This window comes from Klebsiella sp. V115_8 (assembly GCF_029967715.1).
Lineage (GTDB): Bacteria > Pseudomonadota > Gammaproteobacteria > Enterobacterales > Enterobacteriaceae > Klebsiella > Klebsiella quasipneumoniae.
Map to the genome: position 1 here is coordinate 1 of NZ_JASCAR010000052.1, position 42,352 is coordinate 42,352.

The following is a 42,352-nucleotide window of genomic DNA, read 5'->3' on the forward strand; positions in this document are numbered from 1 at the left end:
CCGAAGGGCGAGGCGAAGCCGAGTCATCCTGCACGACCCACCAATGTAAAAAGGCGCCCTAAAGGCGCCTTTTTGCTTTCTGCCCGCCCATCAATTTCCACAATATTGTATTCAGCGCTTTCCCACGCTCGCGCTGCGCTTACCACGCCTGCACAGGGCGCGAACCGGTAGCCCGGACAGCGACGCAGCATCGTCCCCTGGAACAGGCGCTGATGTACAAAATTCATCACGACTTTTGGCGCGTAATCGGCTATCTTGTTTAGCATATAAAACACCATGGCCGTATCATGGCGCGGGCAGGCCATACTGACGGTCTTAGAGTTAAGCCAGTAAAACGAGATTGCATGATGAGCGTAATGTTTGATCCTGAAACGGCGATTTATCCCTTCCCACCGAAACCGCAGCCGCTGACCGTCGATGAAAAGCAGTTTTACCGCGAAAAAATCAAGCGTCTGCTGCGCGAGCGCGATGCCGTGATGGTGGCGCATTACTATACCGATCCTGAAATTCAGCAGCTGGCGGAAGAGACCGGCGGCTGTATTGCCGACTCGCTGGAGATGGCGCGCTTTGGCGCCCGCCATTCGGCCTCCACGCTGCTGGTCGCCGGGGTGCGTTTTATGGGGGAAACCGCCAAAATCCTCAGCCCGGAAAAGACCATTCTGATGCCGACCCTGAACGCCGAGTGTTCCCTGGATCTGGGCTGTCCGATTGAGGAGTTCAACGCCTTTTGCGACGCTCATCCTGACCGCACCGTGGTGGTCTATGCCAATACGTCTGCCGCGGTGAAGGCTCGCGCCGACTGGGTGGTGACCTCCAGCATCGCCGTGGAACTCATTGACCATCTGGATAGCCTTGGTCAAAAAATCCTCTGGGCGCCGGACCGCCATCTTGGCCGTTACGTTCAGCGTCAGACCGGCGCAGATGTGCTCTGCTGGCAGGGGGCGTGCATCGTGCACGACGAGTTTAAAACCCAGGCGTTGATGCGGATGAAGGCTCTGCATCCCGAAGCCGCTGTGCTGGTCCATCCCGAGTCGCCGCAGGCGATCGTCGAGATGGCCGATGCCGTAGGCTCCACCAGCCAGCTGATCGCGGCGGCGAAAAGCCTGCCCCAGCGCCAGCTGATCGTGGCGACCGATCGCGGTATCTTTTATAAAATGCAGCAGGCGGTGCCGGAGAAAACGCTGCTGGAAGCGCCCACCGCCGGTGAAGGGGCGACCTGCCGCAGCTGCGCGCATTGTCCGTGGATGGCGATGAACGGCCTGAAAGCCATTGCTGAGGGGCTCGAGCAGGGCGGTGCTGAACATGAAATCCACGTCGACGAAGCGCTGCGGACCGGCGCATTAATTCCCCTTAACCGGATGCTGGATTTTGCGGCTACACTACGGGGATAACCTATTGCCGCGTCATCTGGCGCTGAGAGGATAAAATGGATTTTTTTAGCACGCAGAATATTTTAGTACATATACCCATCGGCGCCGGGGGGTACGATCTCTCCTGGATAGAGGCCGTGGGGACCATCGCCGGGCTGTTGTGCATCTGGCTGGCGAGCCTGGAGAAGATCAGTAACTATGCCTTCGGTCTGGTCAACGTCACGCTGTTCGCCATCATCTTCTTTCAGATCCAGCTGTACGCCAGCCTGTTGCTGCAGCTGTTCTTCTTTGCCGCTAACGTTTACGGCTGGTATGCCTGGTCGCGGCAAAGCAGCAACCATGAGGCTGAGCTGCAGATCCGCTGGCTACCGCGCAGTAAAGCCCTGGGCTGGCTGGCGGCCTGCGTGGTGGCGATCGGCTTGCTGACCCTGTTTATCAATCCGTTTTTTGCTTTCCTGACGCGGATCGCGGTCAGCCTGATGCAAGCGCTCGGTTTGCAGGTCACTATGCCGGAACTGCAGCCGGACGCCTTCCCGTTCTGGGACTCCTGTATGACGGTGCTGTCGGTAGTGGCGATGATCTTAATGACCCGCAAATACGTTGAGAACTGGCTGCTGTGGGTCATCGTCAACGTCATCAGCGTGGTGATTTTTGCCCGTCAGGGCGTCTATGCGATGTCGCTGGAATATCTCTTGCTGACGTTCATTGCGCTGAACGGCAGCCGGATGTGGATAAACAGCGCGCGTGAGCGAGGTTCTCACGCGTTTTCTGGCTAATGGTGGTGGTGATGATCGTGCCCGGCGTGCATCGTGTTGAGATGGCACTCCGGGCCGCTGCAGGGCTGGTACTCCATCTGTACCGTGGCATGCTCAATTTCATATTTATGTTCCAGGAAATGCAGGATACGGTTGAGTAACGCATCATGATCGTGCGGCGGCACCACCTGCACATGCAGCGTCATCACCGGTTTTTCCCCCACCAGCCAGACGTGGACGTGGTGAACATCGCGCACCTCCGGGATAGAGCGGCGGATATCCCGCTGCAGGGCCGTCACATCCAGCGAACGCGGCGCGCCTTCCAGCAGCTCATTCAGACTCTCCTTTAGCAGACGCCAGGCGCTACGTAACACCAGGCAGGAAACCACCACGGAAAGGATCGGGTCGACAGGCGTCCAGCCGGTGGTGAGGATCACCACGGCGGCCACAATCGCGCCAACCGAGCCCAGCAGATCGCCGAGCACGTGTAGCGCCGCGGCGCGCACGTTGAGGTTCCGCTCTTCGCTGCCACGATGCAGGATCCAGAAAGCCAGCACGTTGGCCAGCAGGCCAGCGACCGCAATCACCATCATCGTCACGCCGGCAACCGGCTGCGGGTGCTGGAAGCGCTGAATGGCCTCCCAGACAATCAGCATGGTGATCACCACCAGAGCAATGGCATTGAGAAACGCAGCCAGGGTGGTCAAACGCAGCCAGCCAAAGGTATGGCGGGCATTCGGGGGACGGCTGGCGAAGCGAACCGCCAGCAGCGCAAACAGCAGGGCGGCGGAGTCGGTGAGCATATGGCCGGCATCCGCCAGCAGGGCCAACGAGCCGGAGATCGCGCCGCCGATGGCTTCTACCAGCATAAAACCGGCGGTGACGATGAACGCCCAGAGCAGCCGGCGGGCGTTGCCGTTATCCGTAGCCTGGGCAGGGGAGTGCGAATGCGAGTGCGCCATAGTGTCGTCCCTTGATAGTTATCATTATCACGCTATGACATCATAAACAGAGAACGATAACAAACAGAGAAAAGGCGAGCCCGGCTCGCCTTTTCTCTGTTTGCACTCACCGCATCAATTATTGGGTGGTGCCGTCGGTTTTGCTGTTGTCATGGTTCATGCTGTCGCCGTTGTCCAGCTTCTTACCGGTGTCCGGACAGCGGCCGTCTTTACACATCGAGTTTTTATGGACCTCATCGCTCGACATATTGTCCTGGCTCATCGTCGAGCCGTCAGGATGAAGCATGGTGCCGCCAGTGCCAGAGCCAGAATTGATTTGGCTATTATCGACGTTATTCGGCGCCACGTTTTCACGGGCGTCCGGCGCCACCTGACCGGCATCAGCGGAAGAGTTGGCCTGGCCATTGTTGGACTGGGCGCCGGTGTCTGCCGCCAGGGCCGCGCCGCTGGCAAGACCTAAGGTGGCGGTGAGCAAAAGGGTCGTCAGTTTTTTCATGTTCATCGGATACTCCTGTTGGGTCGGGAAGCGGTAACTACGCCTCCAGCGGTAAGTGTGCCAGGGATCTGACTCGCTATGGTTAAAGACTCCGCAGACGATCGCAGTGTCACTATATAATCCTGAAACGTAAGACTTAATTAGCTTTAACAGTTAAATATTGTAGTTCATGAGTCTGGTTTCGCTACTTTATGGCGTATTTTTGCCTATTTCCAGGATTATTCCATCACTACTGTAAAATCACGTTTACACTATTTCAGCGAAGAGATAGATTGGAGGGATTGCATTTCATTGAATAAGTATGGCAACGCTGGAAAGAAGATGAATTATCAGAACGACGATTTACGCATTAAAGAGATCAACGAATTATTACCTCCCGTTGCGCTCCTGGAAAAATTCCCTGCTACCGAAAATGCTGCAAACACCGTTGCACATGCTCGCAAAGCGATCCACCAGATCCTCAAAGGTGATGATGACCGCCTGCTGGTGGTGATTGGGCCCTGTTCTATTCACGACCCGGCGGCGGCGAAAGAGTACGCTTCCCGTCTGCTGACCCTGCGCGAGGCGCTGAAGGGCGAGCTCGAGATCGTCATGCGCGTCTATTTTGAGAAACCGCGCACCACCGTCGGCTGGAAAGGGCTTATCAACGATCCCCATATGGATAACAGCTTCCGCATCAACGACGGGTTGCGCATTGCGCGCAAACTGCTGCTGGACATTAACGACAGCGGCCTGCCGGCGGCAGGGGAATTCCTCGATATGATCACCCCGCAGTATGTCGCCGATCTGATGAGCTGGGGCGCCATCGGGGCGCGCACCACCGAATCCCAGGTGCACCGCGAGCTCGCCTCGGGGCTCTCCTGCCCGGTGGGCTTTAAAAACGGTACCGATGGCACCATCAAGGTGGCTATCGACGCGATTAACGCCGCCGGCGCGCCGCACTGTTTCCTGTCGGTCACCAAGTGGGGCCACTCCGCTATCGTCAATACCAGCGGCAACGGCGACTGCCATATTATTCTGCGCGGCGGCAAAGAGCCGAACTACAGCGCGAAGCACGTGGCGGAGGTGAAAATCGGTCTGGCGAAAGCGGGCCTGCCGGCCCAGGTGATGATCGACTTCAGCCACGCCAACTCCAGCAAGCAGTTCAAGAAGCAGATGGAAGTAGGCGCCGACGTATGCCAGCAGATTGCCGGCGGCGAGCGCGCCATTATGGGCGTGATGATTGAAAGCCATCTGGTGGAAGGCAACCAGAGCCTCGAGAGCGGTGAACCGCTGACCTACGGCAAGAGCGTTACCGACGCCTGCATCGGCTGGGAGGATACCGAAGCGATCCTGCGTCAGCTGGCGGAAGCGGTGAAAACCCGCCGCGGCTAAGCTACGTTGCGCTCGCGCAGGTCATAAAAAAAGCGTGGAGATTTCCACGCTTTTTTATTTTCACCGGGGGAAATTACTTCGCTTTACCCTGGTTGGCGACGGCAGCCGCTTTCGCCGCGATCTCTTCCGCATTGCCCAGATAGTAATGTTTGATCGGCTTGAAGTTTTCATCGAACTCATACACCAGCGGTACGCCGGTTGGGATGTTCAGTTCGAGGATCTCGTCTTCGCCCATGTTGTCGAGGTATTTAACCAGCGCGCGCAGGGAGTTACCGTGAGCGGCGATGATCACGCGCTCACCGCTTTTCAGGCGCGGCAGAATGGTTTCGTTCCAGTAAGGCACGACGCGGTCGATGGTCAGCGCCAGGCTTTCAGTGGTCGGCAGTTCCGCGTCGGTCAGTTTTGCATAGCGCGGATCGTGGCCCGGGTAGCGCTCGTCGTCTTTGGTCAGTTCCGGCGGAGTAACGGCGAAGCCGCGACGCCACTGTTTAACCTGCTCGTCACCGTATTTCTCAGCAGTTTCCGCTTTGTTCAGGCCCTGCAGCGCGCCGTAATGACGCTCGTTCAGCTTCCAGGATTTCTCAACCGGCAGCCAGGCCTGATCCAGTTCGTCCAGCACGTTCCACAGGGTGTGGATGGCACGTTTCAGCACGGAGGTATAAGCAAAATCAAAGCTGAAGCCTTCAGCCTTCAGCAGTTTACCTGCTGCTTTCGCTTCGCTAACGCCTTTCTCGGACAGATCAACGTCGTACCAACCGGTGAAGCGGTTTTCGTTGTTCCACTGGCTTTCGCCATGACGAACCAGTACCAGCTTAGTTACAGCCATTCTCTTACTCCTCTCTACACGCCATCCCTCGCGCCGCGAACGGTGCGCTGAATATGTTGGTGTATGTGTTATTGATTGATAACTATTCTCATTATATTGCCGTGATTTGGCTCACGGCAATGCTTATCCCTAACCATAGCGAAAATAGTGGCTCAGTGTAAGGTGCTTGTAAAACACAGGTTATTTTTTTGTCCTTTGATGATGGAAAATAGAGCAGGATGCTGAAAAAAGAGGCAGGAGAGAAGAGGGCGGGGACGAAACTCAGCGCCCCCCGGCGGAGGGCGCTGGCGATTAGCGGGCGATAAACTGATATTCCGTCAGGCTGACGTACTCCTGGCCAGGACGTAACACACAGTCCGGCTGCGGCCATTCCGGATGATTCGGCGAATCCGGCAGGAATTCGCTCTCCAGCGCCAGCCCCTGCCAGTCGGCGTAGGGTTCCGTCGTCTGCGACGGGGTGCCGCCGAGATAGTTGCCGGAATAAAACTGTAGCGCCGGAGCGGAGGTATAGACCGTCATCTGCAGCTTACCGTCCTGCGACCAGACCTGCGCCGCAGGTTGACTGGCGTCGCCTCTGGCGTCCAGCAGGAAGGCATGGTCATAACCCTTCACCTTTTGCTGATCGGCATCCGCGAGGAAGTCGGCGGCGATGGTTTTCGGCTGGCGGAAATCAAAGCTGGTGCCGGCGACGTCTTTGAGTCCGCCGCCCGGGATACCATCGCTTTCCACCGGCAAATAGCGATGGGCGAGGATCTGCAGCTGGTGCTGGCGCACGTCGCCCTGGTCACCGTCGAGGTTGAAATAGACGTGATTGGTCATGTTCACCGGGCAGGGTTGGTCCACGGTGGCGCGATAGGTAATCGCGATGCGGTTATCGTCGGTCAGACGATAGTGCGCGGTGGCCTGCAGAGTGCCCGGAAAGCCTTGATCGCCATCGGGCGAGGTCAGGGCGAACAGCGCTTCCTGCTCGTCAGCGCGGACGATGCGCCAGCGGCGCTTATCAAACCCTTCCGGGCCGCCGTGAAGCTGGTGGCCCGCGTCGTTTGACGGCGTGACGGTGACGAGCTGGCCGTCAAGCGGGAAGCGGCTTTGGCCGATACGGTTGGCGTAGCGGCCTACCGAGGCGCCAAGAAACGCGGCCTGGCGGGCATAGTCTTCCAGCTTTGCGCAGCCCAGCAGCGGATGGCGCACGCTGCCATCGGCCAGCGGCACCTCGGCGCTGAGCAGCGTCGCGCCCCAGTCCGCCACGGTGACGGTCATCCCCGCCTTATTGCGCAGGGTTACCTGCTGCCATGGCTGGCCGTCCGGCGCCAGCGCGGTGGTTTGCGTTACCATTGGCCAGCCCCCTGTGACGGTTTGCAGACATAAAACGTCTCTTTAATTCCGGTTTTCGCTTCATACTCGTTGGCAACGGCCTGCTGAACGGTATCGACCAGATCTTCCGGGACCAGCGCTACCACACAGCCGCCAAAACCGCCGCCGGTCATGCGCACGCCGCCCTTATCGCCGATTGTCGCCTTAACGATCTCCACCAGGGTGTCGATCTGCGGGACGGTGATCTCGAAATCATCGCGCATCGAGGCGTGGGATTCGGCCATCAGCTCGCCCATCCGCTTCAGGTCGCCTTTTTCAAGGGCGCTGGCGGCTTCCACGGTGCGGGCATTCTCCGTCAGCACATGACGTACCCGCTTCGCCACCACCGGATCCAGCTCATGGGCGACAGCGTTGAATTGCTCAAGGGTGACATCGCGCAGAGCGGGCTGCTGGAAGAAGCGCGCGCCGGTCTCGCACTGTTCACGACGGGTGTTGTACTCGCTGCCGACGAGGGTGCGCTTAAAGTTACTGTTGATAATCACCACCGCCACGCCTTTCGGCATCGAGACGGCTTTGGTGCCCAGCGAGCGGCAGTCGATCAGCAGCGCATGGTCTTTTTTGCCCAGCGCCGAAATCAGCTGATCCATGATCCCGCAGTTGCAGCCGACGAACTGATTTTCCGCCTCCTGGCCGTTGAGGGCGATTTGCGCGCCGTCGAGCGGCAGATGGTAGAGCTGCTGGAACACGGTGCCGACGGCGACCTCCAGCGAGGCTGAGGAGCTTAAGCCTGCGCCCTGCGGCACATTGCCGCTGATCACCAGATCTGCGCCGCCGAAGTGGCTGTTCCGCTGTTGCAGATGCTTCACCACGCCGCGGACATAGTTCGACCACTGCTGGGTGTCGTGGCTGAGAATCGGCGCGTCGAGAGAGAATTCGTCGGTCTGATTGTCGTAATCGGCGGCAATCACCCGCACGGTACGATCGTCGCGCGGCGCACAGCTGATCACCGTCTGGTAGTCGATGGCGCAGGGCAGCACAAAGCCGTCGTTGTAATCGGTATGCTCGCCGATCAGGTTGACGCGGCCTGGCGCCTGAATGACATGGCTGGCCGGGTAGCCGAAGGCCTCAGCAAACAGGGTTTGGGTTTTCTCTTTCAGACTCATCATTACACTCCGGATTCACGAAAATGGACGTCGCTGACGGCGCGCAGTCGTTCGGCAGCTTGCTCGGCGGTGAGATCGCGCTGCGTTTCGGCCAGCATTTCGTAGCCAACCATAAACTTGCGGACCGTCGCGGAGCGCAGCAGCGGCGGATAAAAGTGGGCGTGAAGCTGCCAGTGGTTATGGTCTTCATCGTTAAACGGCGCGCCGTGCCAGCCCATGGAGTAGGGGAATGAGCACTGGAACAGGTTGTCGTAACGGCTGGTCAGCTTTTTCAACGCCAGCGCCAGATCGCTGCGCTGGGCGTCGGTTAAATCGGTAATACGCTGCACGGGCGCTTTCGGCAGCAGCAGCGTTTCGAACGGCCACGCGGCCCAGTAGGGCACGACCGCCAGCCAGTGATCGGTGTCGACCACCGTGCGGCTGCCGTCGGCCAGTTCGCGCCGGGCATAGTCCAGCAGCATCGGCTGGCCCTGGCTGGCATAATACGCTTTCTGCAGACGGTCTTCCCGTTCCGCTTCATTAGGCAGGAAGCTGTTGGCCCATACCTGACCGTGCGGGTGTGGGTTGGAGCAGCCCATCGCTGCTCCTTTGTTTTCAAAGACCTGCACCCACGGGTAGCTTTTCCCGAGGTCCGCGGTCTGTTCCTGCCACGCTTTAACCACGCCTTCCAGCGCTTCAAGGCTCAGTTCCGGCAGCGTTTTGCTGTGGTCTGGCGAGAAGCAGATCACCCGACTGGTGCCGCGCGCGCTTTGGCAGCGCATCAGCGGATCGTCACTCTCCGGGGCATCCGGGGTGTCGGTCATCAGGGCCGCAAAGTCGTTGGTAAACACGTAGGTGCCGGTGTAATTCGGATTCGTGTCGCCGGTGACCCGGGTGTTGCCCGGGCACAGGAAACAGTCCGGATCGTGGGCCGGCAAGGTCTGTTTCGCCGGCGTCTCCTGCGCTCCCTGCCAGGGGCGCTTGGCGCGATGCGGAGAAACCAGAATCCACTGCCCGGTTAACGGGTTATAACGACGATGCGGATGGTCAACGGGGTTAAATACGCTCATGAAGGTTCCTTAGTCTGGATAACCCTGCGGATGGCGGGACTGCCAGTTCCAGGTGTCCTGTGCCATTTCGTCCAGGTTGCGCGTCACGCGCCAGTTCAGCTCGCGGTCGGCCTTGGCGGCATCCGCCCAGTAGGCCGGGAGGTCGCCATCGCGGCGCGGCGCGAAATGGTAGTTAATCGGTTTGCCGCAGGCCTTGCTGAAAGCATTGACCACGTCGAGCACGCTGCTGCCGACGCCGGCGCCAAGGTTGTAGATATGGACCCCGGCTTTGTCAGCCAGTTTTTCCATGGCCGCGACGTGGCCGTCGGCAAGGTCCATCACGTGGATATAATCGCGCACGCCGGTGCCATCTTCGGTCGGGTAGTCGTTACCAAACACGGCCAGCGATTCGCGACGGCCAACGGCGACCTGGGCGATGTAGGGCATCAGGTTATTCGGGATCCCCTGCGGGTCTTCGCCCATGTCGCCCGACGGGTGGGCGCCGACCGGGTTGAAGTAGCGCAGCAGCGCAATGCTCCACTCCGGCTGCGCTTTTTGCAGGTCGGTCAGGATCTGCTCCACCATCAGTTTGCTTTTACCGTAGGGGCTTTGCGGGGTGCCGGTCGGGAAGCTTTCGACATACGGGATTTTCGGCTGGTCGCCGTAGACGGTGGCGGAGGAGCTAAAGATGAAGTTCTTCACGCCCGCGGCGCGCATGGCGGAGACTAATTTCAGTGTGCCGGTGACGTTATTGTCGTAATATTCCAGCGGCTTGGCGACGGACTCCCCGACGGCTTTCAGCCCGGCGAAGTGGATCACCGCTTCAATGGCGTGATCGTGGAGGATCTCGGTCATCAGCGCTTCGTTACGAATATCGCCTTCAATAAAGGTGGCTTCTTTGCCGCCGAGACGCTCAATCACCGGCAGTACGCTGCGCTTGCTGTTGCAGAGATTGTCGAGGATCACCACCTCATGCCCCTGCAGCAGCAGTTGAACGCAGGTATGACTTCCAATGTAACCGCTACCACCTGTAACCAGAACTTTCATGATTCGCTCCATTCGGCTTATCGTGTATGAGGAAGATAGCATATCAAAGAAGTGAAAAGTGTGACACAGAACAAGTTAGTGGAATCGTTTACACTCAAGAGTGAAACGGCATCGTTTAATATATTTTCTTTAAAATACATACGGTTAGGTGAGTAAGGCGCTATTTTTCTGAAAAATACCAGGGATCTTGCGATCCCCGGCAGGGGGCGTCAGGCCACGGGGCCGAGCTGATAAGTGTAACCGTCTCCACTGGGAACGAACGCCAGGCGATGGGTAATACAGTCCGGGGCATCTTCCGCATGGTGCGAGACAAACAGCAGCTGCGTGGCGCCTTCGCCTATCAGGACGTCGACGAAGCGGCGCACCAGCTGGCGATTGAGGGGATCCAGCCCCTGCAGCGGTTCATCAAGGATCAGCAGGGTTGGATGCTTCACCAGCGCGCGGACGATAAGCGCCAGCCGCTGCTGGCCCCACGACAGGCTGTGAAACGGCGCGTCGGCGGTGCGCTTATCGATGCCGAGAATATCCAGCCATTGCTGCACCAGCTTATGCTGTTTATCGGACACCGCCTGATAAATGCCGATCGAGTCAAAATAGCCCGACAGAATCACGTTGCGGACGTTGGTGCTGACCCGGTAGTCCAGATGCAGGCTGCTGCTGACGTAGCCGATATGCTTTTTAATATCCCAGATGGTCTCGCCGCTGCCGCGCCGACGGCCAAAGAGGGTGAGATCGTTGCTGTAGCCCTGGGGGTGATCGCCGGTGATAAGGCTTAAGAGGGTGGATTTACCCGCGCCGTTGGGGCCGACGATCTGCCAGTGTTCGCCGGGGTTCACGGTCCAGGAGAGGTGGTTGATGACCGGGCGATCGTTGTAGGAGACCACCCCGTCATTGAGGACGATACGCGGCGCCGTCTCCGTCAGCGTATGGCGGGCCGGTGGGGCATCCGGCTCCGGCAGGGTGATACCGTCCAGTTTTTCACTGTGCGCCAGCTGGGCGACCAGCGCCTGCTGCAGCAGAGCGTGCTTCTCGCCGGTCTCGCTGAGGAGGCAGTCAGCCAGCACGCCGGCGTATTGCACAAAGTCCGGGATCTCATCGAAACGGTTGAGCACCAGCACCAGGGTGATGCCGGCGCGATGCAGGTCGGCCAGCAGGGCGGCCAGCTGCTGGCGGGAGTTGACGTCGAGGCCGTCGAACGGCTCGTCGAGGATCAGCAGTTGCGGATCGCTCATCAGGGCCTGGCACAGCAGGGTCTTACGCGTTTCGCCAGTGGACAGATACTTAAAGCGGCGGTCCAACAGGGCGCTGATGGCAAACTGTTCGGCAAGCTGCGCGCAGCGGGCCGGATCTTTCACCTCATCCTGAATAATCTCCGCGGTAGTGCGTCCGGTATCTTCTTCTCCGGGGCTGAGCAGGTCGGTGTTATTGCGCTGCCACTCGTCGCTGACCAGCTTCTGCAGCTGTTCGAAGGAGAGGCGGGTTACGCGGGAGAAAAGGCTTTCGCGCTGGCCGCTGAGCAGGGTCAGGTCGCCGGCCAGGGCCCGTGCGAGGGCGGATTTGCCGCTGCCGTTGCTGCCGACGAACGCCCAGCTTTCACCCGCCGCCACGCTCAGGTGGTCTATTTTTAAGGTTTTTGTATCGCTCAGGCGAAACGTGCCTTGCGAAATTTGCAATGATGACATGATGTATCCCATTTTTTGCAGCGATGTGCATCAGGGATACGACTTCAGGCGCGCAATGTCAATGGGGTCAGCATAACGTAGCGAGAATGATGCGATCGGCGTTGAAGTAAGCGATCGCCTCCGTCCCTTCCGTCAGGCCAGAGGTCTGGGCCTGCGGCAGGGTGGCGCACAGGGTCTGGCCGTCCGCAAGGGTCATCAGCACTTCGCACTGCCCGGAGCCGCATTCGATATGGCTGATGCGACCCGACAGCTGGTTCTCGGCCTGGCGGGCCACCGCCGGGTCGAGGGTGATGCCAACCCAGGGCGCTTTCAACAGGACCAGCACCTCCTGGCCCTCATCGAGCCCCAGCTTTTCAGCGCTTTGGGCGGTAATGGCGACGTTCAGGCGGGTCTGCCCGTCGGCCAGCAGCACCTCGACGTGCTGCTGCACCTGCTGGCGATCGCGGCCGGTGATAGTGCCGAACCACTGGTTGCGGGCGCTGGTCTGCAGGGAAAAGCGCGAGATGGCCGCTAGCAGGCTGTCCATCGGCAGGGCGTCGTCATCGCTGAGCACATCAAACGCTTTCTGCTGGATCTGCGCCAGCAGATCGTACAGTTGGATCAGACGCTGCCCGTAGCGGGTCAGCACCGCGCCGCCGCCGCCTTTGCCGCCGGTGGCGCGATCCACCAGCGGCTGTTCGCTGAGCTGGTTCATCTCGTTGATGGCATCCCACGCGCTTTTATAGCTGATACCCGCGTGCTTCGCCCCCTGGCTTATCGAACCGGTCTGGTCAATCTGTTTGAGCAGGGCGATCCGCCGGGGGTCGGCAAACAGGCGCTGCTGAAGCTTAAGGGTGAGAAGAATTTCGGCCTGCATAATCGTTTCCTGACAAAAAAGCGTATTGTGACCGATAGTCACCCCGTTGCAAAACCTCTCTGCGCGGTTTGTCATTAACCACCGCACAAATGGGGCGTGTTTTTTCGGCTGAAACCGTTACAATCAGGGAATCATACTATCTGGAGTGAACCATGTTAGAGCTTTTGAAAAGTCTGGTTTTTGCGGTCATCATGGTACCGGTGGTGATGGCGGTCATCCTGGGATTGATTTACGGTCTTGGTGAAGTGTTCAACCTCTTCTCCGGCGTCGGCCACAAAGATCGCAGCCAGCAAAATCATTGATTTCCCGGCGCCCGGTTTAACCGGGCGCTGTGCTATTTCCCTCCTGTATCATTTCCCTTCATTTTATTGTCCTGCGTCACTATAAAAACGCTTCGCATATCGTTATATTGTCGAGTACATAACGCATTGACAGGAGATTCAGATGACAGGTTCTTGGTTACGCGGGGTGGTCGGGGTATCGCTCACGCTGTGCGTCGCGGGTCAGGTGCTGGCGGCAGAAGGGAAAGTGACCGTTTTCGCGGCCGCGTCGTTAACCAACGCGATGCAGGATATCGCCCAGGCGTATAAGAAAGCGAAAAACGTCGAGGTCGTCTCGTCGTTTGCCTCGTCGTCGACGCTGGCGCGGCAGATTGAAGCAGGCGCCCCGGCGGACCTGTTTATCTCCGCCGATCAAAAGTGGATGGATTACGCGGCAGACAAAAAGGCCATCGATCCGGCGACCCGCGCCACCCTGCTTGGCAACAGCCTGGTGGTGGTGGCGCCGAAAGCCAGCGCGCAGGGGGCGATAACCATTGATGAGAAAACCGACTGGACCAGCCTGCTGAAAGGGGGCCGTCTGGCGGTGGGCGATCCGCAGCACGTTCCGGCAGGTATCTACGCCAAAGAAGCGCTGCAGAAACTGGGCGCCTGGGAGACCCTGTCGCCGAAGCTCGCCCCGGCGGAAGATGTGCGCGGCGCGCTGGCGCTGGTGGAGCGTAGCGAAGCGCCGCTGGGCATCGTCTACGGATCGGATGCCGTGGCCAGCAAAGGGGTGAAAGTGGTTGGCACTTTCCCGGAGGCGTCGCATCAGAAAGTCGAGTACCCGCTGGCGATTGTCGATGGCCACCGCAACGCGGCCGTGAGCGCTTTCTATGACTACCTGAAAGGGCCGGAAGCGTCGGCGATTTTTCAACGTTACGGATTTACCACCCGCTGATGTTTCTGAGCGAACCCGAATGGCAGGCGGTGCTGCTGAGCCTGAAAGTCTCCTCCCTGGCGGTGGCCCTGAGCCTGCCCTTTGGCATCTTTTTTTCCTGGCTGCTGGTCCGGCGCACCTTCCCCGGCAAGGCGCTGCTCGACAGCCTTCTCCATCTGCCGCTGGTGCTGCCGCCGGTGGTGGTGGGGTATCTGCTGCTGGTGGCCATGGGGCGGCGCGGGTTTATTGGCAGCTGGCTGTATGACTGGTTCGGCATCAGCTTTGCCTTCAGCTGGCGCGGGGCGGTGCTGGCGGCGGCGGTGATGTCTTTCCCGCTGATGGTGCGCGCCATCCGCCTGGCGCTGGAGGGGGTGGACATCAAACTGGAGCAGGCGGCGAGAACCCTCGGGGCCAGCCGCTGGCGGGTATTTTTCACCATTACGCTGCCGCTGACTCTGCCGGGAATTATTGTCGGCACGGTGCTGGCCTTCGCCCGCTCGTTAGGGGAGTTTGGCGCGACCATCACGTTCGTCTCCAATATTCCCGGTGAAACGCGCACCCTGCCTTCGGCGATGTACACCTTGATCCAGACCCCGGGCGGGGAGGGGGCGGCGGCCCGCCTCTGCCTCATTGCTATCGGCCTGGCGCTGGTCTCGCTCTTGATTTCAGAATGGCTGGCCCGCGTGAGCCGCCAGCGAATGGGAGGATCATGATGCTCGAGCTGGACTTTACCCAGACCCTCGGCAGCCACTGTCTGCAGATCCGTGAAACGCTGCCCAGCAGCGGGATCACCGCCATCTTTGGCGTCTCAGGCGCCGGGAAAACGTCGTTGATCAACGCTATCAGCGGCCTGACCCGGCCGCAGGCGGGGCGGATTGTCCTCAACGGAAGGGTGCTGAACGACACCGCGCAGCGTATCTGCCTGGCGCCGGAGCAGCGGCGGATCGGCTATGTATTTCAGGATGCGCGCCTGTTTCCCCACTATAAAGTGCGCGGCAATCTGCAGTACGGAATGGCGAAATCCATGGTCAGCCAGTTCGATAAGCTGGTGGAACTGCTGGGAATTGCGCCCTTGCTGGATCGGCTGCCGGGCCGGTTATCCGGCGGCGAAAAGCAGCGCGTGGCCATCGGCCGCGCCCTGCTGACCGCGCCGGAGCTGCTGCTGCTGGACGAGCCGCTGGCCTCGCTGGATATTCCGCGCAAACGCGAACTGTTGCCCTATCTGCAGCGGCTGGCGCAGGAGATCCATATTCCGATGCTCTACGTCAGCCACTCGCTGGACGAGATCCAGCATCTGGCCGATCGCGTGCTGGTGCTGGAGGCCGGTAAGGTGAAGGCTTTCGGTCCGCTGGAGGAGGTCTGGAGCAGCAGCGTGATGCACCCGTGGCTGCCGGCGGAACAGCAGAGTACGATCCTCAGCGCCACCGTCGCCGCGCAGCATCCGCAGTACGCGATGACCGCGCTGACGCTGGGGGATCAAATGCTGTGGGTTAACCGGCTCGATCGTCCCGCCGGGGAGAGCGCGCGGATCCGCATCCAGGCGTCGGACGTCTCGCTGGTGCTGGCCCAGCCGTCCGCAACCAGCATCCGCAATATCTTACGCGCCGAGGTGGTTCAGTGTCTGGAGGTCAACGGGCAGATTGAGGTTCAGCTCAGGGTGAGCGGCCATCCGCTGTGGGCTCGAATCAGCCCGTGGGCGCGGGATGACCTGGCGATAGCGCCAGGCCAGCAGGTATTTGCCCAGATCAAAAGCGTGTCGATTGCCGCCTGATCACAGCAGCTGACGGTAGATAAACTCGGCGATGCTGGCGGACTCATTGTCGCCGATGACCACGTTGGCGCGGGCTTTGACGTCGTCCACCGCATTACCCATCGCCACCCCGGTGCCTGCCGCTTCCAGCATACTCAGATCGTTGTAGTTATCGCCGAAGGCCACCACATTCTGCATCGACAGCCCCTGGTCAGCGACCCACTGCGCCAGGCGTTTGCCTTTGCTGTTGCCGGCGCGAGCGATATCCACCTGGTCGTGCCACGACCATTCGCACTCGAGGCCCAGCGTCTCGCCGACCTCCTGCGCAAAGCGCTGGAGACGGGGAATGTCGTCGTCGGTGAGGGCGAATTTCCATACCGCCTTGACCTCGCGGACCGCCTGCGCCAGCGAGTCGACCTGGCTGAAGACCGGGCGCTGATCCTCCGGTAACGCCTGCGCCCAGTTGCGGGTGCGGATCACATGCCCGGTGGGCTGTTCGTAAAGCATCGCGTCATCCACATAGGCCAGGCCGTGGATCTGCTGTTCGGCGAGCATGGCGGTGAGGCTTACCGCGTGTTCCACCGACATAGGATCGGCCGCCAAAACCTTTTTTGCGTGATAATCATACAAATAAGTGCCATTACAACAAATTGCAGGTGTATCGAGAGCCAGTGCCTGATAAAAAGGATGAATAGCGACGTGATGACGTCCGGTAACGACGATCACCTGGTAGCCCGCCTCTCTGGCGCGGGCCAGCGCTTCCAGCGAAGCGGGCAGGATGGTTTTTTTGCTGGTGAGCAGGGTGCCGTCTAAATCCAGGGCAATCACGCGTGTTGTCATGTGTTATTTCCGGTAGATGTTGAAAAGTGACCAGGCCATGATGGTACACCGCCGTGGCGTCAGGACCAATTTTTCCACATCTGCCGTGAATGTCTGTATGCCCTTTGTGCCGCCGTCCGTCGGTAATTCGGCGCGCGATGCGAGTATCATGGGCGGATGTCTTATAATTTTCGGGGTGCAGTTATCCTGAAAATGAAAAATCCACGTGCAGTGAGGGAAGGAGTAGTCATGAAACAAACCGTTTATACCGCCAGCCCGGAAAGCCAACAAATCCACGTCTGGAGTCTTGAAGCGGACGGCAAACTGACGCTGGTGCAGGTGGTTGATGCCCCGGGGCAGGTCCAGCCGATGGTGGTCAGCCCCAATAAGGAGTATCTGTACGTTGGCGTTCGTCCGGAGTTTCGCGTGTTAGCTTATCGCATCACGCCGGATAACGGGGCGTTGACCTTCGCAGGGGAAGCGGCGCTGCCGGGCAGCCCGACCCACATCTCTACCGATCATCATGGTCGCTTTGTCTTCAGCGCCTCTTACAATCAGGGCTGCGTCAGCGTGACCCCGCTGCAGGATGGTCTGCCGGGCGAAACCATCACCGTGGTGGACGGGCTGGAAGGCTGCCACTCGGCTAATATCTCCCCGGACAATCGTACCCTGTGGGTGCCGGCGCTGAAGCAGGATCGCATCTGTCTGTTTACCCTCAGCGAGGATGGTTTCCTCTCCGCCCAGGAGCCAGCGGAAGTCACCACCGTCGAAGGGGCGGGTCCGCGCCACATGGTGTTCCATCCGAACCAGCAGTATGGTTACTGCGTCAATGAGCTAAACAGCTCAATTGACGTCTGGGAGCTGAAAGACCCGAATGGCAATATCGAATGTGTACAAACGCTGGATATGATGCCGTCTGATTTCACCGGCGTGCGCTGGGCGGCGGATATTCATATCACTCCGGACGGTCGTCACCTGTACGCCTGCGATCGTACCGCCAGCATCATCACGGTGTTCAGCGTGTCGGAAGATGGCAGCGTGCTGGCGGTGGAGGGCTATCAGCCGACCGAAACCCAGCCGCGCGGCTTTAATCTCGATCACAGCGGTAAGTATCTGATTGCCGCCGGGCAGAAGTCGCACCATATCGCGGTGTACGAAATTACCGGCGAGCAGGGGCTGCTGCAGGAGAAAGGTCGCTATGCGGTCGGGCAGGGGCCGATGTGGGTGGTAGTCAACGCCCACTGATCCGTCAGGCGTAAATGAAAAAACCTCGCGTCAGCGAGGTTTTTTTTAACAGAGCGGACAGGCTCTGTCGGAAAGGGGTTGCCCTGGCGGGCCTGAAGCGTGACGGCCTTAGATATCGTCCATGGTGTAGCCGACGACAATCTCCAGCGTTTTACGGATCACGTCTGCGGTCACCACGTCATCGGTGCTTTCCAGCGCCTGAATCAGCCATAAAATAATGGCCTTATTGTTCAGGTGACCTTCTGACTGGAGAATACTGTTGATGGCCAGCGACATCACGGCGGACTCATCAACCAGCTTATCACCGGCGTTACGGAAATAGTCGGAGAGCGCGGTGTCCTGCAGTCCTGCGTAAATATCGGGTTGCTGATGCATAGTCTGTCTCATCACATTCTCACTCTGTGTTATTCACCACGGTTAGGATACTCAGTGGATCTTTTTACCTTCCGGCGCCATGGCGCTTTGCGCCGGCGATCCTCGGGTTTCCCAACGGCCATTGATTTTCTTTACCTGCAAAGGCGCTTGCTTCCGCTGACGGGCAAGCTTTGCGCAAATTTCTTCAATCACGGCAGCGATAACCTTTCTTCGCTGTCGGTCTGACTCTGTCGCCTGCATCAACCGAAGTCGAACCAGCAGGGTCGGGGTGGTAATAGGGCGATTCGTTTTCAGAAGCGCGAGTACCGCCTCGCCGATGATCTCATCGGTGATTTCCTCAGTTTCACTGCTATTCATAACCGTCTCACTGCATGCCACTCTCTCCCTGAATCTGCGAACGGACATTCAGGTCAGCAGCAGGTTTATGGAAGCGATCGCCCCTCATCTGCTACTGCGGCGCAACAGGCGACGATCGATGACGTTATTCCTGATCGGCAAACAGCAGACCAATTAAGGTCTGATAGTGACTCTCTTCCTCGGGGGCACGGGCCCGGTCGAGTCGGCTCAACAGTTTAGTGCACAGCGCCTTGCGGTTGAGATGACGCCCTTCGTTGAGAATATCCATCACAATCTGACCCAGCGTTTCCTGCTGGGAAGGTAACGATGCTTTGTTGAAATACTGGGCAATTGCGTTCGCTGTATCTGGAATGTAACCATTCTGCTGCATATCTGCTCCTTACATTTCACTCATCTGTTAACTGCCATTAAACTTATACAATAATTGTTAACCTGTACACACAAAGTTGAACAATAATGATTCAGGCATGGTTAAATCATTGATTTTTAATAATTTATTTTTATGTGTTTTGTGCGATTCTGGCTTGTAAAGGTAGGATTTAACGGTGCACGTTGTACAAGAAAAGAAAAATGAAAAAGCCTTGCACAAAAAAGGGATTTTTAGTGTATCTTTTTTGTTAAGACAAAACGTAGTTTTACAAGACGATTAGCCTGATAACTGCTACTGTGAATGCTTACCCTCCCATCTGGAATCACTATGCTAACCACCATCATTTATCGCAGCCATATTTGCGACAATGTCTCATTCAAATCGATCGAGGCCATGGTTGCCAGGGCAAACGAAAGAAATGGGCAGGCGGACGTCACCGGTATTTTACTTTTTAACGGGACGCATTTTTTTCAACTCATTGAGGGGCCTGAAGAAAAGGTTCAGGATATTTATCAGCATATTTGCCGCGATCCCCGCCATTATAACCTGGTAGAGCTTCTGTGCGATTATGCGCCGTCCCGCCGTTTCGGTAAGGTCGGTATGGAACTGTTTGATTTACGGGAACATGATCGCGAGGAGGTGCTGCAGACGGTGATGGACCGCGGGACCACAAAATATCAGCTCACCTATGACGACCGGGCACTGCAATTTTTCCGCACCTTTGTCGAATCAACGGAAAAAGCGAACTATTTTGAGATTCCTTCCGCTGACAGCTGGGTATTTATCCCCGATCAGAATACTTTCTATCCTGATACGCCGATAATTGATAATAAGGAAAGCTGGTCCTTTGCCTTCCAGCCGATTGTCGACCCTTTCGCCTGCGAAATTATTTCGTGGGAAGCGCTGTTACGCACACCGGACGGCCAGTCGCCTGGCGCCTATTTTGCCGGGCTTTCCGGGGACGATATTTATCTCGCCGATCTGCACAGTAAACGCGTCGCGCTGTCGCTGGCCGGGCAATTAGGCTTACGTAATAAGGCGTTAAGTATTAATTTACTGCCGATGACGCTGGTTAAAGCGCCGAACGCGGTGGGTTTCCTGCTCGATCAAATTCAGCGTAATGATCTTATTCCTGAACAGATTATTGTCGAGTTTACCGAACGGGAAGTGATTTCGCGGATGGATGATTTTACCGATGCGGTGCGAAAGCTAAAAGGGGCGGGTATCAATCTTGCCATCGATCACTTCGGCGCCGGGTTTGCCGGGCTGTCGCTGCTGGCGCAATACCAGCCCGACAGAATTAAAATCGACCATGAGCTGATCCGCAATATCCACCAGGATGGACCGCGGCAGTCAATTGTACAGGCGATTATCAAATGCTGTTTTTCGCTGGAGATTGCGGTTTCTGCCGTCGGCGTTGAGCGTGCTGAAGAGTGGATGTGGCTGGAATCAGCCGGTATTTCGCAGTTTCAGGGGAATTTGTTCGCCAGCGCGCGCCTGGGGGGCTTACCCGCCGTCGCCTGGCCGGAAAAAAAATAATCCACCGCGAAATCAGCCAACTATTTTTTCATCTTTTTCCCAAGCGCTGTGAGCCACAACCTGTTATCTTTATCTGTACAAGAAAATAGAGTTGTACAGGATGCCTGAATTCGTTAGTTTAGGTATTAAAGTATCAGGTTGATGTGAGGCTGCTATGGCGTTTTACAGTATCGGTGAAGTCGCCGAACGTTGCGGAATCAATCCGGTCACACTGCGCGCCTGGCAGCGTCGTTACGGTCTACTGAAACCGCAGCGTAGCGAAGGCGGGCATCGGCAATTTGATGAAGAAGATATCCTGCGCATTGAAGAGATCAAGCGCTGGATCGAGCGCGGCGTATCCGTCGGGAAAGTCAAAGCGCTGCTGGAGGGTAACCTGCTGGCGGCGCGCGACGAATCCGCGCATCTTCAGGAAGAGATGATGTCCATTCTGCGTTATATGCAGCCCGCCAGAATCCGTGCCAAATTACTGGCGCTAAGCCATCAACACCCCGTCGACACGCTCATCGACAGCCTGTTAGTGCCGGTACGTCAGCGTCTGAAGCTCGATCAGAATACCTCTCTGGTGATTAGTAGTTTGCTGGATGGTCTGCTGATTGACTGCGTGGCGCTGTTTCTCGCCGAAGCGCGTAAAAAGAACGGCAGGGAGACGCTGCTGGTGGGCTGGAGCAATGAGGACAGGACGCGTCTGTGGCTGGAGGCATGGCGTCTTTCCCAGCGCGGCTGGCACGTCAACGTCCTCGCCGAACCGCTGGAGTCGCCGCGGCCCGAGCTGTTCCCCGGGCAGCATATCTTCGTCTGGACCGGACGCGCCGCCACCCCTCTCCAGGAAGAGCTGCTCAGCCACTGGCAGGAGCAGGGCTTCAGCATCCATTTTCACGGTAATAATTAATCGCCCCGATCCGCAAAGCAGACCGGGGCTAACGCGCCGGGTTACAGGTGGATCTGGCTCCAGGATTTAAAGGTTTCGCTGCGGCTGATATTAAAAAAATCGGTCCTACCGCTACAGCCGAGCTTTTTAATCAGATTCAGCCGGATCTGATAAATGGTTTTAATATGCAGATTCAGCGACCGGCCAATGCTGGCGACCGCTTCGCCATTGCTGATAAGTTGAATAACTTTCTTTTCCCGCTCGGTAAACTGCACCGAGGCGCCCGGCGCCGGGTGGGTTTTATAGTAGCGGGTTGGCTGGTGCAGAAATATCTTTAACTCTTCCGGCGTTGAATTGGCCGGTAAGCGCAGCATAGGCAGTTCACTAAGAAAATTAAGATCGTTGCCTTCGGTTAACAAAATAAATAACGTATCCCGACGATTATAGTTATGCTGCAGTACCGCGAAATAATTGTCGCTGGTAAAGAAAACATGTTTTTTGCGAAAGTAAGATGCCGGCAGACTATTCAGGATCAGCGACATCCCATAGAGAAGAAAACGATTATCAAACCACAGATCGTAATGTTCAGTACGATAGCAGGTATTATGGTGTGACATTTTATTTGCCTCAGTTAGCCGATAGAGACCCAGGCGTGCCGGCGCCGCAGGCTTAAGTCTGCTGCCAGCTCCGCGAGTTTAATTAATGATGAGGTTTGCTGTACAGCATATCCAGCGCCTGCAAATAGAGGTCGGAGAGTATTTCATTACTTTCCGTTTGCAGGCGATGCTGAATTTCCGTAATCATCCGCTCATTATTTATCGTTCTGTGCTGCTTAATGAGCGTATTTTCAATATTCTTCATCAGGGCCGAATTGAAGACAAACTCTGCTGGAATGGTATTTTTAATATGCATAGCTCGAACTCTCCCACGTATAACGCAAACTGACAATAAAAGTCGCTACGTACCATCGGTACGCGCCAAGTCACGAACAGGAAATGCAAAACCAGGAACCACCGCCTGACTTGCCGCGCCACCGTTAAACATCCCCGCTTCGTTGCGCAACAAGCAGTCAACACTCCAAACTATAGACGGTGATCCCATTATGTACAACTTTTTTCAGAACTATATGTACAACAGAACGGCTGATTTTTAGTTTGTATTTTTAGTTATTGATTTTAAATGGTTTAATTGCTTGCATAACTTGTACATAAAAGCCGGTTTGTGCAGGATCCACCTGTAAAACTAGCGGGAAGAGGCTGACGACAGGCGTGAGCTCAATGGGAAGGTATTGTGCTGGCTGGCGTGTTGGATGAAATCGCGCCGACGCAGGAAGGGGTACACAGCAACTCTGTCGTCGACAGGTGGCTTTCTTCCGCGTCGGACGCTGATCATAGCGGATATCAGGTGAGGTTTTGTCTGTTTTTTGCACAATCAGGTAAAGAGCAACACATCGGCCATTTCGTTAACGCTTCGGTCGGTTTGTTGGCGGATAAGGCGTGTGCTACGCTTTTTACTAGCGATGCGATGGTTCGGCATCGTTATCTTTCCCCCATTTCCCTGTCGGGTCTTTTACCCCTGTCACGACCGGTAAATACGGCAAAGGCAGTCTGTCTATGGACAGGCGTAGAGGTGTGAGGAGGGGAAATGCGCGGTAAAAGCGTGATGCTCCTGGCCGGGTTAGCGACTCTCGCGCAGGCGAAAGAGATTAACCTCTATTCGGTGAATACCGGTTCCTATGTTTACCATCTGACCAATAATCACGGTCAATATACTGAGAATTTCGAGAACCACTTTTTCTCGGTGGAGCGGAAATTCTCTGACGACTCGAAATACAGCCTGCTGATTGGCACCATGAATAACAGTTTCGACGATCGCTGTCTGGCGCTGGGGGTGAGAAGAGACTGGTACCACAACGGCAGCGGGTGGACCTTCAAAGGCGTTTACGGCTATACCGGCGAATTCTTCTTCGACGCCTTCGAGCATTGCGGCGATCATGGCTCCTATAAAGATTTTAAGGACGCCACCGGGATCGGCTTTTCACCCTATATCTACCATGCTATCCAGTACAACTTTACCGACTATTTCGCCCTTGAGAGCGGCATTATTATTCCCAGCGTGTTTGTGATCAGCATCCAGTGGAGCTTCCGCTAAGTTACCGCGTCGTTTGTTACAGGGTTATCACCTTCCTGAGCAGCGTACTGGAGAGCGCGGCGAGGGAAATGAGCACCGACAGGACAAACGTTAGGGCAATCACTCCCAGCTTGGTGGCTAACGAGTGAATAGGGATCAGCATCACCAGCAGGTGAAAAACGGAGTAGTGCAAAATATAGACCCCGGTCATCGCTTTGCTAACCGTCGCCAGCACGGCCTCCTTCAGCTTGCGGTTCTTTTTAAACTGTACGGCGTTAGCGGCGATCACCAGCAGGACGATCAGAATATAAATCTGCGACCCCGTGAGAATGAACGCATTGCGATCGGCTTTAAACAACGCGAAGAAAAAGTGGCGTTCATAAAACCAGGTAAATAAATAGACAAAGGGCAGGGCGATAATGGCGGCTTTAATCACCCGCGGGTCGCGTATCCACTCCGTGACCCGCGGATCGTTAAACAACTGCCCGGTTAAATAAAAAAGTAGCCACGTCCACAGACGATACTGCGGCGCCAGGCTGAAAAGATGTCTTTCCGGGTAGAGCACCGAGAGCAGGTCGTAACCATAAGAGCAGCACAGTAGCGTCAGGACCACGGAGAAAAACAGACCGCGCCGCTGGCTGAGCCAGGCAATCAGGGGATGGAAGGTATAGATGACAATCAGGGCGAAAATAAACCAGGGCTGGATCAGGTAGCCGCGCTGGTAAGGCTCCCAGACATAATAGACCGTCACCCAAAACAGAAAGACGATCACCACGCTTTTAATTTTACCAATTTGCCAGTTGGCGTCGTGTCGCGTTTGCGCATCAAGATAGCCGGCCACCACAAAAAACAGCGGCGTGGCGATGGTCGAGACAAAGGTCAGCAGCCCGAGGATCCAGTGATAGTCATAATCAAAGCGATCCCAGGTGTTATAGATGGTGAAAAAAGTCACCGCTGTCATACAGCCGAGTGTCTTAATAATGCTCAGACCGGTACTGTTCATCGTTGAGGCGTCATATCCTTATGGTGAAAGCAGGCGTAAATCACCGGCAGAACCAGCAACGTTAGCACGGTGGCGAAGGCCAGACCGAACATAATCACCACTGCCATACTCTGGAAAAAAACATCGCGCAGCAGCGGGGCAAGGCCAAGCACGGTGGTGAAGGCGGTCAGCAGGATCGGCCGCAGACGAGATGTTGCCGCATCAATGATCGCTTGTCGTTGATCTTTCTCCTGTTTTTGTTGCTCTATCTCTTCCACCAGCACAATGCCGTTGCGGATCAGCATGCCGCTGAGGCTGAGAAGGCCGATTAAGGCCATAAAGCCGAAGGGGATGCCGGTCAGCAAAAAGCCGGGCGTGACGCCGATCAGCGCCAGCGGGACGGTCAGCCAGATGGCGACAGCGTTTTTCAGCGAACTGAACATCAGCACCGTAATGATAAACATCACCAGATAGCCAAGCGGCAGGGTCGTGAACAGCCCTTGCTGTGCTTCACTGGAGTTCTCGGCATCGCCGCCCCATTCGATGCGATAGCCATGCGGCAGCGTCAATGCGTCAATGCGCGGTTTCACCCGGGCGAGAATATCACCCGAGGTTTGGCCGCTTTGCGGGCTGGGATCGGTCTGGACCGTCAGCACCCGGGTGCGATCCCGGCGGAGAATTAAGGGATCTTCCCACTCCAGGGAGAAGCCATGGATGACGTTACTCAACGGGATATACTGCTGGCGGCTCTGGCTCCAGACCAGCACGTTATGCAAATGGTTGGCATCCTGTCGCTCCGCTGCCGGCGGCCGGACGATCACCGGCAGCAGATCGGCGCCCTCGCGATATAACCCGGCGCGACTGCCGGAGAAATTCATCTCCAGCGCGTTATCAATGTCCTGTTTATCCACCCCCAGCTCGCGCCCCAGCGCTAGGGAGTACTGCGGGCGGATCACCTTGCTGCGGTTCTGCCAGTCGTTACGCACGCTGTCGGTCGCCGGATCCTCAGCGAGAATATCGCTCACCTGACTGGCCAGCGCGCGCAGTGTATCCGGGTCAGGGCCCTTAATGCGCACTTCAATCGCGCTATCCCCGGAGGGGCCGAACATAATGCGTTTGGTGCTGGCGTTCACCTGCGGGTAGTTTCTGGCGATCCAGGTTTCGACGTGGCGGGTGACGGGGGCGATGCCGCGCTGGTCGTCCATCCGCACCATAATCTGCGCGTAGTTGCTGTACTGCCGCTGACCGCTGTAGGTAAGAATAAAACGCATACTGCCCTGGCCAATGGTGGCGACGGGGGTGACCACCCCCGGCTGGCCGGCGATCGACCGCTCAATATCGCGGGTCATCTGCTCGGTGGCGTTAATATCGGTACCGTAGGGCAGCCACAGGTCGACAAAGAAAATGGGCGTATTCGATGACGGAAAGAAATTCTGCCGCACGAAGGTGAAGCCCCAGATCGCCGCGGCCAGCAGGGCGCCCATCAGCACCAGGGTCAGGGTCTTTTGCTGCAGCAGTATTCGCAGCGTCTGCTGATAGCCACGGTAAAAGCGGCCGCGGTAGGGATCGGCTTTTTCCGCCGGCGCGGCGGCCGGCGGGGCGTGTTTAAACAACCACCACTTAATGAGCACCGGAGTGATGGTCAGGGCGGAGAACCAGCTGAGCATCAGGGAGATCAGCAGCACCTGGAACAGGGATTTGCAATACTCTCCGGTGGAGTCCTGCGAGAGGCCAATCGGCGCGAAGGCGAGGATGGCGATGACCGTGGCGCCGAGCAGCGGCAGGGCGGAGCGGCGGATCACATAGTTAATGGCGCCCAGCAGCGGCGATCCTTGCTGGCGGGCGATAAGCACCCCTTCGACAATGACAATGGCATTATCCACCAGCATACTCAGGGCGATGATCAGCGCCCCGAGGGAGATCCGCTGTAACTCGATCCCCCAGACAAACATGATAAGCAGGGTGCCGAGGACGTTGAGCGCCAGCGACAGGGCGATAATGATCCCGCTGCGTACTCCCATGAACACCAGCAGCACGCCGACCACGATCGCCAGGGCCATCAGGAAGTTGGTAATAAAGCCATTGACCGAGTGGGCGACCTCAGCCGCCTGATCGTAAAAAATGGCGATATCGATACCCGCCGGTTTGTCGGCGGCCATCTGCTGGAGGCGGGCTTCAAGGGCGTGCCCGACGTCAATGACGTTGACGCCAGGAATAAAAGAGACCCCCATGGTCACCGCCTGGCGGCCGTTGGCATGATAAATACTGGACGGCGAGTCAGTCAGCCCGCGCGACAGCGTGGCAATATCCCGCAGTCGAGTGGTGGCGCTGGCGCCGTGAGGGCTGACCAGCAGATCCCCCAGTTCATCGATGCTTTGAAACTCCCCGGTGGGGTGTAGGCGGATCGATTCGCTGCCAACGCGGATCTCTCCGGCACTGGACACCACGTTGAGCCGGGTCAGGATAGCGGCGAGCTGGTTGAGCGTGATCCCGCGCGCCGCCATTTTCGCCAGCGAGATATCAACATTGATCTGTTGCGGAATGACGCCGCCGATAGCGACTTTACCGACCCCAGGAACCAGCACCAGCTCCCGACGCAGCTGTTCGGCATAGCGCACCAGCTCGGGGTTGGTAAAACTGTCGCCCGAGATAGCGAAGAAAAAACCAAACACATCGCCAAAGTCATCGTTGACGAAGGGGGTCACTACGCCAGGGGGGAAAAGTCGGCTGGCGTCACCGACGCGGCGACGTAGCTCATCCCAGATTTGCGGCAGCTCGCTGGAATGGTACTGCGAAGCGATATTCACCGTAATTTGCGATAAGCCATTTGAGGAGATGGAGCTGACGTTATCCAGTGAGGGAAGCTGCTGAATCGCGTTTTCCAGCGGCAGGGTCACCTCCTCCTCCACCTGTTGAGCGGACGCGCCCGGGTAGTGGGTCACGATCACCGCCGTTTTGATGGTGAAGGCAGGATCTTCCAGACGGCCGATATTGAGCAGGGCGAACAGACCACCCACCCCCAGCAGCAGAATGGCTAACCAGACGCGGGTCGGGTTATTAATAAACTGACGGGAAATGTCCATTTATAATCCTCGTTCACGCGTCCAGATCCGCACCGGCTGCCCGGCATGCAGCTCGCTCACGCCCGCCGCGACCACCTCTTCACCCGCGCGGAGACCGTCGGTGATGGCCACTCCCTGCGAGGTCACCTCGCCGACCGTGACCTTGCGCTCCTCAAGAAACCGATGCGCGTTGTCGCCTTTTACCACCCAGACGACCGGTTCATTCTTCGGCCGGTTATCCGGGTTAAACACCGCCTCTACCGGCACCATGAGCGTTTCCCTTCCGGCGCTGGCCGGTAAATTGCCGAGATTGACCGTCACGGTGCCGCTGACCCCGCCGACGGTGGGAAAATCATCCGACCGCGGCATGGTTAAAATGATCTGCCAGGTAAGGGTGCTGTTGTCGCTGCTGCCGGTATGCTCTTTGTATTCCGCCGTAAATTCTCGGCCCGGCAGGGTATTGATCCTGACGACGGGGCGGTAGGCGGTATTGCGGATATCCAGGGAGGTGAACAGATTTTCGGGAATGCTGAAGACCACATCCAGCAGGTCGGTACGCGTCAGGGTGATCACCGGCTGGCCGGCGGCGACCACCTGATGGTTGCGGATATGCACGCCGGCGGCAATCCCGCCGAAGGGCGCGGTGAGGCTCATTTGCGCCAGCTCTTCACGGGCGATTTTTAAGGCCGCGTTGGCGGCATCGCGATTGGCGCGCTGCACGTCCATCTCCGCCTGGGAAATCGCCTGACGTCCCGCCAGGGTCTGGAAGCGATCAAACTGACGCTGGGCGAGCGTAGCCGCCGTTTGTCGTTCATTGACCCGCTGTTGGGCCTCGCGGGCATTCAGGCGCGCCAGCGTTTGCCCCTGGGCGATGGTCGCCCCCTGGCGAATATCCAGCGATTCCACCTGGCCCCCCCGCTTAAACGACAGCTCGGTGGAGTCGCCAGACTCGATACGTGCCGGAAATGTTCGCTGCTGGGTATTGCCCACGGCGGTCACCTGCGCCACCTTGACCATGCGCGGGGCGGACTCGACGGACGGCGATTTCTGATCGCAAGCGGTTGTAAATAAAATAACAACCGGGATGAGAGAAAAATAACGGTTCACAGTATTCCCTCAGATTCAGGATTTATTTTACATTTTTATTACGCGGCGCACGCTTATTCGGCGAGGGCGGCGACAACCAGATAGGTGAATAGTCCCACCAGCGTGCAGGCGACAATGGCCAGCGCGACAAATAATCCCAGACGTAACAGGCTATAACCAAACATGATTTTCTCCCTTTACTCCCACCCGAACCGCGAATGTCATTTAATTCGGCCCCCACGGTGACCACCGGACATTCGGAGCGGCACTCCTGCTTGTAATCAGCATAGTCGGAGAAAAGGTGAAGTGTTAAAAAAGAGCATACCGCGAGCGGCAGCGGCACTGTTGGGGAAAACGCAGGAGATCTGCAAGGAATATATGGTTTTTATAATATTTTTCAGTCTATTAATCCGTCATTTTCTAATGTTAATTTTCCTGTGCTACGTTTAATAACATCTATTCCGCTCGCCGCTTCTGTTGTTGAGATTTCGTTCCTCCCCAAGTATGGGGTTATTCATCACTACGCATTGTATTGGTAATAAAAGGATTATCTCATGTATAAAAATATCGTTGTTCCCGTTGACGTGTTTGATGCAGGCCTGGCCGACAAAGCCCTTTCTCATGCGAAATTCCTCGCCCAGCATTCTTCCGGGCAAATTCATCTTGTCCATGTCATTCCGGCATTCTCTCCGGTGTTAACGCGCGGATTTATCTCTGATGCCCGAAAGATGGAAGACCATTTGATTAATACCGCTAAGGAAAAACTGACTGAGCTGGTCAAAAAAAATGGCCTTGCGGAAGACGCCAGCCATCTTTATGTGCGCAGTGGCAATGTTCGCGATCAAGTGATTGCTCTGGCCGATGAGCTACAAGCGGACGTGGTGATTGTCGGTTCGCGCAATCCGGGGATTCAGACTCACCTGCTGGGCTCGGAAGCGGCCAATATCGTGCGCTATGCCCATGTACCGGTTTTCGTTGTGCGCTGATGACGGCGGGATGTCGTCCTGACTTCCGCTTCAGAAATCGAGGGAGAGAGTATGAATACAGATAAACCGGGGGCGCCCTATTATCAGCGCTCCGTCGAGGAGACGCTCGCCAGCGTACAGAGTTCGCCGGACGGGATTAGCGGAACAGAGGCGGCCACGCGCCTGCAGCAGTATGGCGAAAACGCCCTGCCGCAGAAGCCGGGTAAACCCGCCTGGCTGCGTTTTATTGTGCATTTTAACGATGTGCTGATCTACGTCCTGCTGGCGGCGGCGCTGCTGAAGGCGGTAATGGGCCACTGGATCGACATGTCAGTGATCCTCGCGGTGGCGGTGGTCAATGCGCTGATCGGCTTCATTCAGGAGAGTAATGCGGAAAAATCGCTGCAGAGTATTCGCAATATGCTGTCCAGCGAGGCGGTGGTGATCCGACAGGGCAACCATGAAACCATCCCCACCACCTCGCTGGTACCCGGCGATATCGTGGTGATCCGCGCCGGCGACCGTATCCCCGCCGATTTACGGGTGATTGAGGCGCACAACCTGCGGGTGGAAGAGGCGATCCTCACCGGCGAGTCGACGGTGGTGGAAAAAACCACCGAGCCGCTAAGCGGCGATTTACCGCTCGGCGATCGCAGCAACCTGTTGTTTTCCGGGACCACCGTCAGCTCAGGGGCGGGGAAAGGGATCGTGGTGGCCACCGGCGGCGATACCGAGCTGGGCCACATCAACCAAATGATGGCGGGCATTGAGAAGCACCGCACGCCGCTGCTGGTGCAGATGGACAAGCTGGGCAAAGCCATCTTCATCCTGATTCTGGTGATGATGGCGGCGCTGTTCGTCTTTAGCCTGCTGTTCCGTGATATGCCGGTCTCCGAACTGATGCTGTCGTTGATTAGCCTCGCGGTGGCCTCGGTCCCAGAAGGGTTGCCGGCGATTATCTCGATTATTCTGTCGCTCGGCGTGCAGGCGATGGCCCGCCAGAAAGCGATTATCCGCAAGCTGCCGACGGTAGAAACCCTCGGCGCGATGACCGTTATCTGTTCGGATAAAACCGGGACCCTGACCATGAACGAAATGACGGTGAAGGCGGTGATCACCGCGGACAGCGTCTATCGGGTGGAAGGGGACAGCTATGAGCCGGTCGGTAAAATCCATGCTATCGACGACCCGTCGCCGGTTGCGGTGGCGCCAGGATCGCTTCTTGAGCGCTATCTGCGCACCATCGATCTGTGTAACGACAGCCAGCTTATCAAAGAGGAAAGCGGGCTGTGGAAAATCACCGGCGGCCCCACCGAGGGGGCATTGAAGGTGCTGGCGGCGAAGATAACCCTGCCGCCGCAGCCCAGCGAGTTGCGCAGTAAAATTCCTTTTGATTCGCAATATAAATACATGTCGACGCTTTACCGGCTGGGCGAAGAGGAGGTGGTGCTGGTCACCGGCGCGCCGGATGTTCTGTTCCGCCTGTGCCAGTATCAGCAGAGCGACAGCGGGTTGCAGCCGCTGGATCTCCCGTACTGGGAAAGCAAAATTGAAGAGTACGCCCGGGAGGGGCTGCGAATGGTGGCCGCGGCCTGGAAGCCGGCTGCCCCAGGCCAGACCGAGCTGACCCATCAGGATCTACAGCAGGGGGTCATTTTATTAGGGGTTGCCGGGATGATGGATCCGCCGCGTCCGGAAGCGATCACGGCGATTGCCGACTGCCTGCAGGCCGGGATCCGCGTGAAGATGATCACCGGCGACCACCCGCAAACGGCGATGAGCATCGGCAAAATGCTGGGGATTGGCAATGCGGGGAACGCCATTACCGGGCGCGAGCTGGAGATGATGGACGACGCGCAGCTGAGCGTGGCCGCGCAGCAGTACGATATCTTCGCCCGCACCAGCCCGGAAGATAAGTTCCGTCTGGTGCAGGCTCTGCAGAGCAAGAAAGAGATTGTCGGCATGACCGGAGACGGGGTGAACGATGCCCCGGCGCTGAAGCAGGCTGACGTCGGCGTGGCGATGGGGATCAAGGGGACCGAGGTGACCAAGGAAGCCGCCGATATGGTGCTGACCGATGACAACTTCGCCACCATCGCCAGCGCGGTCCGCGAGGGGCGCCGGGTGTATGACAACCTGAAAAAAACTATTCTTTTTGTCATGCCGACCAACCTTGCGCAGGGGTTACTGATCGTGATCGCGCTGCTGGCGGGCAACGTACTGCCGCTGACGCCGGTGCTGATCCTGTGGATGAACATGGCCACCTCCGCCACGCTGTCGTTTGGTCTGGCGTTTGAAGCCGGTGAGAAAAATATTATGCGACGGCCGCCGCGCGACCCGAAACTGCACGTGATGGACGGCTTTGCCATCTGGCGCGTGGCGTTTGTGGGGTCGATGATTGCGGTCAGCGCTTTTATTCTCGAAGCCTGGCTGCAGCCGCGCGGCTATTCGCCGGAGTTTATCCGTACCGTGCTGTTGCAGACTCTGGTCACCGCCCAGTGGTTCTATATGCTGAACTGCCGCGTGTCGGATGGTTTCTCGTTGACCAAAGGTCTGCTGGCTAACAAAGGGATCTGGATCGTCAGCGGCGTGCTGCTGGTGCTGCAGCTGCTGATTATCTATGCGCCGTTTATGCAGATGCTGTTCGGCACCACCGGGCTGCCGTTCCGCTACTGGGTGATCACCTTTATCATCGGCTTCGCCATGTTCCTGATTGTGGAGCTGGAAAAACCGCTGACCCGCAAATGGCGAACCGCCTGACGGCGTGACGTGCAGTACGCAAAAGAGAAGAGGGGGCATCGCCCCCTCTCTGGCTGACGACAAACCTGTTTCGTCATTGTGCTCGCATTTCTGCCGGGTGGCGGCATTCGCCTTACCCGGCCTACGAAAGACTTCAATATCAAACCGTTATGCAGTTAGCTGTAGGCCCGCGCAAGCGCAGCGCCGCCGGGCAATTCCTGAAGATTGCACGTTGTCAGCAGTCTGAGAGAGGGCATCGCCCTCTCTTTTATTATGGTTCACGCTTGTTGCGCGTTACTGTTTCGGCTCGGCGACCACGCTGCTTCCCACGCCGCGGTTGTTATATTCCCACATACGGTTGAAGCCGTTGTCGTTGAGGTTGCGCTGCAGATTGCCTTTGTCATCCGCGCTGCCGGTGTTGCCGCTGAACGGACGGCCGGAGCCTACCGCCGCCGCCCACGGCTGGGCGATGTTAAAGCCTTCATTGATGGCGCTGTCGCGGATCACGACCTGGCCGTTGCTGTTGCCGTCAACGTCCAGCGCGCGGCCGAGCTGCGCGACGTTATCCCCGGAGGCGGTGAAGCGGCTGTTGGTCGCCAGGAAGCCGTAGGTCACGCTCTTCAGGGTGGCCGGCGCGAAGACGTAGGCTTCTTTCTGAGTACGCGAATTCACCACGCGGAAGTCGGTGTTATCAAACACCACGGCGCCGCGGCCAGAAACGATATCCACGTCGCCTTCAATATAGCTGTTCGTCACCAGGGTGCGGGTCTGACGGTTGTCCTGCAGACGGTTCTGCACGCCGCTGTTGGTCACGAAGAAGGTGTTCTGGCGACCAAGAATGTTCACTTTATCGATCTGCACCTGGTCACCATCGCTGCGCAGGGCAACGGCCTGGTGGGTGCCGGCATCGACGCTGTCGCCCAGGTTGTTGGCGATGGTCAGGTTCTGCAGCTGCAGGCCGTTATTCTGCGACCAGAAGACCGCGGAGCACATCACGCCGACGGTGGCGGTGGATTTGCTCTGGCAGCTGTCGAACATATACCACGCTGGTTTGCCCGGCATGTATTTGCCACCCGGATTGACCAGACGACGCCAGGTGTTGCGATCCATTTCGGAATCAATGGCTTCGCTGATCTTCACGTCGATCGGTTTATCGCCGGTACCATACAGGGTCAGGGCGCCCGGCGCCGCCGGAACGTAGACGGTGCCCGGGTATTCGCCCGGCATGATGGCGATAAACAGACGACGGTTAGAGTGGCGGGCAATCGCCGCATCCACCGCCGCCTGGACGGTGGTATGCGTCACGCCCTGGGTTCCCGCCGGGCCGACGATAAAGTCAGGCTGCGCCGGCAGGCTGATGGCGGACGGCGTCCAGGCCGCGGCATTGGGGGTCAGCGACTGGAAATAGGCCGCCGGGGTAAAGTTTTTCGCTTCATCGGCGTTCAGAATGGGACGCGCGGTGGTGCCCGGTGCAGTCTGCGTTGAGGGCTGTTGATCGGCAGGCGTCGAGCTACAGGCGGACAGCGTCACGCCGAAGGCCAGCGCCAGCGCCAGACGGGAAACGGAATATGTGTTCATGTTGCTCCGGGCAAAATTAAGCGTAGTGAAATACCCCGGCTGAGACGCCAGGGTATAAGTCCTTTAAAACCTGCTGTTTTATACTAACTTGAACGAAACGGGAAGACGTGGGCTGAAAAACTTACCTTCTTTACGCAATACGCCGCGTCGCCGGACGGTCTCCAGTCACAAATAAATAACATTTACTCGCGCTTTTGTTGACATTCCCGGCGTTATGAAAATAAATGTCTATACAACCCATGACAAGTTGAACGCTATGACTGAAGCCACCTCCGAACGCGTTATCTGGCGAAACGCCCGTCTCGCTACCCTGAACCCTGATGCTTCACAACCGTACGGTCTGCTGGAGCGCCACGCGCTGCTGGTTCGCGACGGTCGCATTGCGGCGATCGTCCCCGAAGATGACCTCCCCAGCGGGCGCAGGATCGATCTCGAAGGCCGGCTGGTCACGCCGGGATTAATCGACTGCCATACCCACCTGATCTTCGGCGGCAGCCGGGCGCAGGAGTGGGAGCAGCGGCTGAACGGCGTCTCCTATCAGACCATCAGCGCCAGCGGCGGGGGGATTAATGCCACCGTGCGCGCCACCCGCGACAGCAGCGAAGCTGAATTACTGGCGCTGGCGCAGCCGCGTCTGGCCCGCCTTCTGCGTGAAGGGGTGACCACCCTGGAGATCAAATCCGGCTACGGTCTCGATCTGCAAAACGAACGCAAAATGCTGCGGGTCGCCCGCCAGCTGGCGCGTGATAACGCGGTGGAACTCTCGGCGACGCTGCTCTCCGCCCACGCCACGCCGCCGGAATATCAAGGCGACGCCGACGGCTATATTACGCTGGTCTGCGACACTATCCTGCCGACGCTGTGGCGGGAGGGACTGTTTGAAAGCGTTGACGTCTTCTGCGAAAACGTCGGCTTCAGCCCGCAGCAAACCGAGCGGGTGTTTCAGGCGGCGCAGGCGTTGGGCATTCCGGTTAAAGGTCACGTTGAACAGCTCTCCTCGCTGGGCGGCGCCCAGCTGGTGAGTCGTTATCACGGACTGTCCGCCGACCATATTGAATATCTGACGGAAGAGGGGGTGGCGGCGATGCGCGAAAGCGGCACCGTGGCGGCCCTGCTGCCCGGCGCGTTTTACTTCCTCAATGAAACCCGCAAACCGCCGGTGGAACTGCTGCGCAAGTACCAGGTGCCGATGGCGGTGGCGACCGATTTCAACCCCGGCACCAGCCCCTTCGCCAGCCTGCATCTGGCGATGAATATGGCCTGCGTCAAGTTTGGTTTAACGCCGGAAGAGGCGTGGGCCGGCGTGACGCGCCATGCCGCGCGGGCGCTGGGGCGGCAGAACAGCCACGGTCAGCTGGCGGCGGGCTTTGTGGCGAACTTTGCCATCTGGGATGCCGAGCATCCGGTCGAGATGGTGTATGAGCCGGGGCGCAGTCCGCTCTGGGGACGCGTGGTACAAGGAGAATGGCAATGATGCTGTGGCAAGCTACGCCCGCCAACCTTTGGCAGGGGCGCGATGATAGTGCGGAAGCGCCGAATGCGCTGCGCCTGTTTCAGACCATCCCCCGCGCGGAACGCTTCGCGCCGCAGGCGCTGCCCGGCGATATCGCGCTGCTTGGCTTCGCCTGTGACGAAGGCGTCCGGCGCAACAAAGGGCGTACCGGAGCGGCTGACGGCCCGGCGACCCTACGCCGGGCGCTGGCCAATATGGCCAGCCATCAGGGCCACGACCGCTGCGTGGATATGGGCACGATTAGCGTCGATGGCGAACAGCTGGAAGCCGCGCATCAGGCGCTGCGCGAGGCGGTGACCGCCTGCCAGCGCGCCGGGAAACGCACGCTGGTTCTGGGCGGCGGCCACGAGACCGCCTTCGGTCATGGCGCGGGGGTACTGGATGCCTTCCCGGGCGAAAAAGTGGGCATTATTAATCTCGATGCGCATCTTGATCTGCGCGTTGCCGAGCGCGCCAGCTCCGGGACGCCGTTCCGCCAGCTGGCGCTGGAGTGTGACGCGCAGCAGCGCGCTTTTCACTATACCTGCATCGGAGTCAGTCGGGCGGCCAACACCCAGGCGCTCTGGGAGGAAGCGGCGCGGCGCGAGGTGGCTATCGTGGAGGATCTCCAGGTGCTGGAGGCCTTCGAAACCCGGGTGCTGGCGGAGCTTGAGCGCAACATCGCGCAGTACGATCGTCTGTATCTGACCATCGATCTCGACGTGCTCCCGGCGCGGGAAATGCCGGCGGTGTCGGCCCCGGCGGCGCTGGGCGTGCCGCTGGCGACCCTGCTGCGCATCGTTGAGCCGCTGTGCCGCAGCGGTAAGCTGCAGGCGGTGGATCTGGTGGAGTTCAACCCGCAGTTTGACATTGACGGTCAGGGCGCCCGCGCGGCCGCCCGTCTGGCATGGCAAATCGTCCATTGGTGGCAGTAGCCATTCCGGTATATTCTGGGTGTTTCGCCGCCCATTTTGCAAAAGGAAAGCCAGGCTATGTTTTCACAGCAACCCCGTTCCGCGCCCGCGCCTTTTTATGAGAAGGTGAAGCAGGCTATCGGTGAAAAAATTCACAGCGGCGTCTGGCGACCGCATGACCGTATCCCTTCCGAAGCGGAGCTGGTGGCCCAGTTCGGCTTCAGCCGGATGACCATCAACCGCGCGCTGCGCGAGCTAACGGATGAAGGCCTGCTGGTCAGGTTGCAAGGGGTGGGGACCTTTGTCGCCGAGCCGAAAGGGCAGTCGGCGCTGTTTGAGGTGCGCAGCATTGCCGAAGAAATTATTGCCCGTCACCATCAGCACCGCTGCGAGGTGCTGCTGCTGGAGGAGACCCGGGCGGATCATATTCAGGCGGCGGCGCTCAGCGTAGCGGAAGGCACCCGCATCTTTCACTCGCTGATGGTGCATTACGAAAACGAGGTGCCGGTGCAAATCGAAGATCGCTGCGTCAATGCCGCGGTGGTGCCGGACTATCTCCAGCAGGATTATACCGCCACCACGCCCCATGATTATCTGTCGCTGATCGCCCCGTTAACAGAAGGTGAACATATTGTTGAAGCGGTGCAGGCCACGGCGGAAGAGTGCGCGCTGCTGCATATTCACGCCCACGATCCCTGCCTGATGATCCGCCGCCGCACCTGGTCGACAACCCACATCGTCTCCCACGCGCGCCTGCTGTTCCCCGGTAGCCGCTATCGTTTGCAGGGCCGCTTTGGCTCCTGATCCACGCTGGCGTCAGCAAAACGTGATTGCTGACGCAATATAACAAAATTGTATCATTTCTGTTAAATCCTGGCTTGCGCATGCTTGTATAGACAAGTATATGTATCTACGTAAACAACGTTCATTGTCAGGAGAAACCCCGATGTCGCAAAGCAAATATCGCCAGCTGGACGTCCGTGCGCCAAGAGGCACGACGCTGACCGCGAAGAGCTGGTTGACCGAAGCCCCGCTGCGTATGTTAATGAATAACCTCGATCCCGATGTCGCCGAAAACCCGCACGAACTGGTGGTCTATGGCGGTATTGGTCGCGCAACGCGCAACTGGGAATGCTATGACGCTATCGTGAAGGCGCTGAAGAACCTGGAAAGCGACGAGACCCTGCTGGTCCAGTCTGGCAAGCCAGTGGGCGTTTTCAAAACCCATGAACACTCGCCGCGCGTGCTGATCGCTAACTCCAACCTGGTTCCGCACTGGGCGACCTGGGAACACTTTAACGAGCTGGATGCCAAAGGGCTGGCGATGTACGGCCAGATGACCGCCGGCAGCTGGATCTACATTGGCAGCCAGGGCATCGTCCAGGGCACCTACGAAACCTTCGTCGAAGCCGGTCGCCAGCACTATCAGGGCAGCCTGAAAGGCCGCTGGGTGCTAACCGCCGGGCTGGGCGGCATGGGCGGCGCGCAGCCGCTGGCCGCGACGCTGGCCGGCGCCTGCTCGCTGAATATTGAATGCCAGCAGAGCCGCATCGATTTCCGTCTGCGCACCCGCTACGTGGACGAACAGGCCACTTCTCTGGATGACGCCCTGGCGCGTATCAAGAAATACACCGCCGAAGGCCGGGCTATCTCCATCGCGCTGTGCGGCAACGCCGCGGAGATCGTGCCGGAGCTGGTGAAACGCGGCGTGCGCCCGGATATGGTCACCGACCAGACCAGCGCCCACGACCCGCTGCACGGCTATCTGCCGAAAGGCTGGAGCTGGGAAGCGTATCAGCAGAAAGCTGAATCCGATCCGCAGGGCACCATTCTGGCGGCGAAACGCTCGATGGCCGACCACGTGCAGGCGATGCTGGCCTTCCATGAGATGGGGGTGCCGACTTTCGACTACGGTAACAACATTCGCCAGATGGCTCAGGAAGTGGGCGTCAGCAACGCCTTCGATTTCCCGGGCTTCGTGCCGGCCTATATCCGCCCGCTGTTCTGCCGCGGTATCGGTCCGTTCCGCTGGGTGGCGCTCTCCGGCGATCCGCAGGATATCTACAAGACTGACGCGAAAGTGAAAGAGATCATCAAGGATGATAAGCATCTGCACCATTGGCTGGATATGGCGCGCGAGCGCATCAGCTTCCAGGGACTGCCGGCGCGTATCTGCTGGGTCGGTCTGGAATGGCGGCAGAAGCTGGGCCTGGCGTTTAACGAAATGGTGCGCAGCGGCGAAGTCTCCGCGCCGATCGTGATTGGCCGCGATCATCTTGACTCCGGCTCCGTCGCCAGCCCGAACCGCGAAACCGAAGCGATGCGCGACGGCTCTGACGCGGTCTCTGACTGGCCGCTGCTGAATGCGCTGCTCAACACCGCCAGCGGTGCGACCTGGGTGTCGCTGCACCACGGCGGCGGGGTAGGCATGGGCTTCTCGCAACACTCCGGGATGGTTATCGTCTGCGATGGCACCGATGAAGCGGCAGCGCGTATCGCCCGCGTCCTGCACAACGACCCGGCCACCGGCGTGATGCGTCATGCCGACGCGGGGTACGAGATTGCCATTGAATGCGCGGCAGAACAGGGTCTGAATCTTCCGATGGTGGCGGCAACGCAGGGGAACGCGAAATGAAATCTTTAACTCTGATCCCGGGTCAACTCAGCCTGTCGCAGCTCCGCGACATCTACAGCCACCCGGTGAATATTGCCCTCGACAGCGGCGCGTTTGCCGCCATTGACGAGAGCGTGGCCTGCGTCAACGCTATCCTTGCCGAAGGGAGGACCGCCTACGGTATCAACACCGGTTTTGGCCTGCTGGCGCAGACCCGTATCTCGACGGAAGATCTGGAGAACCTGCAGCGTTCGCTGGTGCTGTCCCATGCGGCGGGCGTAGGCGAGCCGCTGGACGATGACCTGGCGCGCCTGATTATGGTGCTGAAGATTAACAGTCTGTCCCGCGGATTCTCCGGGATCCGCCTGAGCGTGATCCAGGCGCTGATTGGCCTGGTGAATGCCGGCGTGACGCCGTGGATCCCGGCGAAAGGCTCCGTCGGCGCCTCCGGCGACCTCGCGCCGCTGGCCCATATGTCGCTGACCCTGCTTGGCGAAGGTAAAGCGCGGGTACGCGGCGGCGACTGGCTGCCGGCCACCGAAGCGCTGCGTCAGGCGGGGCTGGAGCCGATTACCCTGGCGGCGAAAGAGGGGCTGGCGCTGCTCAACGGCACCCAGGCGTCGACCGCTTTTGCCCTGCGCGGTCTGTTCGAAGCCGAAGATTTGTTCGCCTCCGCGGTCGTCTGCGGGGCGTTAACCACCGAAGCGGCGCTGGGCTCCCGTCGTCCGTTTGATGCGCGCATCCATGAAGTGCGCGGCCAGCGCGGGCAGATTGATGCGGCGGCGCTGTATCGCCATCTGCTGACCGACGACAGCGCGATCTCGCTGTCGCACCATAACTGCAGCAAGGTGCAGGACCCGTACTCCCTGCGCTGTCAGCCGCAGGTGATGGGCGCCTGCCTGACCCAGATCCGCCAGGCGGCTGAGGTGCTGCTGGCCGAAGCCAACGCGGTATCCGATAACCCGCTGGTCTTCGCCGCCGAGAATGACGTGATCTCCGGCGGTAACTTCCACGCCGAGCCGGTGGCGATGGCGGCGGATAATATCGCGCTGGCGATTGCCGAAATCGGCTCGCTCTCCGAGCGTCGCATCGCGTTGATGATGGACAGCCATATGTCGCAGCTGCCGCCGTTCCTCGTCAAAAACGGCGGGGTGAACTCCGGGTTTATGATTGCCCAGGTCACGGCGGCGGCGCTGGCCAGTGAAAACAAAGCGCTGTCGCACCCGCACAGCGTCGACAGCCTGCCGACCTCCGCCAACCAGGAAGATCACGTCTCGATGGCGCCGGCGGCCGGTCGCCGCCTGTGGGCGATGGCCGAGAACACCCGCGGCGTACTGGCCGTCGAGTGGCTGGCGGCGGCGCAGGGGCTGGATATGCGCGAAGGGCTGACCACCAGCCCGCTGCTGGAAGAGGCGCGCCATCTGCTGCGCGAACGCGTCCCTCACTATACGCAGGATCGCTACTTCGCCCCGGATATCGATAATGCCATTGCGCTTCTGGCGGCCCGTCACCTGACGCGTCTGCTGCCTGCCGTACTGCCAGGCCTGCACTAATCACCGTTGTTCTCTGTACCCGCGTCGGGGGAAATCATTCCCCCGACCGCCCTACATCGCATATTTGTCGTCAAATAAAAAAACCAGGACACCTGTATATGCAACAACAACACAAGCCACATCTGCTGCGCGGGCTCAATGCCCGACACATTCGATTTATTGCGCTCGGCTCCGCGATCGGCACCGGGCTGTTCTATGGCTCGGCTTCCGCCATCAAGGCGGCGGGCCCGGCGGTGCTGCTGGCCTATTTGATTGGCGGCGCGGCGGTGTTTATCGTCATGCGCGCGCTGGGCGAGATGGCGGTGCGCAACCCGGTTTCCGGCTCCTTCGGCAGCTATGCCCGCCAGTATCTCGGCCCGCTGGCCGGGTTTATTACCGGCTGGACCTACACTTTTGAAATGGTAATCGTCGCCCTGGCCGACGTGACCGCCTTCGGCATCTATATGGGATTGTGGTATCCCGATGTCCCGCGCTGGATCTGGATCCTCAGCATCATCTTCTTTATCGGCGCCATGAACCTGTGCAACGTGCGGGTGTTCGGCGAGATGGAGTTCTGGCTGTCGCTGGTGAAGGTGGTGGCGATTATCGCCATGATGCTGGCGGGGGCGGGGATCATCTTCTTTGGCTTCGGCCATAGCTTCCCGGCCACCGGGCTGGAAAATCTCTGGAGCCACGGCGGCTTTGCCCCTAACGGCTGGCAGGGCGTTATCGCTTCGCTTGGCATCGTGATGTTCGCCTTCGGCGGGGTGGAGATTATCGGCGTCACCGCCGCGGAAGCGAAGGATCCGAAGAAGGTCATCCCGCAGGCCATCAATACCATTCCGCTGCGCATTATCCTGTTTTACGTCTGCACCCTGGCGGTGCTGATGGCGATTTTCCCGTGGAACAGCTTTGGCGAGCAGGGGAGTCCGTTTGTGCTGATTTTCGACGGTCTGGGGATCCCGGCGGCGGCGACAATCCTTAACATCATCGTGATCAGCGCCAGCATCTCGGCGATTAACAGCGATATCTTCGGCGCCGGACGCATGATGTATGGCATGTCGAAGGAGGGGCTGGCGCCGAAAAGCTTCCAGCGCATCGCCAGCAACGGCGTACCCTGGATGACGGTGGTGGTCATGGGCGGCGCGCTGCTGGCGGCGGTGGTGCTGAACTATCTGATCCCCGAGCAGGTCTTTGTGCTGATTGCTTCGCTGGCGGCATTCGCCACGGTGTGGGTATGGCTGATGATCCTGCTGTCCCATTTCGCCATGCGCCGTAGTTTGTCTGCCGAAGAGCGCAGCCAGATTGCCTTCCCCGTTCCGTTCTGGCCGGTGGCACCGCTGTTAACGCTGCTGTTTATGGGGCTGGTCATCGCTGTGCTGGGGATGTTTGCCGAGACGCGGATGGCGCTGATCGCCGGCCTGGTCTGGCTCGGGCTGCTGACGGTGGTGTGGTACGCGCGGGTGCGTAAAACTGCGCTGCAGGTTGTCACTGAGCAGTAAATTAGATCTCCCCGGCGGCGCTGCGCTTGCCGGGGCGACGAGGTGTAGGCCTGGGAGAGGACCCTGTAGGCCGGGTAAGGCGCAGCCGCCACCCGGCACAAAATCGGCTCTGTGCCTGCTGTCATCGCCCGGTGGCGCTGCGCTTACCGGGCCTACGAGGTGTGAGCCAGTGAGAGGACCCCGTAGGCCGGGTAAGGCGCAGCCGCCACCCGGCATAAAAACGGCTCTGTGCCTGCTGTCATCGCCCGGTGGCGCTGCGCTTACCGGGCCTACGAGGTATGAGCCTGTGAGAGGACCCTGTAGGCCGGGTAAGGCGCAGCCGCCACCCGGCGGAATAACGGTACAAGCGTCAATTTCCCTGTG

Annotated in this window: 38 protein-coding genes and 1 pseudogene; 19 read left to right on the forward strand and 20 right to left on the reverse strand. The window is 58.6% G+C overall.

Going from position 1 to position 42,352, the window contains the following annotated elements:
- Positions 1-131 precede the first annotated feature (131 nt).
- Positions 132-278, reverse strand: a pseudogene (locus tag QLG03_RS25100) (hypothetical protein); the annotation flags it as partial.
- Between the two features lie 69 nt (positions 279-347).
- On the opposite strand from QLG03_RS25100, the gene nadA reads away from it, so the two are divergent.
- Both nadA and pnuC read left to right on the forward strand, forming a co-directional pair.
- The gene (gene nadA, locus QLG03_RS25105; protein ID WP_023288879.1) at positions 348-1,391 is read left to right on the forward strand and encodes a quinolinate synthase NadA; all 1,044 of its coding nucleotides are present in this window, start codon (positions 348-350) and stop codon (positions 1,389-1,391) included.
- A 35-nt stretch (positions 1,392-1,426) separates the two neighbouring features.
- Positions 1,427-2,146 (forward strand): nicotinamide riboside transporter PnuC, encoded by a 720-nt coding sequence (gene pnuC, locus QLG03_RS25110; protein ID WP_004151689.1) that lies wholly within the window; start codon positions 1,427-1,429, stop codon positions 2,144-2,146.
- Here pnuC and zitB read toward each other — a convergent pair.
- Positions 2,143-3,087 (reverse strand): CDF family zinc transporter ZitB, encoded by a 945-nt coding sequence (gene zitB / locus QLG03_RS25115; protein WP_255988221.1) that lies wholly within the window; start codon positions 3,085-3,087, stop codon positions 2,143-2,145. The two genes, pnuC and zitB, sit on opposite strands and share 4 nt — an antisense overlap.
- Positions 3,088-3,205: 118 nt before the next feature.
- A complete protein-coding gene (locus tag QLG03_RS25120; protein WP_065804714.1) occupies positions 3,206-3,589 on the reverse strand; it encodes a YbgS-like family protein in 384 nt (127 codons plus the stop codon).
- A gap of 315 nt (positions 3,590-3,904) precedes the next feature.
- On the opposite strand from QLG03_RS25120, the gene aroG reads away from it, so the two are divergent.
- Positions 3,905-4,957, forward strand: coding sequence for a 3-deoxy-7-phosphoheptulonate synthase AroG (aroG, locus tag QLG03_RS25125; protein ID WP_023288882.1), 1,053 nt, complete (start codon positions 3,905-3,907; stop codon positions 4,955-4,957).
- 73 nt (positions 4,958-5,030) lie between these two features.
- Here aroG and gpmA read toward each other — a convergent pair whose 3' ends face one another.
- The 7 genes from gpmA to modE all read right to left on the reverse strand — a co-directional run bounded on the left by gpmA (position 5,031) and on the right by modE (position 12,873).
- A complete protein-coding gene (gene gpmA, locus QLG03_RS25130; RefSeq protein ID WP_002895089.1) occupies positions 5,031-5,783 on the reverse strand; it encodes a 2,3-diphosphoglycerate-dependent phosphoglycerate mutase in 753 nt (250 codons plus the stop codon).
- Between the two features lie 291 nt (positions 5,784-6,074).
- A complete protein-coding gene (galM, locus tag QLG03_RS25135) occupies positions 6,075-7,118 on the reverse strand; it encodes a galactose-1-epimerase (protein WP_101976857.1) in 1,044 nt (347 codons plus the stop codon).
- A complete protein-coding gene (gene galK, locus QLG03_RS25140; RefSeq protein ID WP_032455171.1) occupies positions 7,112-8,260 on the reverse strand; it encodes a galactokinase in 1,149 nt (382 codons plus the stop codon). The genes galM and galK overlap by 7 nt, the downstream gene beginning before the upstream one ends.
- A 2-nt stretch (positions 8,261-8,262) precedes the next feature.
- Entirely contained in the window at positions 8,263-9,309 is a 1,047-nt protein-coding gene (gene galT / locus QLG03_RS25145) for a galactose-1-phosphate uridylyltransferase (protein WP_044521687.1), read from the reverse strand.
- Between the two features lie 9 nt (positions 9,310-9,318).
- Positions 9,319-10,335 carry a UDP-glucose 4-epimerase GalE gene (galE, locus tag QLG03_RS25150; protein WP_023288886.1) on the reverse strand — a complete coding sequence of 339 codons (1,017 nt, stop codon included), beginning with the start codon at positions 10,333-10,335 and terminating at the stop codon, positions 9,319-9,321.
- A 209-nt stretch (positions 10,336-10,544) separates the two neighbouring features.
- Positions 10,545-12,017: a molybdate ABC transporter ATP-binding protein ModF gene (gene modF, locus QLG03_RS25155; RefSeq protein WP_023288887.1), complete on the reverse strand. Its 1,473-nt coding sequence runs from the start codon at positions 12,015-12,017 to the stop codon at positions 10,545-10,547.
- A 67-nt stretch (positions 12,018-12,084) separates the two neighbouring features.
- A complete protein-coding gene (modE, locus tag QLG03_RS25160) occupies positions 12,085-12,873 on the reverse strand; it encodes a molybdenum-dependent transcriptional regulator (protein WP_117128542.1) in 789 nt (262 codons plus the stop codon).
- Between the two features lie 152 nt (positions 12,874-13,025).
- On the opposite strand from modE, the gene QLG03_RS25165 reads away from it, so the two are divergent.
- The 4 genes from QLG03_RS25165 (at position 13,026) to modC (ending at position 15,841) form a co-directional block, all read left to right on the forward strand.
- On the forward strand, positions 13,026-13,175 hold the full coding sequence (locus tag QLG03_RS25165) for an AcrZ family multidrug efflux pump-associated protein (protein WP_002895156.1): 150 nt from the start codon (positions 13,026-13,028) through the stop codon (positions 13,173-13,175).
- Positions 13,176-13,317: 142 nt separating this feature from the next.
- The gene (gene modA / locus QLG03_RS25170; RefSeq protein WP_255988214.1) at positions 13,318-14,091 is read left to right on the forward strand and encodes a molybdate ABC transporter substrate-binding protein; all 774 of its coding nucleotides are present in this window, start codon (positions 13,318-13,320) and stop codon (positions 14,089-14,091) included.
- Positions 14,091-14,783 carry a molybdate ABC transporter permease subunit gene (gene modB / locus QLG03_RS25175; protein WP_023288889.1) on the forward strand — a complete coding sequence of 231 codons (693 nt, stop codon included), beginning with the start codon at positions 14,091-14,093 and terminating at the stop codon, positions 14,781-14,783. The genes modA and modB overlap by 1 nt, the downstream gene beginning before the upstream one ends.
- Positions 14,783-15,841, forward strand: a complete 1,059-nt coding sequence (gene modC / locus QLG03_RS25180) for a molybdenum ABC transporter ATP-binding protein ModC (RefSeq protein ID WP_044521712.1) — start codon at positions 14,783-14,785, stop codon at positions 15,839-15,841. Before modB ends, modC begins: the two co-directional genes overlap by 1 nt.
- Here modC and QLG03_RS25185 read toward each other — a convergent pair whose 3' ends face one another.
- Positions 15,842-16,660 carry a pyridoxal phosphatase gene (locus tag QLG03_RS25185; protein ID WP_044521692.1) on the reverse strand — a complete coding sequence of 273 codons (819 nt, stop codon included), beginning with the start codon at positions 16,658-16,660 and terminating at the stop codon, positions 15,842-15,844. It lies immediately after the preceding gene.
- Positions 16,661-16,888: 228 nt separating this feature from the next.
- Here QLG03_RS25185 and pgl point away from each other — a divergent pair, with 228 nt between their 5' ends.
- On the forward strand, positions 16,889-17,884 hold the full coding sequence (pgl, locus tag QLG03_RS25190; RefSeq protein ID WP_023288892.1) for a 6-phosphogluconolactonase: 996 nt from the start codon (positions 16,889-16,891) through the stop codon (positions 17,882-17,884).
- A 108-nt stretch (positions 17,885-17,992) separates the two neighbouring features.
- On the opposite strand, the gene QLG03_RS25195 is transcribed toward pgl, so the two are convergent.
- The 3 genes from QLG03_RS25195 to ycgZ all read right to left on the reverse strand — a co-directional run bounded on the left by QLG03_RS25195 (position 17,993) and on the right by ycgZ (position 18,986).
- Positions 17,993-18,259 (reverse strand): biofilm development regulator YmgB/AriR family protein, encoded by a 267-nt coding sequence (locus tag QLG03_RS25195; protein ID WP_004886050.1) that lies wholly within the window; start codon positions 18,257-18,259, stop codon positions 17,993-17,995.
- A 51-nt stretch (positions 18,260-18,310) separates the two neighbouring features.
- Complete coding sequence (locus QLG03_RS25200) at positions 18,311-18,616, reverse strand: hypothetical protein (protein ID WP_023288893.1); 306 nt, start codon at positions 18,614-18,616, stop codon at positions 18,311-18,313.
- Positions 18,617-18,740: 124 nt separating this feature from the next.
- Positions 18,741-18,986 (reverse strand): regulatory protein YcgZ, encoded by a 246-nt coding sequence (gene ycgZ / locus QLG03_RS25205; protein WP_023288894.1) that lies wholly within the window; start codon positions 18,984-18,986, stop codon positions 18,741-18,743.
- Between the two features lie 327 nt (positions 18,987-19,313).
- Here ycgZ and QLG03_RS25210 point away from each other — a divergent pair, with 327 nt between their 5' ends.
- Together QLG03_RS25210 and QLG03_RS25215 are read left to right on the forward strand one after the other, a co-directional pair.
- Complete coding sequence (locus QLG03_RS25210) at positions 19,314-20,525, forward strand: diguanylate phosphodiesterase (protein ID WP_048334451.1); 1,212 nt, start codon at positions 19,314-19,316, stop codon at positions 20,523-20,525.
- Positions 20,526-20,679: 154 nt separating this feature from the next.
- Entirely contained in the window at positions 20,680-21,414 is a 735-nt protein-coding gene (locus tag QLG03_RS25215; protein ID WP_282473678.1) for a MerR family transcriptional regulator, read from the forward strand.
- Between the two features lie 41 nt (positions 21,415-21,455).
- On the opposite strand, the gene QLG03_RS25220 is transcribed toward QLG03_RS25215, so the two are convergent.
- Positions 21,456-22,010 carry a helix-turn-helix transcriptional regulator gene (locus QLG03_RS25220; RefSeq protein WP_017899620.1) on the reverse strand — a complete coding sequence of 185 codons (555 nt, stop codon included), beginning with the start codon at positions 22,008-22,010 and terminating at the stop codon, positions 21,456-21,458.
- Positions 22,011-22,092: 82 nt separating this feature from the next.
- Entirely contained in the window at positions 22,093-22,305 is a 213-nt protein-coding gene (locus tag QLG03_RS25225; RefSeq protein ID WP_023288897.1) for a biofilm development regulator YmgB/AriR family protein, read from the reverse strand.
- A 732-nt stretch (positions 22,306-23,037) separates the two neighbouring features.
- Here QLG03_RS25225 and QLG03_RS25230 point away from each other — a divergent pair.
- Positions 23,038-23,544, forward strand: a complete 507-nt coding sequence (locus QLG03_RS25230) for a hypothetical protein (protein WP_032455181.1) — start codon at positions 23,038-23,040, stop codon at positions 23,542-23,544.
- Positions 23,545-23,560: 16 nt separating this feature from the next.
- On the opposite strand, the gene QLG03_RS25235 is transcribed toward QLG03_RS25230, so the two are convergent.
- The 3 genes from QLG03_RS25235 to QLG03_RS25245 are packed head-to-tail and all read right to left on the reverse strand — an operon-like array spanning position 23,561 to position 28,674.
- A complete protein-coding gene (locus tag QLG03_RS25235) occupies positions 23,561-24,484 on the reverse strand; it encodes an acyltransferase family protein (protein WP_255988516.1) in 924 nt (307 codons plus the stop codon).
- 38 nt (positions 24,485-24,522) lie between these two features.
- Positions 24,523-27,588: an efflux RND transporter permease subunit gene (locus QLG03_RS25240; RefSeq protein ID WP_255988208.1), complete on the reverse strand. Its 3,066-nt coding sequence runs from the start codon at positions 27,586-27,588 to the stop codon at positions 24,523-24,525.
- Positions 27,589-28,674: an efflux RND transporter periplasmic adaptor subunit gene (locus QLG03_RS25245; RefSeq protein WP_255988206.1), complete on the reverse strand. Its 1,086-nt coding sequence runs from the start codon at positions 28,672-28,674 to the stop codon at positions 27,589-27,591.
- A 533-nt stretch (positions 28,675-29,207) separates the two neighbouring features.
- Between QLG03_RS25245 and QLG03_RS25250 the strand changes: the two genes are divergently transcribed.
- Positions 29,208-29,639 (forward strand): universal stress protein, encoded by a 432-nt coding sequence (locus QLG03_RS25250; RefSeq protein ID WP_023288902.1) that lies wholly within the window; start codon positions 29,208-29,210, stop codon positions 29,637-29,639.
- A gap of 51 nt (positions 29,640-29,690) precedes the next feature.
- Entirely contained in the window at positions 29,691-32,378 is a 2,688-nt protein-coding gene (locus tag QLG03_RS25255) for a cation-transporting P-type ATPase (protein WP_255988204.1), read from the forward strand.
- 273 nt (positions 32,379-32,651) lie between these two features.
- On the opposite strand, the gene QLG03_RS25260 is transcribed toward QLG03_RS25255, so the two are convergent.
- Positions 32,652-33,935 (reverse strand): putative acyl-CoA thioester hydrolase, encoded by a 1,284-nt coding sequence (locus QLG03_RS25260; RefSeq protein ID WP_048334461.1) that lies wholly within the window; start codon positions 33,933-33,935, stop codon positions 32,652-32,654.
- 214 nt (positions 33,936-34,149) lie between these two features.
- Here QLG03_RS25260 and hutI point away from each other — a divergent pair, with 214 nt between their 5' ends.
- From hutI to QLG03_RS25290, 6 genes are all read left to right on the forward strand, one after another.
- Positions 34,150-35,409, forward strand: coding sequence for an imidazolonepropionase (gene hutI / locus QLG03_RS25265; RefSeq protein ID WP_074423100.1), 1,260 nt, complete (start codon positions 34,150-34,152; stop codon positions 35,407-35,409).
- On the forward strand, positions 35,406-36,362 hold the full coding sequence (gene hutG / locus QLG03_RS25270) for a formimidoylglutamase (protein ID WP_048334463.1): 957 nt from the start codon (positions 35,406-35,408) through the stop codon (positions 36,360-36,362). Before hutI ends, hutG begins: the two co-directional genes overlap by 4 nt.
- Positions 36,363-36,419: 57 nt before the next feature.
- Entirely contained in the window at positions 36,420-37,145 is a 726-nt protein-coding gene (locus QLG03_RS25275) for a histidine utilization repressor (protein ID WP_255988199.1), read from the forward strand.
- 142 nt (positions 37,146-37,287) lie between these two features.
- Positions 37,288-38,976 carry a urocanate hydratase gene (hutU, locus tag QLG03_RS25280; protein WP_255988197.1) on the forward strand — a complete coding sequence of 563 codons (1,689 nt, stop codon included), beginning with the start codon at positions 37,288-37,290 and terminating at the stop codon, positions 38,974-38,976.
- Entirely contained in the window at positions 38,973-40,508 is a 1,536-nt protein-coding gene (gene hutH / locus QLG03_RS25285; protein ID WP_032455192.1) for a histidine ammonia-lyase, read from the forward strand. The genes hutU and hutH overlap by 4 nt, the downstream gene beginning before the upstream one ends.
- A 98-nt stretch (positions 40,509-40,606) precedes the next feature.
- Positions 40,607-41,989, forward strand: coding sequence for an amino acid permease (locus QLG03_RS25290; RefSeq protein WP_023288910.1), 1,383 nt, complete (start codon positions 40,607-40,609; stop codon positions 41,987-41,989).
- Positions 41,990-42,352: the final 363 nt, after the last annotated feature.

Coding starts and splice junctions, on each gene's coding strand:
- zitB (WP_255988221.1), bottom strand. CDS start 3,087: ATGGCGCACTCGCATTCGCACTCCCCTGCCCAGGCTACGGATAACGGC.
- QLG03_RS25230 (WP_032455181.1), top strand. CDS start 23,038: ATGCGCGGTAAAAGCGTGATGCTCCTGGCCGGGTTAGCGACTCTCGCG.
- QLG03_RS25225 (WP_023288897.1), bottom strand. CDS start 22,305: ATGCATATTAAAAATACCATTCCAGCAGAGTTTGTCTTCAATTCGGCC.
- QLG03_RS25240 (WP_255988208.1), bottom strand. CDS start 27,588: ATGGACATTTCCCGTCAGTTTATTAATAACCCGACCCGCGTCTGGTTA.
- QLG03_RS25290 (WP_023288910.1), top strand. CDS start 40,607: ATGCAACAACAACACAAGCCACATCTGCTGCGCGGGCTCAATGCCCGA.
- modA (WP_255988214.1), top strand. CDS start 13,318: ATGACAGGTTCTTGGTTACGCGGGGTGGTCGGGGTATCGCTCACGCTG.
- QLG03_RS25165 (WP_002895156.1), top strand. CDS start 13,026: ATGTTAGAGCTTTTGAAAAGTCTGGTTTTTGCGGTCATCATGGTACCG.
- QLG03_RS25260 (WP_048334461.1), bottom strand. CDS start 33,935: ATGAACACATATTCCGTTTCCCGTCTGGCGCTGGCGCTGGCCTTCGGC.
- gpmA (WP_002895089.1), bottom strand. CDS start 5,783: ATGGCTGTAACTAAGCTGGTACTGGTTCGTCATGGCGAAAGCCAGTGG.
- modE (WP_117128542.1), bottom strand. CDS start 12,873: ATGCAGGCCGAAATTCTTCTCACCCTTAAGCTTCAGCAGCGCCTGTTT.
- hutH (WP_032455192.1), top strand. CDS start 38,973: ATGAAATCTTTAACTCTGATCCCGGGTCAACTCAGCCTGTCGCAGCTC.
- modC (WP_044521712.1), top strand. CDS start 14,783: ATGCTCGAGCTGGACTTTACCCAGACCCTCGGCAGCCACTGTCTGCAG.
- QLG03_RS25210 (WP_048334451.1), top strand. CDS start 19,314: ATGCTAACCACCATCATTTATCGCAGCCATATTTGCGACAATGTCTCA.
- QLG03_RS25185 (WP_044521692.1), bottom strand. CDS start 16,660: ATGACAACACGCGTGATTGCCCTGGATTTAGACGGCACCCTGCTCACC.
- galM (WP_101976857.1), bottom strand. CDS start 7,118: ATGGTAACGCAAACCACCGCGCTGGCGCCGGACGGCCAGCCATGGCAG.
- QLG03_RS25275 (WP_255988199.1), top strand. CDS start 36,420: ATGTTTTCACAGCAACCCCGTTCCGCGCCCGCGCCTTTTTATGAGAAG.
- pnuC (WP_004151689.1), top strand. CDS start 1,427: ATGGATTTTTTTAGCACGCAGAATATTTTAGTACATATACCCATCGGC.
- hutI (WP_074423100.1), top strand. CDS start 34,150: ATGAAAATAAATGTCTATACAACCCATGACAAGTTGAACGCTATGACT.
- galK (WP_032455171.1), bottom strand. CDS start 8,260: ATGAGTCTGAAAGAGAAAACCCAAACCCTGTTTGCTGAGGCCTTCGGC.
- QLG03_RS25235 (WP_255988516.1), bottom strand. CDS start 24,484: ATGACAGCGGTGACTTTTTTCACCATCTATAACACCTGGGATCGCTTT.
- modF (WP_023288887.1), bottom strand. CDS start 12,017: ATGTCATCATTGCAAATTTCGCAAGGCACGTTTCGCCTGAGCGATACA.
- pgl (WP_023288892.1), top strand. CDS start 16,889: ATGAAACAAACCGTTTATACCGCCAGCCCGGAAAGCCAACAAATCCAC.
- nadA (WP_023288879.1), top strand. CDS start 348: ATGAGCGTAATGTTTGATCCTGAAACGGCGATTTATCCCTTCCCACCG.
- QLG03_RS25120 (WP_065804714.1), bottom strand. CDS start 3,589: ATGAACATGAAAAAACTGACGACCCTTTTGCTCACCGCCACCTTAGGT.
- modB (WP_023288889.1), top strand. CDS start 14,091: ATGTTTCTGAGCGAACCCGAATGGCAGGCGGTGCTGCTGAGCCTGAAA.
- hutG (WP_048334463.1), top strand. CDS start 35,406: ATGATGCTGTGGCAAGCTACGCCCGCCAACCTTTGGCAGGGGCGCGAT.
- QLG03_RS25195 (WP_004886050.1), bottom strand. CDS start 18,259: ATGCATCAGCAACCCGATATTTACGCAGGACTGCAGGACACCGCGCTC.
- QLG03_RS25255 (WP_255988204.1), top strand. CDS start 29,691: ATGAATACAGATAAACCGGGGGCGCCCTATTATCAGCGCTCCGTCGAG.
- hutU (WP_255988197.1), top strand. CDS start 37,288: ATGTCGCAAAGCAAATATCGCCAGCTGGACGTCCGTGCGCCAAGAGGC.
- galE (WP_023288886.1), bottom strand. CDS start 10,335: ATGAAAGTTCTGGTTACAGGTGGTAGCGGTTACATTGGAAGTCATACC.
- QLG03_RS25220 (WP_017899620.1), bottom strand. CDS start 22,010: ATGTCACACCATAATACCTGCTATCGTACTGAACATTACGATCTGTGG.
- ycgZ (WP_023288894.1), bottom strand. CDS start 18,986: ATGCAGCAGAATGGTTACATTCCAGATACAGCGAACGCAATTGCCCAG.
- QLG03_RS25250 (WP_023288902.1), top strand. CDS start 29,208: ATGTATAAAAATATCGTTGTTCCCGTTGACGTGTTTGATGCAGGCCTG.
- QLG03_RS25200 (WP_023288893.1), bottom strand. CDS start 18,616: ATGAATAGCAGTGAAACTGAGGAAATCACCGATGAGATCATCGGCGAG.
- aroG (WP_023288882.1), top strand. CDS start 3,905: ATGAATTATCAGAACGACGATTTACGCATTAAAGAGATCAACGAATTA.
- QLG03_RS25215 (WP_282473678.1), top strand. CDS start 20,680: ATGGCGTTTTACAGTATCGGTGAAGTCGCCGAACGTTGCGGAATCAAT.
- galT (WP_044521687.1), bottom strand. CDS start 9,309: ATGAGCGTATTTAACCCCGTTGACCATCCGCATCGTCGTTATAACCCG.